The 57,671-nt window shown below is 69.1% G+C and carries 49 protein-coding genes, 1 tRNA gene, 1 other RNA gene and 1 riboswitch (1 of these 52 running past the window's edge); of the genes, 37 read left to right on the forward strand and 14 right to left on the reverse strand.

Annotated features, from left to right (window positions below):
• Positions 1-68 precede the first annotated feature (68 nt).
• Both ACFXN1_RS06355 and ACFXN1_RS06360 read right to left on the reverse strand, forming a co-directional pair.
• Positions 69-157: transfer RNA gene (locus ACFXN1_RS06355), tRNA-Ser, on the reverse strand.
• A 54-nt stretch (positions 158-211) separates the two neighbouring features.
• Positions 212-1,309 carry a hypothetical protein gene (locus ACFXN1_RS06360; RefSeq protein ID WP_379442770.1) on the reverse strand — a complete coding sequence of 366 codons (1,098 nt, stop codon included), beginning with the start codon at positions 1,307-1,309 and terminating at the stop codon, positions 212-214.
• 99 nt (positions 1,310-1,408) lie between these two features.
• Between ACFXN1_RS06360 and ffs the strand changes: the two genes are divergently transcribed.
• Together ffs and ACFXN1_RS06370 are read left to right on the forward strand one after the other, a co-directional pair.
• Positions 1,409-1,503: signal recognition particle sRNA small type (ffs, locus tag ACFXN1_RS06365), an RNA gene on the forward strand.
• Between the two features lie 140 nt (positions 1,504-1,643).
• The gene (locus tag ACFXN1_RS06370) at positions 1,644-2,933 is read left to right on the forward strand and encodes an aminotransferase class I/II-fold pyridoxal phosphate-dependent enzyme (RefSeq protein WP_379442769.1); all 1,290 of its coding nucleotides are present in this window, start codon (positions 1,644-1,646) and stop codon (positions 2,931-2,933) included.
• Between the two features lie 60 nt (positions 2,934-2,993).
• On the opposite strand, the gene ACFXN1_RS06375 is transcribed toward ACFXN1_RS06370, so the two are convergent.
• On the reverse strand, positions 2,994-3,848 hold the full coding sequence (locus ACFXN1_RS06375; protein ID WP_379442768.1) for a methyltransferase domain-containing protein: 855 nt from the start codon (positions 3,846-3,848) through the stop codon (positions 2,994-2,996).
• Between the two features lie 76 nt (positions 3,849-3,924).
• Between ACFXN1_RS06375 and ACFXN1_RS06380 the strand changes: the two genes are divergently transcribed.
• The 19 genes from ACFXN1_RS06380 (at position 3,925) to ACFXN1_RS06470 (ending at position 21,841) form a co-directional block, all read left to right on the forward strand.
• On the forward strand, positions 3,925-4,503 hold the full coding sequence (locus ACFXN1_RS06380) for an HhH-GPD-type base excision DNA repair protein (protein WP_379442767.1): 579 nt from the start codon (positions 3,925-3,927) through the stop codon (positions 4,501-4,503).
• 117 nt (positions 4,504-4,620) lie between these two features.
• Entirely contained in the window at positions 4,621-5,316 is a 696-nt protein-coding gene (locus ACFXN1_RS06385) for a hypothetical protein (protein ID WP_379442766.1), read from the forward strand.
• 157 nt (positions 5,317-5,473) lie between these two features.
• On the forward strand, positions 5,474-6,196 hold the full coding sequence (locus ACFXN1_RS06390; RefSeq protein ID WP_379442765.1) for a hypothetical protein: 723 nt from the start codon (positions 5,474-5,476) through the stop codon (positions 6,194-6,196).
• A 203-nt stretch (positions 6,197-6,399) separates the two neighbouring features.
• A complete protein-coding gene (locus tag ACFXN1_RS06395) occupies positions 6,400-7,095 on the forward strand; it encodes a hypothetical protein (RefSeq protein ID WP_379442764.1) in 696 nt (231 codons plus the stop codon).
• 132 nt (positions 7,096-7,227) lie between these two features.
• Entirely contained in the window at positions 7,228-7,776 is a 549-nt protein-coding gene (locus tag ACFXN1_RS06400) for a flavin reductase family protein (RefSeq protein ID WP_379442763.1), read from the forward strand.
• 102 nt (positions 7,777-7,878) lie between these two features.
• Positions 7,879-7,971, forward strand: a riboswitch (SAM riboswitch).
• Between the two features lie 17 nt (positions 7,972-7,988).
• Positions 7,989-8,876 carry an amino acid ABC transporter permease gene (locus tag ACFXN1_RS06405; RefSeq protein WP_379442771.1) on the forward strand — a complete coding sequence of 296 codons (888 nt, stop codon included), beginning with the start codon at positions 7,989-7,991 and terminating at the stop codon, positions 8,874-8,876.
• Positions 8,873-9,637 carry an amino acid ABC transporter ATP-binding protein gene (locus ACFXN1_RS06410; protein ID WP_379442762.1) on the forward strand — a complete coding sequence of 255 codons (765 nt, stop codon included), beginning with the start codon at positions 8,873-8,875 and terminating at the stop codon, positions 9,635-9,637. The genes ACFXN1_RS06405 and ACFXN1_RS06410 overlap by 4 nt, the downstream gene beginning before the upstream one ends.
• A 28-nt stretch (positions 9,638-9,665) precedes the next feature.
• Positions 9,666-10,643, forward strand: coding sequence for an ABC transporter substrate-binding protein (locus ACFXN1_RS06415; protein WP_379442761.1), 978 nt, complete (start codon positions 9,666-9,668; stop codon positions 10,641-10,643).
• Positions 10,640-11,158 (forward strand): GNAT family N-acetyltransferase, encoded by a 519-nt coding sequence (locus ACFXN1_RS06420; protein ID WP_379442760.1) that lies wholly within the window; start codon positions 10,640-10,642, stop codon positions 11,156-11,158. Before ACFXN1_RS06415 ends, ACFXN1_RS06420 begins: the two co-directional genes overlap by 4 nt.
• Positions 11,155-12,225 carry an LLM class flavin-dependent oxidoreductase gene (locus ACFXN1_RS06425; RefSeq protein ID WP_379442759.1) on the forward strand — a complete coding sequence of 357 codons (1,071 nt, stop codon included), beginning with the start codon at positions 11,155-11,157 and terminating at the stop codon, positions 12,223-12,225. The genes ACFXN1_RS06420 and ACFXN1_RS06425 overlap by 4 nt, the downstream gene beginning before the upstream one ends.
• Positions 12,222-13,856 (forward strand): ABC transporter substrate-binding protein, encoded by a 1,635-nt coding sequence (locus tag ACFXN1_RS06430; RefSeq protein WP_379442758.1) that lies wholly within the window; start codon positions 12,222-12,224, stop codon positions 13,854-13,856. Before ACFXN1_RS06425 ends, ACFXN1_RS06430 begins: the two co-directional genes overlap by 4 nt.
• Before the next feature lie 4 nt (positions 13,857-13,860).
• Complete coding sequence (locus ACFXN1_RS06435) at positions 13,861-14,820, forward strand: ABC transporter permease (protein WP_379442756.1); 960 nt, start codon at positions 13,861-13,863, stop codon at positions 14,818-14,820.
• The gene (locus ACFXN1_RS06440; RefSeq protein WP_379442755.1) at positions 14,813-14,974 is read left to right on the forward strand and encodes a hypothetical protein; all 162 of its coding nucleotides are present in this window, start codon (positions 14,813-14,815) and stop codon (positions 14,972-14,974) included. Before ACFXN1_RS06435 ends, ACFXN1_RS06440 begins: the two co-directional genes overlap by 8 nt.
• Entirely contained in the window at positions 14,967-15,806 is an 840-nt protein-coding gene (locus ACFXN1_RS06445) for an ABC transporter permease (RefSeq protein WP_379442753.1), read from the forward strand. Before ACFXN1_RS06440 ends, ACFXN1_RS06445 begins: the two co-directional genes overlap by 8 nt.
• Positions 15,803-17,428 (forward strand): dipeptide ABC transporter ATP-binding protein, encoded by a 1,626-nt coding sequence (locus tag ACFXN1_RS06450; RefSeq protein ID WP_379442752.1) that lies wholly within the window; start codon positions 15,803-15,805, stop codon positions 17,426-17,428. Before ACFXN1_RS06445 ends, ACFXN1_RS06450 begins: the two co-directional genes overlap by 4 nt.
• Positions 17,428-18,525, forward strand: a complete 1,098-nt coding sequence (locus ACFXN1_RS06455; RefSeq protein ID WP_379442750.1) for an LLM class flavin-dependent oxidoreductase — start codon at positions 17,428-17,430, stop codon at positions 18,523-18,525. The genes ACFXN1_RS06450 and ACFXN1_RS06455 overlap by 1 nt, the downstream gene beginning before the upstream one ends.
• 9 nt (positions 18,526-18,534) lie before the next feature.
• The gene (locus ACFXN1_RS06460) at positions 18,535-19,899 is read left to right on the forward strand and encodes an NtaA/DmoA family FMN-dependent monooxygenase (RefSeq protein WP_379442749.1); all 1,365 of its coding nucleotides are present in this window, start codon (positions 18,535-18,537) and stop codon (positions 19,897-19,899) included.
• Positions 19,896-20,708, forward strand: a complete 813-nt coding sequence (locus ACFXN1_RS06465; RefSeq protein ID WP_379442748.1) for a DUF1684 domain-containing protein — start codon at positions 19,896-19,898, stop codon at positions 20,706-20,708. Before ACFXN1_RS06460 ends, ACFXN1_RS06465 begins: the two co-directional genes overlap by 4 nt.
• Entirely contained in the window at positions 20,705-21,841 is a 1,137-nt protein-coding gene (locus ACFXN1_RS06470) for an LLM class flavin-dependent oxidoreductase (protein ID WP_379442746.1), read from the forward strand. The genes ACFXN1_RS06465 and ACFXN1_RS06470 overlap by 4 nt, the downstream gene beginning before the upstream one ends.
• Before the next feature lie 185 nt (positions 21,842-22,026).
• Here ACFXN1_RS06470 and ACFXN1_RS06475 read toward each other — a convergent pair whose 3' ends face one another.
• Entirely contained in the window at positions 22,027-23,301 is a 1,275-nt protein-coding gene (locus ACFXN1_RS06475; protein WP_379442745.1) for an ROK family protein, read from the reverse strand.
• A 709-nt stretch (positions 23,302-24,010) separates the two neighbouring features.
• Between ACFXN1_RS06475 and ACFXN1_RS06480 the strand changes: the two genes are divergently transcribed.
• The 6 genes from ACFXN1_RS06480 to ACFXN1_RS06505 are packed head-to-tail and all read left to right on the forward strand — an operon-like array spanning position 24,011 to position 30,816.
• Positions 24,011-24,799, forward strand: a complete 789-nt coding sequence (locus ACFXN1_RS06480; protein ID WP_379442744.1) for a GntR family transcriptional regulator — start codon at positions 24,011-24,013, stop codon at positions 24,797-24,799.
• On the forward strand, positions 24,800-25,027 hold the full coding sequence (locus tag ACFXN1_RS06485; protein WP_040853885.1) for a ferredoxin family protein: 228 nt from the start codon (positions 24,800-24,802) through the stop codon (positions 25,025-25,027). It begins immediately after the preceding gene.
• A gap of 9 nt (positions 25,028-25,036) precedes the next feature.
• Positions 25,037-26,461, forward strand: coding sequence for an ABC transporter substrate-binding protein (locus ACFXN1_RS06490; RefSeq protein ID WP_379442742.1), 1,425 nt, complete (start codon positions 25,037-25,039; stop codon positions 26,459-26,461).
• A 25-nt stretch (positions 26,462-26,486) separates the two neighbouring features.
• Positions 26,487-27,359, forward strand: a complete 873-nt coding sequence (locus ACFXN1_RS06495) for an ABC transporter permease (protein ID WP_379442741.1) — start codon at positions 26,487-26,489, stop codon at positions 27,357-27,359.
• Positions 27,356-28,117 (forward strand): ABC transporter ATP-binding protein, encoded by a 762-nt coding sequence (locus ACFXN1_RS06500; RefSeq protein WP_379442739.1) that lies wholly within the window; start codon positions 27,356-27,358, stop codon positions 28,115-28,117. Before ACFXN1_RS06495 ends, ACFXN1_RS06500 begins: the two co-directional genes overlap by 4 nt.
• On the forward strand, positions 28,117-30,816 hold the full coding sequence (locus tag ACFXN1_RS06505) for a fumarate reductase/succinate dehydrogenase flavoprotein subunit (RefSeq protein ID WP_379442738.1): 2,700 nt from the start codon (positions 28,117-28,119) through the stop codon (positions 30,814-30,816). The genes ACFXN1_RS06500 and ACFXN1_RS06505 overlap by 1 nt, the downstream gene beginning before the upstream one ends.
• Positions 30,817-30,829: 13 nt before the next feature.
• Here ACFXN1_RS06505 and ACFXN1_RS06510 read toward each other — a convergent pair whose 3' ends face one another.
• Positions 30,830-32,431, reverse strand: a complete 1,602-nt coding sequence (locus ACFXN1_RS06510) for a DUF2207 family protein (RefSeq protein WP_379442736.1) — start codon at positions 32,429-32,431, stop codon at positions 30,830-30,832.
• Positions 32,432-32,834: 403 nt separating this feature from the next.
• On the opposite strand from ACFXN1_RS06510, the gene ACFXN1_RS06515 reads away from it, so the two are divergent.
• Entirely contained in the window at positions 32,835-33,764 is a 930-nt protein-coding gene (locus ACFXN1_RS06515; protein ID WP_379442734.1) for a neutral zinc metallopeptidase, read from the forward strand.
• A gap of 87 nt (positions 33,765-33,851) precedes the next feature.
• Here the strand turns inward: ACFXN1_RS06515 and ACFXN1_RS06520 are convergent, their stop codons facing one another.
• Together ACFXN1_RS06520 and ACFXN1_RS06525 are read right to left on the reverse strand one after the other, a co-directional pair.
• A complete protein-coding gene (locus ACFXN1_RS06520; protein ID WP_379442733.1) occupies positions 33,852-35,147 on the reverse strand; it encodes an ammonium transporter in 1,296 nt (431 codons plus the stop codon).
• Positions 35,148-35,253: 106 nt separating this feature from the next.
• Entirely contained in the window at positions 35,254-36,087 is an 834-nt protein-coding gene (locus ACFXN1_RS06525; protein WP_379393278.1) for a hypothetical protein, read from the reverse strand.
• A 425-nt stretch (positions 36,088-36,512) separates the two neighbouring features.
• On the opposite strand from ACFXN1_RS06525, the gene ACFXN1_RS06530 reads away from it, so the two are divergent.
• The 5 genes from ACFXN1_RS06530 to ACFXN1_RS06550 all read left to right on the forward strand — a co-directional run bounded on the left by ACFXN1_RS06530 (position 36,513) and on the right by ACFXN1_RS06550 (position 47,979).
• On the forward strand, positions 36,513-38,939 hold the full coding sequence (locus ACFXN1_RS06530) for a DNA polymerase III subunit gamma and tau (protein ID WP_379442731.1): 2,427 nt from the start codon (positions 36,513-36,515) through the stop codon (positions 38,937-38,939).
• Between the two features lie 257 nt (positions 38,940-39,196).
• Positions 39,197-40,408, forward strand: a complete 1,212-nt coding sequence (locus ACFXN1_RS06535) for an acetyl-CoA C-acetyltransferase (RefSeq protein WP_364621314.1) — start codon at positions 39,197-39,199, stop codon at positions 40,406-40,408.
• Between the two features lie 37 nt (positions 40,409-40,445).
• A complete protein-coding gene (locus ACFXN1_RS06540; protein WP_379393282.1) occupies positions 40,446-42,599 on the forward strand; it encodes a 3-hydroxyacyl-CoA dehydrogenase NAD-binding domain-containing protein in 2,154 nt (717 codons plus the stop codon).
• Positions 42,600-42,858: 259 nt separating this feature from the next.
• Positions 42,859-46,398 (forward strand): protein kinase, encoded by a 3,540-nt coding sequence (locus ACFXN1_RS06545; RefSeq protein ID WP_379444396.1) that lies wholly within the window; start codon positions 42,859-42,861, stop codon positions 46,396-46,398.
• A 111-nt stretch (positions 46,399-46,509) separates the two neighbouring features.
• The gene (locus ACFXN1_RS06550) at positions 46,510-47,979 is read left to right on the forward strand and encodes an alpha/beta hydrolase (RefSeq protein ID WP_379444395.1); all 1,470 of its coding nucleotides are present in this window, start codon (positions 46,510-46,512) and stop codon (positions 47,977-47,979) included.
• A 56-nt stretch (positions 47,980-48,035) separates the two neighbouring features.
• Here ACFXN1_RS06550 and ACFXN1_RS06555 read toward each other — a convergent pair whose 3' ends face one another.
• The 4 genes from ACFXN1_RS06555 to ACFXN1_RS06570 form a co-directional block, all read right to left on the reverse strand.
• A complete protein-coding gene (locus tag ACFXN1_RS06555; RefSeq protein ID WP_379393288.1) occupies positions 48,036-49,352 on the reverse strand; it encodes a class I SAM-dependent methyltransferase in 1,317 nt (438 codons plus the stop codon).
• On the reverse strand, positions 49,349-50,797 hold the full coding sequence (locus ACFXN1_RS06560; protein WP_379444393.1) for an FAD-binding oxidoreductase: 1,449 nt from the start codon (positions 50,795-50,797) through the stop codon (positions 49,349-49,351). Before ACFXN1_RS06560 ends, ACFXN1_RS06555 begins: the two co-directional genes overlap by 4 nt.
• Before the next feature lie 189 nt (positions 50,798-50,986).
• Positions 50,987-51,880 carry a WD40 repeat domain-containing protein gene (locus ACFXN1_RS06565; protein ID WP_379444392.1) on the reverse strand — a complete coding sequence of 298 codons (894 nt, stop codon included), beginning with the start codon at positions 51,878-51,880 and terminating at the stop codon, positions 50,987-50,989.
• A gap of 102 nt (positions 51,881-51,982) precedes the next feature.
• Complete coding sequence (locus ACFXN1_RS06570; RefSeq protein WP_379444391.1) at positions 51,983-52,762, reverse strand: hypothetical protein; 780 nt, start codon at positions 52,760-52,762, stop codon at positions 51,983-51,985.
• A gap of 150 nt (positions 52,763-52,912) precedes the next feature.
• Between ACFXN1_RS06570 and ACFXN1_RS06575 the strand changes: the two genes are divergently transcribed.
• The gene (locus ACFXN1_RS06575; protein WP_354838852.1) at positions 52,913-53,347 is read left to right on the forward strand and encodes an SRPBCC family protein; all 435 of its coding nucleotides are present in this window, start codon (positions 52,913-52,915) and stop codon (positions 53,345-53,347) included.
• Positions 53,348-53,357: 10 nt separating this feature from the next.
• On the opposite strand, the gene ACFXN1_RS06580 is transcribed toward ACFXN1_RS06575, so the two are convergent.
• Positions 53,358-53,711, reverse strand: a complete 354-nt coding sequence (locus ACFXN1_RS06580) for a VOC family protein (protein ID WP_379393296.1) — start codon at positions 53,709-53,711, stop codon at positions 53,358-53,360.
• Between the two features lie 15 nt (positions 53,712-53,726).
• Positions 53,727-54,536, reverse strand: coding sequence for a MerR family transcriptional regulator (locus tag ACFXN1_RS06585; protein WP_379393298.1), 810 nt, complete (start codon positions 54,534-54,536; stop codon positions 53,727-53,729).
• A 101-nt stretch (positions 54,537-54,637) separates the two neighbouring features.
• Here ACFXN1_RS06585 and ACFXN1_RS06590 point away from each other — a divergent pair, with 101 nt between their 5' ends.
• The gene (locus ACFXN1_RS06590; protein ID WP_379444389.1) at positions 54,638-54,970 is read left to right on the forward strand and encodes a YbaB/EbfC family nucleoid-associated protein; all 333 of its coding nucleotides are present in this window, start codon (positions 54,638-54,640) and stop codon (positions 54,968-54,970) included.
• A 14-nt stretch (positions 54,971-54,984) separates the two neighbouring features.
• Positions 54,985-55,593 carry a recombination mediator RecR gene (gene recR, locus ACFXN1_RS06595; RefSeq protein WP_033090831.1) on the forward strand — a complete coding sequence of 203 codons (609 nt, stop codon included), beginning with the start codon at positions 54,985-54,987 and terminating at the stop codon, positions 55,591-55,593.
• 385 nt (positions 55,594-55,978) lie between these two features.
• On the opposite strand, the gene ACFXN1_RS06600 is transcribed toward recR, so the two are convergent.
• On the reverse strand, positions 55,979-56,620 hold the full coding sequence (locus ACFXN1_RS06600; RefSeq protein ID WP_379444388.1) for a hypothetical protein: 642 nt from the start codon (positions 56,618-56,620) through the stop codon (positions 55,979-55,981).
• A 172-nt stretch (positions 56,621-56,792) separates the two neighbouring features.
• On the opposite strand from ACFXN1_RS06600, the gene ACFXN1_RS06605 reads away from it, so the two are divergent.
• Positions 56,793-57,671, forward strand: partial view of a DUF2126 domain-containing protein gene (locus tag ACFXN1_RS06605; RefSeq protein WP_379444387.1) — the start only. It continues 2,550 nt past the right edge of the window; 879 of the gene's 3,429 nt are visible here — the first part of the coding sequence; the start codon lies at positions 56,793-56,795; the stop codon falls past the right edge of the window.

Genomic DNA, 57,671 nt, shown 5'->3' on the forward strand with positions numbered 1-57,671 from the left:
TTGCCAAGACCGTTGCCAGAAGCCCCTGGCCAGAACCGGAAAAACCGATCCCGACCAGGGTCTTTCCCTGGCGGAGGATAGGGGATTTGAACCCCTGAGGGCTGTTAACCCAACCCGCGTTCCAGGCGAGCGCCATAGGCCACTAGGCGAATCCTCCGCCGAGCAATATACCGGGTGCCCCCCTGGTGGAAGCAAATGCCGTGGTCGGCGGCTACTTCTTCTTCAGATTGTTGAGGGCTTTCTGGGCCTGGTCCTTGCAGACCTGGGCGATCTCGTCCTTGCTGACGTCCTGGCCCTTGGCCATGCGCAGGCGGATGTTGACCTTGATGGAGGCGTTGTCGTCCTTGACCGCGACCGTGTAGTCGGTGGTGGTCCAGTAGGTCCAGTCGTCGACCTTGGCCGACCAGTAGCCCGCCTCGCCGATGCCGTTCACGTCGCCGGCGGTGCGGCCGCTGCCGGTGGTGCCGGTGTCGGACGTCTTCCAGGTGTCGTATTCGGGCTTGTTGTAGGCCGTCGACGCGCCGCTCAGGAAGGACACGTCGAGGGTGAGGTCGGCGGTGTTGGTGGTGTACTTGTCGGTCTTGCTGGCCTCTTCGTTGCCGGCGCGGCATTCGAAGCGCCCGCCCGAGTAGTCGGTGGGCTTGGTCTCGGAGTGCTCGGGGGTGCCCTTGGAGGTGGGCACCCACTTGCTGAGCACCGAGGTGTCGATCACGCTGCAGCCGTTGGTGACACCGTCCATCGTGTACTTGCCGGCGTTCTTCTTCTTGTCGTCGCTCAGCGGCGAGGGGCCGTCGCCGCCGGAGAGGGCGACCGCGCCGATGATGACGCCGACGATCACCACCAGGCCGATGACACCGCCGACGATCCAGCCGGTCTTGTTGCCGCCCGAGCGGGGCGGCTGCGCCGGGTAGCCGTAGGCGGGCGCGATCGGCGGGGTCGGAGGCGGCGGGGCGTACTGCTGCTGGGGGAAGCCGCCGGACATCGGTTGCTGCGCATAGCCCCCGGAGGCCGGCTGCTGCGGGTAACCTCCCGGCACCGCCTGCTGCGGGAATCCTCCCGACATCGCCTGCTGCGGGAATCCACCCGACACCGCCGGGTAGCCGCCTGAGGGCTGGCCGGGCGAAAGCGGCTGGGCGGGCGGCGTGTATGGCGGGATGCCGCCGGCGTTGTAGTTCAGCATGGTCGGGTCCGTGCCCTGGACCGGTTGGCCGGCGTCGGTTCCGCTGGGCGGGGTGGCCCACCACTGCGCGGTTTCCTGGGCCTTCGCCGGGTCGTGCGGCCCACCCGATCCTGGATCGGAACTCGTCATCTCGTCTTTCCCCTCCGGAATTTCGCGGGTGACCCCGCTTATCGCAGGCATCGTATCGACCCGATGCCGCACGCGGCGCGGTGAGCCGCTACACTGGCCGACGGATCCAGCGCGGCGCGCATCCTGTGAACTCCCCCAGGGCCGGAAGGCAGCAAGGGTCAACGGGCTCTGCCGGGTGCGCTGGGTCCCCTTTCATTTTCGGGGCCCGATCGGGTGGCGGCGGAACTGTATATATCCCTGCCGAATCGGAGCGGCCGCCTAGTAACGTGGTCGGTTGGGTTCGCGGTGCGCGCAACCCTGGACAAACATCCCACGCCATTGGAAAGGCTGTCAGATGCCTCGGCAGACGCAATTCGGTTTGATGAGCCATGCGGAACTCGTGACGGAACACGAGACGCAGACCGCGAACTACGCGAAGCTCAAGACCGAGAAGCTGACGCTGGACATTACGAGGGGAAAGCCCTCGCCCGAGCAGCTGGACCTCTCGCAGGAACTCCTCGAGCTGCCGGGCACCGCCGACTACCGCGACGCCAACGGCACCGATGTGCGCAATTACGGTGGCCTGCACGGCCTGCCGGAGCTGCGCGCCATCTTCGGTGAGCTGCTCGGCATTCCGATGTCGAATCTGCTCGCCGGCAACAACGCCAGCCTGGAGATCATGCACGACCTGCTGGTGTTCTCGATGCTGTACGGCACCGCCGATTCGGTGCGCCGCTGGGCCGACGAGCCGGCGCTCAAGTTCCTGTGCCCGGTGCCGGGGTACGACCGGCACTTCGCCATCACCGAGTCGCTGGGCTTCGAGATGATCCCGATCCCGATGAAGGGTGACGGCCCGGACACCCATCTGATCGCGGAGCTGGTGGCGTCGGACCCCAGCATCAAGGGTCTGTGGGCGGTGCCGAACTACTCCAACCCGACCGGCGTCACCTTCTCCGAAGCCGTTACCCGCGAACTGGTTTCGATGCCGACGGCCGCGCCGGACTTCCGCCTGTTCTGGGACAACGCCTACGCGGTGCACCCGCTCACCGACACCGCGGAGCCGGTGCTGGACGTGCTGGGCCTGGCCGCGGCGGCGGGGCACCCGAACCGCCCGTTCGTGCTGGCCTCCACCTCGAAGATCACCTTCGCGGGTGCGGGCGTGAGCTTCTTCGGCTCGTCGACCGCCAACCTGGAGTGGTACCTGAAGCACCTGGGCAAGAAGACCATCGGCCCGGACAAGGTGAACCAGCTGCGGCACCTGCGCTTCTTCGGGGACGCCGAGGGCGTGCGGGAGCACATGCAGAAGCACCGCGCCATCCTGGAGCCGAAATTCAAACTGGTGCTGCGGATTCTGGAGGACCGGCTGGGCGCCTCGAAGGTGGCGTCCTGGACCGAGCCCAAGGGCGGCTACTTCATCAGCCTGGACGTGCTGGAGGGCACCGCGAGCAAGGTGGTGGCGCTGGCCAAGGACGCGGGCATCGCGCTGACCCCCGCCGGATCGTCCTACCCGTACGGAAAGGACCCGGAGGACAAGAACATTCGCATCGCGCCCAGCTTCCCGTCCGAGGGTGAGCTGGAGCAGGCGATGGAGGGCCTGGCCACCTGCGTGCTGCTGGCCGCATCCGAGAAGCTCATGAATCTCTGAGGCGCACAACGAAACGAGCGGCGCGCACCCCGAAACGGTGCGCGCCGCTCGTGTTTCCGGTCAGTGTGGCTTGTGGGCCAGCACCGCGAAGATGGTCACCGACAGGTGGATGTCGCCGCTGGCGGCGCCGGCCTCCAGGTCGGCGAGCAGCTGGTCGCGCTGGCGCTCGGAAATGGCGCTGCGCGCGACGGCCCGGTCCGCCACCCGGGCGAGGAGCGCGCCCGCACCGACGCGGCCGTCCTGCACCAGCGCGTGCGAGCCGATGTCGTCGACGACCAGCCCGGCCTTGGTGAGCTGACCCGCCAGGCGGCGGCCCGCGTAGGGATTCGTGGTGCCCGCGATCATGGTTTCGATGACCTCGTGCACCACGTGCCGGTCGCCCGGATGCACGATGGCCGTGCCCCAGTCGCTGTCCATGACCACCACGCGCCCGCCGGGGCGCAGCACCCGGGCGATCTCCCCGGCGGCCCGGGCGGGTGCGGTGAGGTGCTGGAAGACGCGCTCGCACAGCGCCACGTCGAAGCTCTCGCTGCCGACGGGCAGACCGTAGGCGTCACCGCTGACGAATTTGGCGGCGGATCCGGCCTGGGCGGCGCGGCGTTCGGCGGCGCTGCGCAGGTGCGGGTCGGGTTCGACGCCGAGCGCGGTGCCGGTGGGGCCGACCAGGTCGGCGAAGGCCAGCACCTCCGACCCGGAGCCGGACCCGATGTCGACGGCGCTCTCGCCGGGCCGGGTGGCCAGGGCCTCGTGGGCCCAGGTGCGCAGGCTCCGGATGCCCGGCAGCGCTGCCTGTAGATCGTGAACGTCGACGAGCTGGTCTTGTCCATCGCGGTCGAAACGGTCCGGTCGCAGTCCGGACCCAGCGGCAGGGTGCGCCGCGGTTCGCACTGAAGAATCAGCCATGGTGTCGGGCATGGCCGCAGCCTAGTCCTTCTGCGGGCACAGCGTGACCCGCGTCACCGCGACCGGGGATGAATGGGATGATCGATGCATGGTGAGCCGCACGCTGTGTATTGCGCAGGAATCCGATGCCGACGAGCTGCTTTCGACCGATGATTTCGCCCTGTTGGTCGGAATGATGCTGGATCAGCAGTTTCCGATGGAGCACGCATTCCGCGGCCCGTGGAAACTCGCCGACCGCATGGGCGGGTTCGATATCCACAAGATCGCCGCCGCCGATCCCGAAGAATTCGAGGAGCTGGCCGCGACCCCGCCGGCCATCCACCGCTACGGCCGTTCCATGGGCCGGCGCGTCCAGGAGCTGGCTCGATTCATCGTGGAGAACTACGACGGCACGACCGCGGCGCTCTGGACCGAGGGTGATCCGGACGGCAAGGAAATCCTGAAGCGGCTGAAGAAGCTGCCGGGTTTCGGCGATCAGAAGGCGCGGATCTTCCTGGCGCTCTTGGGTAAACAGCGCGGGCTGACCGCAAACGGCTGGCGCGAGGCCGCGGGCGCGTACGGCGAGGACGGTTCCCGCCGCTCGGTCGCCGATGTCACCGATGCCGAATCCCTCACTCAGGTGCGGGAATTCAAGAAACAGGCGAAGGCCGCCGCCAAGGCGAAGTAACCGGTGTCCGATTCGCCCGGATCGAATCAAGCTGGTTTTTAACCTCCAGAAACCTGGGAGGTTGCTTAATGCTTGCCGCCGACAGTTCAGTTCGCGGCAGTGGGAAGCAGTACCAGCATGAAGATGAGGAAATTCGCCGGAATCGCGGCATTGACGATCGCGGCGACCGGCGTGACCGCCGGAACCGCCTACGCCGGTCCGGCCAAGGCCGACGACGGCGCGATCAGCTACACGGCCCAGACGACCGATGCCGGCACGGTCATCCGGACCGACGCCGGTTCGATCGTGGTCGAGGACGGCGCGCTGAAGATCAAGGCCGCCAATGGGACCACCGTCGCGGGCACGGAATTGAAATTCCGCGTCGACGACTTCGAGTTCCCGATCGCGGCGCAGGTCAGCGACCGCACGGCCACCCTGACGCCGCAGCTCGACGTGGACCACGCGGTCTACAAGCCGGTCGCGCTGCCCTATGAGGACCAGGCCCCCTGGAAGACCCAGTACGACCGTGAGCAGGCCGCCTGGAACCGCCTGCGCGACACCATCAGCCTGGGCGCGACCGTGGGCACGCTGGTCGGCGGCCTCGGCGGCGCGGCGCTGGGCTGCATCGCGGGCATCGGCGTCGGCCTGGTAGCCACCGGTGCGCTGGCCACGCTGTTCGGCGCGGGTCCGCTCGCGGGCTGCGTGGTGGGTGCGGCCACCGTCGGCTTCCTGGGTACCATCGCCGGTCAGTTGTTCGTCACGGCTCCGGTCGCGATTGCCGCTGCGGTGCAATACTTCACGACTATCAATCAGCCGTTCACGCCTGCCAAGTAGGCAATTTCGGCAACCGATGGGCAAAGGTTCACCGGCAAGGAACCGACGTGCCACGTTGCGTTTGAAAAGGTCGGTTTCCATCACAGCGTCCCAGGGCTACACCTGACCTTGTTGCCCTGGGGCGCATCCGCTCATCTGAAGAGGAATTCCAGAACACATGCGTCTCAAGAAATTCGCCGCGGTGTCCGCGCTGGTCGTCGCCGCCCTCGGCGTCACCGCCGGTACCGTGAACGCCGCGCCGGCCGCCGATGACAACGCGCCGATCAACTACACCGCCACCAACTCCGAGACCAACACCGTCATCCGCACGGATGCCGGTTCCATGGTCGTCGAGAACGGCAACTTCGAGATCAAGGCCGCCAACGGCAACATCGTCGCCGGTATGCCGCTGAAGGTCCAGGTGGACGACTTCACCTTCCCGATCGCCGCGGAGATCTCGGACCACACCGCGACCCTGACCCCGCAGTACGACATGGACCACGCGGTCTACACGCCGGGCAACGTCAAGGACGTCGCGCTGCCGTACGAGGACCAGGCTCCGTGGAAGTCGGACTACGACCGCGAGCAGGCCGCCTGGAACCGCATGAAGGACACCATCTCCACCGGTGCCACCATCGGCACCCTGGTCGGCGGTCTCGGCGGCGCGGCCGTCGGCTGTGTCCTCGGCTTCGGTGCCGCCGGTCTGGTCTCGATTCCGCTGGCCACCCTGTTCGGCGCGGGCCCGATCATCGGCTGCCTCGTCGGCGCTTCGACCGTTGGCTTCCTGGGTACCCTGGCGGGTCAGCTGTTCGTGACCGCGCCGGTCGCCATCGCCGCCGCGATCCAGTACTTCTCCACCATCAACGGGCCGCACATCACCGCTCCGGCTCCGGCCAAGTAAGAGCGCGGTTCTATAAGAGCGAGGGGCTCCATAGGCATCAGCAAATACCTCATCGGGACAGCCCGCTCGGCCGTATGGCCGGGCGGGTTTCCCATTTCAACTGTTCACCGCGCCAGCATCCCGGATCCATATCTCGTTCGGGTCGGCCCGTTTCGATCAGTCGGTCCACACCTGCGGACTGTCTGATGAGGAAACGAAGGAAAATGCGCTTCAAGAATTTCGCCGCGACCGCGGCGCTGGTCATCGCCGCGATGGGCGTAACCGCCGGCACCGTCAATGCGGCCCCGGCTGCCGACAATGGCGTGATCGATTACGCGGCAACGACTTCCGACACCAACACCATCATCCACACCGATGGTGGCTCGATGGTGGTCGAGGACGGCACCTTCAAGATCAAGGCTGCCAATGGCACCGTGCTGGCCGGCCTGCCGCTGAACTTCCGGGTCGACGACTTCGAGTTCCCGATCGCCGCGGAGATCGCCGACCACACCGCGACCCTGACCCCGCAGTACGACACGGATCACGCGGTCTACAAGCCGATCAACCTGCCCTACGAGGACCAGGCTCCGTGGAAGTCGGACTACGACCGTGAGCAGGCTGCCTTCAACCGCCTGAAGGACACCATCTCCACCGGCGCCACCATCGGCACCCTGGTCGGCGGTCTCGGCGGCGCGGCCGTCGGCTGCATCGCCGGCATCGGCGTGGGTCTGGTCGCCACCGGCGCCCTGGCCACCCTGTTCGGCCTCGGCCCGCTCGGCGGCTGCATCCTGGGCGCGGCCACCGTCGGCTTCCTGGGCACCATCGCCGGTCAGCTGTTCGTGACCGCGCCGGTCGCCATCGCCGCCGCCTACAACTACTTCGTCACCATCAACCAGCCGTCGCTGAACGTGCCCAAGTAATTCCGGGGCTACGCGCTCACACCCCATCGCGAGATCATCGGCCCCCGTTCGACATCCGTCGGGCGGGGGTTCGTTGTAATCGGGGTGAGCCCAATACTGTTGTCGGGTGCACGGCGGTGCTGAAGTGGGGTAATGGGCGAGCTGACCTCGATTCACGGCGCGGCTGCCGCGCTCACTCCGGTCGACGGGACCGATCTGCGGCGGGCCTTTTCGCACTTTCCCAGCGGGGTGGTGGCCGTGTGCGCACGCATCGGCGGGACACCGTACGGCCTGGTGGCGAGCACCTTCGTGCCGGTCTCCCTGGACCCGCCGCTGGTGTCGATCTGCATTCAGTATTCGTCGGAGACCTGGCCGCGGCTGGAGCAGGCGAGCCGTTTGGGCCTGAGTCTGCTCAGCAGCGAGCAGGAGCCGGCGGCGCGCGGGCTGAGCTCGCGGCGGGGAGACCGCTTCCGCAATGTCGACCTGCACCCCGGGAACGGGAACGCGGCGTTCGTCGCCGGGGCCACGGCGTGGCTGGAAACCTCGGTGCACGAACAGGTTCCGGCCGGTGATCACGCGGTGGTGCTGCTGCGGGTGCACCGGCTCGGCACGTACCCCGATTCGGAGCCGCTGGTCTTCCACCGCAGCGGTTTCCGCGCCCTCTACGACCCGTCCCCGGAGCGCGACGAGGCCGCGGGCTGATTCCCCCGTTTCCACCGGAATTCCGGAAAACGACTGTCATGCAATTGAATTCACGTTGATCGGGACCGGCGACATACGCCGTCGGAATTCGTAGTGTCGTCTACACCATCCAGAGCGATCGAGAGACCCGGCTCGCAGACATCGCAGCAACCCCCGCGCACGTGGTGCGGGTGCTTCCGCCGGGACCGATGGAGGACGAATCCATGAGTACGCTGGCGGCGCCCACGCAGACGGAGCCCGAAGCCGAACACCACGACGGGGATCTGCCGATCGTCCGCGCCCGCCACCCGTGGCGCTGGGTCACCGCGGCGATCGCGCTCGTGCTGGTCGCGCAGTTCGCGCACGGGCTGATCACCAACCCGGGCTGGGATTGGGGAACCTTCGCGCAGTATGTCACCGCGAAGACGGTGTTGTCGGCGCTGAAGGTGACGCTGGAGCTGACCTTCTGGGGCACCCTGCTGGGCTTCTTCCTCGGTGTCTGGCTGGCCGTGGGCCGATTGTCGAAGAACCCGGTGCTGCAGGCGATCTCGTGGACCTATGTCTGGGCCTTCCGGTCGATCCCGCTGATCGTGCAGTTGCTGTTCTGGTTCAATCTGGCCTACCTGTACAAGACGCTGTCGCTGGGCATTCCGTTCGGGCCGGAGTTCGCGCGGTTCCAGACCAATGGCGTGATCAGCGGATTCACCGCGGCCGTCATCGGTTTGGCGCTGCATCAGGCCGCGTATTCGGCGGAGATCATCCGGGCCGGGATCATCTCGGTCGACGAGGGCCAGTGGGAGGCGGCCCGGTCGCTGGGCCTGCCGTGGCGGCGGCAGTTCTTCACGATCGTGGCGCCCCAGGCGATGCGCGGAATTCTGCCGAATGCCGCCAATGAGGTGATCAGCCTTTTCAAGGGCACCTCGATCGTGTCTACCATGGCGATTGCCGAGCTGTTCTATCAGGTGCAGGTCATCTACGGCCGCAATGGCCGGGTGGTGCCGCTGCTCATGGTGGCCACGGTCTGGTACATCCTGCTGACCACCGTGCTGACCGTCATTCAGTTCTATATCGAGCGGCACTTCTCGAAGAGCCGTCGTTCGAAGGCCGGTGATCGGCGATGACCGAGTTCGCGATCGAATTGCGCGGCATCCGAAAGTCCTTCGGCCGCAATGAAGTCCTCTCGGGCATCGACTTGGCGGTGCGCCCCGGCGAGGTGACGGTGATCCTGGGCCCGTCGGGTTCGGGCAAGTCGACGCTGCTGCGCACGATCAACCACCTCGAGCAGGTGGACGGTGGCACCGTGCGGGTCGGCGGCGAGCTGGTCGGCTACCGGCGCAAGGGCGGCAAGCTGCACGAGCTGCACGAACGCGAGATCCTGCGGCAGCGGGCACGCATCGGATTCGTGTTCCAGAACTTCAATCTCTTTCCGCACCTGACAGTTCGGGAGAATGTGGCGCTCGCGCCGGTGGCCGCGCAGCGCCGCTCCAAGGCCGAGGTGAACGCCGAGGCGCTGGAGTTGCTGGCGCGGGTCGGCCTGGCGGACAAGGCGGACGAGTATCCGAGCCGGTTGTCGGGTGGGCAGCAGCAGCGCGTGGCCATCGCGCGGGCGCTGGCCCTGCGGCCGGAGGTGGTGCTGTTCGACGAGCCCACGTCCGCGCTGGATGCCGAGCTGGTCGGTGAAGTCCTCGATGTCCTCGAGGATCTGGCGCGCGGTGGTTCGACCCTGGTGATCGTCACCCACGAGGTCGGTTTCGCCCGCAAGGTCGCCGACACCGTGGTGCTGATGGACGCCGGCCGCATCGTCGAGCAGGGTCCGCCCGCGCAGCTGCTGGACAACCCGTCGCACCCGCGCACCAAAGCCTTTCTCGCGCACGTCCTCTGACGTGTTCCCACTAGGTAAGGAAAAGCCCATGTCCCTGGCGAGCCGTCGCAGACGGACCAGAGTCCTGATCGCCGTCACGCTGCTCAGTCTGCTGGTGGGCGGCTGTGGCAATGGTGATGGCGGCACCAGCGACACGCGCAGCGTGAACGGCCTTACCTATGACCTCTCACCGGAGCAGAAGGGGCGCATTCACGCCGGCCAGGTGGATTCGATTGCCGCGCAGGTCCCGCAGGCCATTCGCGACCGCGGCACGCTGGTGGTCACCGGCACTGTCGGCGCGACGCCGCCGCTCGGCTTCTACGCCACCGACGATCGGACCGTCATCGGCTCCGAGGTGGATGTCGCCACGCTGATCGCCGACATTCTCGGCCTGAAGCTGGAGCGCCGGAACGGGGACTGGTCACAGAACTTCGTGAAGATCGACTCGGGCGAGGTCGACCTGTTCGTCAGCAATGTCACGCTCACCGAGGAGCGCAAGGAGAAGTACGACTTCGCCACCTACCGCAAGGACAATATCGCGCTGGAGGTGCCCAAGGATTCGACCTGGACCTATCAGGACCGGAAGTCGCTGGCGGGCAAGAAGATCGGCGTCGGCTCAGGCACCAATCAGGAGCAGCTGCTGGTCGCCTGGAACGACCGGAACGTGGCCGAGGGGCTGCCCGAACTGGAACTCGCCTACTACCAGCAATCCTCGGACTACTACCTGGCGCTGTCCTCCGGCCGGATCGACGGCTATGTGGGCCCCAACCCGGCGGCGCAGTATCACTCCGCGACGACCGGCAACAAGGTGCTCACCACCTGGTCCGGCGCGGGAGACGCACTACAGGCCGAGATCGCGGCACTCACCCGCAAGGACAACGGGCTCATCGGCCCCGTGCAGCAGGCCATCCAGTACGCCATCGACCACGGGGCCTACAAACAGGTCCTCGACCGCTGGGGCCTCGGTAACGAGGCCGTGCAGCAGTCGCGGATCAATCCGCCCGGACTACCCAAGAAGAAGGGATGAGCGTGTCGCGCACCGTATTCCACGTCGCACAGCACGATCCGCTGGCCGCGCCGCTGCTGGCGGAGCTGGCCATCGAATACAGCAGCCGCTACGGCCGCACCCCGGGTGAGATACACGCGGATCTGACCGGCTATTCGGCCAGTCATTTCGCGCCGCCGCACGGCGATCTGCTGATCGTGGTGGAGGACGGCGAACCGGTGGCGGGCGGCGCCTTCCAGCGCTTCGACGCGGAAACCGCGGAGCTGAAACGGATCTGGACGTCGAGCGCGCACCGCCGCCGGGGGCTGGGCCGGTTCGTGCTCGAGCAGCTGGAGGCCGAGATCGCCCGGCGCGGTTACCGGCGCATCTACCTGACCACCGGTCCGCGCCAGCCGGAGGCCGTGGCGCTGTACACGGCCGCGGGCTACACCGCGCTGCCGCGCGACATCGTGAAGGAGGTCGGGCACGTGCACCCGTTCGAGAAGTACGTCCCCGCCGGCCGGCGCTCCGGCGACACCGAGGCGGTCCCGGCATGAAATTCCTGCTCCTGACCCTGATCACGCACACCCCGGACCCGGTGACCGGCGCTGCCGAGACGCCCCGCCGGCGGTTGCGCCGCGTGGTCGACAGCGCCCGGCTGGCCGAGGATCTCGGGTACGACGGCTTCGCGGTGGGGGAGCGGCACGAGGATCCGTTCATCTCCGCCGCCCCGCCGGTGGTGCTGAGCCATATCGCCGCGGTCACCTCGCGCCTGGCCCTGTTCACCGGTGTCACCACGCTGAGCCTGCTGGATCCGGTGCGCGCGTTCGAGGACTACTCCACCCTGGACAACCTCTCCGACGGGCGCCTGGAACTGATCATCGGCAAGGGCAATGGCGCGGCGCAGGCCAAGCTGTTCCACGTCACCACCGATGACCAGTGGGATCGCAATCGCGAGGGCTACGAGCTGTTCCGCAAGCTCTGGGACAGCGACAGCGTCACCTGGTCCGGCCGCTTCCGGCCGGCGCTCACCGAGGCCAAGGCGCTGCCCCGGCCGCTGCAGCCGCGGCTGCGCATCTGGCACGGCAGCGCGACCAGCCGGGAATCCGCGGATTACGCGGCGCTCCACGGGGATCCGCTGTTCTCGGCGAATGTCACCTATCCGATCGAGCCGTACGCGGAACTGGTGGACCACTACCGGGAACGCTGGGCGGCCTACGGGCACGATCCGGCCGAGGCGCTGGTGGGCGCGGGTACGGCGGGCTTTCTGGTGACCCGGACCTCGCAGCAGGCCGTGGACCGGTATCGCCCGGTCTTCGAGGCCCGTCAGGCCGTGGCCCGGAAGTTCGGCGTACCCATCGTCTTCGAGACGGTGGAGGACTTCGTCGAACGCTCCTCCGCGCTCATCGGCAGCCCGGAACAGGTGCTGGACAAGGTGAGCCGCTATCACGAGCGGTTCGGCCACGAGGTGATCCACCTGAGCGCCGACGCCGACGGCCGCACCGAGGCCCAGCATCGCGAGAGCCTCGAGCTGTTCCGGGCCGAGGTCGCATCCGAACTGCGCCAACGCATTCCGAGCCGCCCGCTGGGCGGCGATCGCTACCTGTCCGGAGACCCCGCATGAATCACCCCCTCGCCGCCCGCGCGACCCGTCCCCTGGCGCTCGCGGGCGCGCTGGCCGCCACCCTCGCGCTGACCGCGTGCGGTGGCGGCGGTACCGCTGGCGGCAATGGCGAGCCGTCGGGCCCGCCGCAGCCGGGCGGCACCCTGCGCTACGGTCTGTCGCTGGCCCCGACCTGCTCGGATCCCGCGCAGTCGGCGACGAATCAGACCATCTACGTGACCCGGCAGATCGTCGACTCGCTGGTCGATCAGGACCCGGAATCCGGTGCGCTGAAGCCGTGGCTGGCGGACACCTGGACCGTTTCGGCGGACGCCAAGTCGTTCACCTTCCATCTGAAGGACGGGATCACCTTCAGCGACGGCACCCCGCTCACCGCGGATTCGGTGCGCAAGAACTTCGATTCGATCGTCGCCCTCGGCGGGGCAAAGGCGCCGCTGGCCGCGAGCTACCTGGCCGGATACACCGGCAGCACGGTGGTGGATCCGCGCACGGTGCGGGTGGACTTCGCAGCGCCGAATGCCCAGTTCCTGCAGGCGACATCGACGCCGCAGCTGGGGATCCAATCCGACGCCACGGTCGCCAAGCCCGCCGACGACCGCTGCCTGGGCGCGAATATCGGCAGCGGCCCGTTCACCTACGCGGAGTGGAAGCAGAATGTCTCGGCCACGCTGGCCAAGCGCGCCGGATATGCCTGGGGCTCTGCGGTTTTCGCCGGTCAGGGTGAGGCGTACCTGGACAAGATCGTATTCACCGTGGTCCCGGAGTCCGGGGTCCGCACCGGCAGTCTCGCCTCCGGTCAGCTCGATGCCATCAGTGACGCCCTGCCGCAGGATGTTTCGCAGATCGAAGCGGGTGGTGGCCGGGTGCAGTTCACCGCGAATCCGGGCGTGCCGTTCGGCCTCCAGGTGAATGTCACCCGCGGACCGCTGCGGGACCCGGCGGTGCGGGCGGCGCTGGTGCCCGCCCTCGACCGCAAGGAACTGGTGGACACCGTGCTGGGCCCGCAGTTCAAACCGGCCACCAGCGTGCTCGCCTCGAAAACTCCGGGGTACGTGGATCTTTCATCCCGCGTGAAGTACGACCCGGACGCGGCGAAGAAGCTCCTCGACCAGGCTGGATGGGTGCCCGGCGCGGACGGGATCCGGGTCAAGGACGGCCAGCGGCTCGCCGCGGGCGTCATCTTCTCCGCGGTCTTCGCGGGCAATCAGGCCATCCTCGAACTGACCCAGCAGCAATTGAAGGCGGTCGGATTCGATCTCCGCTTGGAGCCGCTGTCGGTGGCGGAATCGAATGTGCGCCAGAACAACAAGGACTTCGACTTCGACTACTACAACTCCACCCGTGCCGACGGCGACATCCTGCGCACCACCTTCGCGGTGGACCAGCGCAACCTGAACGCCCGCGGCCCGGCCGAGCCGCTGGACTCCCTGCTCGCCCGGCAGCTGTCGGCCACCGACCCGGCCGCGCGGGCCCGCATCATCGGCGATGCCCAGTCCGCGGTGCTGGATCAGGGCCTGTGGATTCCGACCATCGAACTGTCCCAGGCCATCGGCGTGGGCAAGGGCGTGGCCGGGGTGAAGTTCGAGGCGTCGGCCCGGTTGCAGTTCCACGACACCTGGCTGCGGCGGTAATCCCATGGGCCGCTACGTGATCGGACGGGTACTCCAGGCGGTGGGCGTGCTGTGGGCGGCATTCACGCTGTCGTTCGTGGTGCTCTATCTGCTGCCGGGAGATCCGGTGGACGTGGCCGCCAACGCCGCCACCGGCACCCCCGTGGACGCGGCGGCCGTCGCCGAAATGCGGGCCAGATACGGCCTGGACCAGCCGCTCTGGGCGCAGTACCGGACCGCTCTCACCCACGCGGTGCGCGGCGATCTCGGTCATTCGATCTTCAGCGGCCAGACCGTCACCGGCGCACTGGCCGAGGCGCTGCCCCCGACGCTGGCGCTGGCCGGGCTCGGCCTGCTGCTGGCGCTGCTGGGCGGTACCGGGCTCGCCCTGGCCGCCGCCTACACCGAGCGGCCGTGGCTACGTGGTCTGCTCACCGCACTACCGCCGATCGGGGCGTCCATGCCCGGGTTCTGGGTGGGATTGCTGCTGCTGCAGCTGTTCTCGTTCCGACTGCGGCTGGTGCCGGCGATCGGCGGGACCGGATTCAGCGGCACCATTCTGCCCGCCGTCACCCTGGCCATTCCGGTGGGCGCGGTGATCGCCCAGGTGCTCTACAGCAGCCTGGTCGCCACCTGGCGGCAGCCGTTCGTGGCGGTCGCCTTCGCCAAGGGTGCGTCGCGCTGGTGGGTGCAGCTGCGCCACGTGCTGCGGCCCGCCGCGACCCCCGCGTTCACGGTGGCGGGCCTGTGGGTCGGCCAGGTGCTGGCGGGCTCGGTCGTCACCGAGACCGTGTTCTCCCGGCCGGGACTGGGCCGCCTCACCCAGGAATCGGTGCTGAACCAGGACATTCCGGTGGTGCAGGGCATCGTCGTGTTCGCCGCGCTGGTCTTCGTCACGGTCAACCTCCTCATCGATCTCGCCTATCCACTCTTGGATCCCCGTGTGGCGCACCGGGATACCCGCAAGGAGCGCGCCCATGTCTGACCTCCTGCCCGCTCACCTGATCCGGAACCTGCGCGACCACCTGCGCGTCCCCTCCGGCCCGCGCTCCCGGCTGCGAGTCATCACCCTGACCCACCCGCTCCTCGATCCCGGCATCGCCTACTGGCTCGGAGAAGAGGAGGCGTCCGATGCGTGAGGATCTGGTGCCGTGGCCGGCATCTGCCGCGTGGGTGCGCGAAAATCTCGGACTGTTGGCGGCGAGTGCTGTGGTGCTCTTGGTGCTGGCGTGGGCGGTCGCGCCGGCGGTATTCGCCGGTAGCGATCCCCTGCACGGAGTTCCGGCGCAGAAGCTGCGCGGGCCCAGCGCGGGGCACTGGTTCGGCACCGACAATCTCGGCCGGGACCTGTACGCACGCGTGGTGCACGGAACCGGTCTCTCGGTGAGCGCGACCGTGTTCGCGGTGCTGCTCGGGCTGATCGCGGGCTCGCTACTGGGGTTGGTGGCGGGCACGGCGGGCGGCGCGGTGGACACCGCGATCATGCGGGTGGTCGACGTGTTGCTGTCCATACCGGATCTGCTGGTCGCGCTCGCCATGATCACCGTGCTGGGGCTGGGCACCCGCAATGTGGCCATCGCCGTGGGTGTTTCGCTCATCGCCCGGTTCGCGCGGGTGATGCGGGGCGAGGTGCTGCGGGTGCGGCGGGCCCCGTATGTGGAGGCGGCCTTCGCCTCCGGGGTGCGCTGGCACACGGTGCTCTTCCGTCATGTGCTGCGCAATGCCTACGGTCCGGTGGCGGCGCTGGCGGCGGTGGACTTCGGGGTCGCGGTGCTGTTCGTGGCCTCACTGAGCTTCCTCGGCTACGGCGCGGTGCCGCCGACGCCGGAATGGGGATCGCTGGTGTCCGACGGCCGCGGTTTCCTGGCCACCGCGTGGTGGCTGACGACCATGCCCGGGCTGGTGATCGTCGTACTGGTGCTGTCCACTCAGCGGATTGCCCGCGCACTGCAGCAGGACGGTGCCCGATGACCGATCTGCTGTTGAGTATCGAGGGGCTGCAGGTCGAATACCGGGGCAGTACCGGGACGACGGCTGCCGTGCGCGGCGTTTCGCTGGAGGTGCGGCGCGGTGAGATGGTCGCGCTGGTGGGCGAATCCGGTTCGGGCAAGTCGACTCTCGCGCACGCGGTGATCGGGCTGCTGAACGGCGGCCGGATCACGGCGGGTGCGATCGGCTTCGCCGGGGAGCGCCTCGAGCACACCTCGCAGCGGGCGCTGCAACGGATCCGGGGTGCGCGCATCGGCCTGGTCCCCCAGGACCCGGGCACCTCGCTGAATCCGGTGCTGCGCATCGGCGATCAGGTGGGGGAGGTGCTGCGCATTCACGGCCGGGCGGATCGCCGCACCGCCCGGATCGAGGCGGTGCGGATTCTGGAGCAGGCCGGACTGGATCGGCCGGAGGTGCGGGCCGGGCAATATCCCCAGGATCTGTCCGGCGGCCAGCGCCAGCGCGTGCTGATCGGCATCGCCCTGGCCTGTGGCCCCGAACTGGTGATCGCCGACGAGCCGACCAGCGCTCTCGACGTCACCGTGCAGCGCCGCATTCTCGACCACCTCGCGCAGCGCACCGCGGAATCCGGTACGGCGGTCCTGCTCATCACCCACGACCTGGCAGTGGCCGCAGAACGCGCGGACCACATCGCGGTCATGCAGAACGGACTGATCGTCGAAACGGGCACGGCGGCAGAGGTACTGGGCAATCCACAGCACGAGTACACGAAGCGGTTGATCGCCGCCGCACCCACCCTCGACCGGGATCGGCATCCGCGACCCGTCCGCGAGCCCGCGACGCTGCTGGTGTCGGCGACCGGGCTGCGCAAATCCTTCCGTGTCACCAGGGATTTCACCGTCACCGCGGCCGACGACGTCTCCTTGGAGATCAATCGCGGCGAGACCCTGGCCGTGGTCGGCGAATCCGGTTCGGGCAAGTCCACCACCGCCCGCATCATCGCCCGGCTGGCCGCACCGGACGCGGGCACCGTGACCTTCGACGGGCAGGACATCACCGCGCTGAAAGGGGCCGGGCTGCGTGCGCTGCGCCGCCGCGTCCAGGTCGTCTATCAGAACCCGTACGTGTCGCTGAACCCCAAGCTGAGCATCGGCACGATCGTGTCGGAACCCTTGCAGGCGTTCGGAATCGGCGATCGCCGGTCCCGCCGCGCGACGGCCGCCGAACTCCTGGACCAGGTCGCGCTGCCGGCCGCCTACCTCGATCGCCGCCCCGCCGAACTCTCCGGCGGCCAGCGGCAGCGCGTCGCCATCGCCCGCGCCCTGGCCCTGCGTCCGGACCTGCTCGTCCTCGACGAACCGGTGTCGGCCCTGGACGTCTCGGTGCAGGCCCAGATCCTGGATCTGCTCGAACGGCTGCAAACCGACCTGGACCTGGCCTACCTGTTCATCTCCCATGACCTGGCCGTGGTCCGCCGCCTCGCCGACCGCGTGGCCGTCATGCGCCAGGGGTGTGTGGTCGAAACCGCCACCACTGCCGAGCTTTTCGGCAATCCGCAGAACGACTACACCCGCGAGCTGCTCGCGGCCGTCCCCCGGGCGACCCCGCCCGAGGTCCCCCTTCCGCTCGAAAGGACAGCCTGATGCCGCATCTCACTCCGCTGCTGCTGGGCCTGGAACTGTCCGGCACCGGCGTGCACCCGGCCTCCTGGCGGCGCGCCGACTCCCGCGCCGAGGACCTCTTCGATGCCCGCTACTGGGTGGGCGCACTGCGGGCCGCCGAGGATGCGGGCCTCGATCTCGCATTCCTGCCCGACGGATTCACCCTGCAACCGGCGGGTGCGATCGGCCGCCTGGACGCCGTGGCGGTGGCCGCGCGCGCCGCGGCGCAGACCCGGCGCATCGGCCTGATCCCGCAGGCATCGGTCACCCACACCGAGCCCTTCCACCTCTCCAAAGCCATTGCCAGCCTGGACTTCGCCACGAAGGGCCGGGCGGGCTGGGAGGTCACGGTGTCGGCGGGGGAGGCGGCCCGGTTCGGTCGCAAGCCGGAGCAGGACGACCGCTCCCGCTGGCGGGAGGCGGACGAGGCCGTCGAGGTGGTGTCGCGGCTGTGGGACAGCTGGGAGGACGACGCCGAGATCCGCGATACGTCCACCGGCCGCTTCATCGACCGCGACAAGCTGCACTACATCGACTTCGCCGGTGAGCACTTCTCGGTGAAGGGCCCGTCCATCACCCCGCGTCCGCCGCAGGGCCAGCCGCCGGTGGTGGTGCGCGCGGCCGATCCGCACAGCACCCGGGTGGCCGTGCACCGCGCCGACCTGATCCGCATTGCCGCACCGGATCTCGCGGCCGCCGCCGCCCTCCGCTCCGAACTGCGCTCCGCGGTCGCCGCCGCCGGGCGTGACCCCAACCGGGTCCGGGTGCTGCTCGATATCGACATCCAGCTGGCGGACACCGTGGACGCGGCCGCCGCCGACGTCGCCCAGCTGGAGGACTGGATCGCCACCCCGGCCCCGGCGACGGTGTTCCACATCGGCACCACCGCCGAACTCCGCGACCTGCTGCGCGGCGTCGAAAGCGACTGCGCGGCAGACGGCGTGGTGCTGCGCCCGCTGGCGCTGGCCGCCGCCCTGCCGCACCTGCCCGCTCTCACCCCGTCCCTGCGCGAGCGTCTGGGCCTGCCGCGTCCGGCCGGCCGCTACGCCGGTGGCGCGCACGTCACCGTCCACGCCTGAGGAGCCAGCATGCCGGATCAGCGGATACGCAAGCAGATTCACCTGGCCGCCCACTTCCCGGGCGTCAATCACCACACCGTCTGGACCGACCCGGACTCGGGCAGCCAGATCGACTTCGACTCGTTCGTGCACCTGGCGCGCACCGCCGAGCGCGGGCTGTTCGACTTCTTCTTCCTGGCCGAGGGCCTGCGCCTGCGCGAACACCGCGACCGCATCCACGACCTGGACGTGGTGGGCCGCCCCGACACCTTCACGGTGCTCAATGCGCTGGCCGCGGTCACCGACCGGCTGGGCCTGGCCGGAACCATCAACACCACGTACAACGAACCCTTCGAGCTGGCAAAGCAATTCGGGACGCTGGACCACCTGTCCGGCGGGCGCGCCGCCTGGAACGCGGTGACCTCCTCGGACGCCTTCACCGGTGAGAACTTCCGACGCGGCGGCTATCTGGAGCACGCCAAGCGCTACACCCGCGCGTACGAGGTGGTCGACGCCACCCGCGCGCTGTGGGACAGCTGGCCCGCCGACGCCCTCGTGATCGACCGCGAGCGCGGTTTTTTCGCCCGGTCGGTGCCCGAGGTGCACTTCAGCAGCGATCAGTTCGAGATCGACGGCCGGTTCGTGCTGCCGCGCAGTCCGCAGGGCCATCCGGTGCAGATCCAGGCCGGCGACTCCGACGAGGGCCGCGAATTCGCCGCCGCCAAGGCCGATGTCATCTTCAGTGCGCACGGCGAGCTCGAGGACGGGCAGCGGTTCTACCGGGATGTGAAGGACCGGCTCGCCAAGTACGGCCGCGGTCGCGACGATCTGAAGATCCTGCCCGCGGCCGGGTTCGTGCTCGGTGACACCGCGGCCGACGCGGCCGAACGCGCCGACCACATCCGCCGGCAGCAGGTGACGCCGCAGACCGCCATCGCCTTCCTCGAACAGGTCTGGGGCCGTGACCTTTCCGCCTACGACCCGGACGGCCCGCTGCCGGACATCGATCCGGCCGAGGATGTGAACATCACCCGGGGCAGGGTCCGGCACGCTCGCGATCCGCGCGCCATCGCCGAGGCGTGGCGGGCCAGGGCCGAGGCCGAGCAGCTCTCCATTCGCGAGCTCATCATCGCCACCACCGCCCGCCAGCAGTTCGTGGGCACGCCCCGGCAGGTGGCCGCCGAGATCGACCACCACGTCCAGTCCGATGCCGCCGACGGTTTCGTGCTGGTCCCGCATCTCACACCGACCGGTCTCGACGAGTTCGTCGAGAAGGTCGTCCCGGAACTGCAGTCCCTGGGCAGCTTCCGCACCGAGTACACCGGCGCGACCCTGCGTGACCACCTGGGTCTGCGCCACCCCCACCACGGCACCGAAGGAGTCCGCGCCTCATGACCGCCACCGCCACCGAATTCGACCAGCAGTGGGCCACGTTCCGCGCCGAACGAGCCGCCTGGGCCCGCCAACCGCTGGGCTGGCTCAGCCTGACCGGCCTGTACTGGCTCGGGGAACACGACGAGACCGTCGACGGCCTGCCCGGCCGCTGGCGCGCCGACGGCGAGAACGTCCATGTGACAGTGGAATCCGAGGAGGCGGGGCAGCTGCTGCTGAACGGCGCGGCACTCGCCGGTTCGGCGGTGCTCACCCCGGGCGAGGGCGCACCGGGGCTCGAGGTCCGCACCGGTGACCGTGTCATCGAGGTGATCCGCCGGACCGGGCAGTTCGCGCTGCGTGTCCACGATCCGGCATCGCCGGCCCTGGCGGCCTTCACCGAGATCCCGGTCTACCGGCCGGATCCGGCCTGGGTCGTGACCGGCCGGTTCGAACCCTTCGAGGTGGCCCGCGTGGTCACCACGGGTGCGGTGGTCGAGGGCCTCGAACACCACCACACCGCCACCGGAACCGTGACCGTCGAACTGGACGGCGAGCAGCGGCAGCTCGTCGTTTTCGGCAACCAGACGCGCGGCCTGCACGTGCTCTTCACCGACGCCACCGGCGGTGTCACCACCTACGGCGGGGTGCGGCGGCTGGATCTGTCCCGGCCCGCCGCCGACGGCACCGTGGTCCTCGACTTCAATCGCGCGGTCAATCTGCCCTGCGCGTTCACCGACTACGCCACCTGCCCGGTCGCTCCGGCCGAGAACCGGCTCCCGCTGGCCGTCGAAGCGGGCGAGCAGGATCCGCGGCAGGAGCACACCGCATGACCATTCCGCTATCCGTCCTGGATCTGGCCCCGATCAGCGCGGGCTCCACGCCGCGGCAGGCGGTGCGCAACAGCATCGACCTGGCCCGGCAGGCCGAACGCCTGGGCTACCACCGGTTCTGGGTCGCCGAGCATCACTTCGTGAAGGTGGCCGGCGCCGCGCCGACCACCCTCATCGGATTGATCGCCGCCGCAACCGAATCCATTCGCGTCGGGTCGGCGGCCGTGCAGCTCGGGCACCACACCTCGATCTCGGTGGTGGAGGCCTTCGGCACCATCGACGCCCTCTACCCGGGCCGCCTGGATCTGGGGCTGGGGCGCTCCGGTCACCGTGCGGACCAGGTGCGGTCGGCGGGTGTGCCGCCGGTGCCCGCGCCGGATCGCCCCACCGAGGTCCGCGACGGCGTGGTCATCCCGCCCCCGTTCTTCCCCGGCCAGCTGCTCGACTTCTCCAGGGTGCGAGCGGGTTTGGGCGCGCTGCACCTGCCGGGCGCGCAACCGCTGCCCTACACCGAACAGATCGCGGAGATTCTCGCGCTGCTCGACGGCACCTGTGTCACGCCCGACGGCGTCGAGCTGCACGCCGTCCCCGGCGAGGGCGCCGACGTGCAGCCCTGGCTGTTCGGCAGCAGCGGCGGCGAAAGCGCGCAGCTGGCAGGGCGATTGGGACTGCCGTTCGCGGCGAACTATCACGTCTCGCCGGGCACCGTCGTGGAGACCGTCGAGGCCTACCGCGCGGCCTTCCGCCCGTCCGCCCGCTTCCCACGCCCGTACCTGGTGGTCTCCGCCGATATGGTGGTCGCCGCGGACGACGCCACCGCCCAGCACCTGGCCGCCACCTACGGCCACTGGGTCTACAGCATTCGCAGCGGTGCGGGCGCGGCGGAATACCTCGATCCCGACACCGCGCCGCCGCTGTCCGACCAGCAGCGCCGCCTGGTCGACGACCGGGTCACCACCCAGTTCGTCGGCTCCCCGGCCACCGTCGCCGAACGCCTGCGCGCCTTGCAACGGCTCACGGGGGCGGACGAAATCCTGGTCACCAGCGTGACTTTCGACCATGAGAACCGGGTGAACTCCCACCGCCTGCTGGCTCGCGAGTGGGGACTGTCCCCGCAGGTGCGCGCCGCGTGAGACCACCGCCGCCCGCCCGGAAGGGGACTCCGGGGCGGGCGGCGGGGAAACCCGCAGTGCGCGCAAGGGCCTCGCGTGCTTGCGGGACCGGGGGCCGGGCCGGACCGTGGACCGTCCGGCCCGACCCCCTTCGGCCACAAGGAAATCCCCGCCGGACGCACCGGCGGGGATTTCGTCGTAACGGGCTAGCGGGCCCGGGTGGCCCGGCGCATGGCCGACAGCGGATCGGCGTAGAACACGCTCACCGACGTCACCGCCGCCGCGAATTCCTGCACCCGTCCGCCGAATCGGCTGATCCGCAGATCCGCCGCGGGCAGCGTGGTCGACTCCGCGAAGGCCTTGGCGACCCGCTCCATGCCGGGCCGCCAGCCGGTGAACGCCTGACCGCCCAGCACCACCCGGTCCGGATTGAACATGTCGCGCACCAGAGCCGCGGTGCGGCCCAGGATTTCGGCCCGCTCGATGAGCAGGTCACGGGCGGCGGCATTGCCCGAGTCCGCGGCCCGGTACAGATCGGTGATCGCCGGGCGGCGCGGGGCCTCCGGCTTGGGCAGCACTCCCTTGCGCACCGCGCGCTCCAGCAGGGCGCGCTCACCGATGGCGGCCTCCAAGCAGCCGCGCCGGCCGCAGGTGCAATCCACCTCCGAGCCGGTCGGCAGGTGCGCGATCGAGCCGGGGCCGTTGGCGGGCGTGTGCACCCGATCGTGCAATGTCACTGCCACACCGGCGGTTTCGCGGGCATAGATGAACAGGCTGCTGCCCGGTCGTGCCTCCTCACCCGGCTCGCGCGGGGTGAGCAGCAGCTCCGCCGCCGCCATCGCCTCGACGTGCGCGGACACCGAGACCGGCAGATCCAGCACGCTGCTGAAGACCGCCGCCACCGGCGCGGCCTGCCAGCCCAGGCGGGGATGGTCCACCACGCCCGCGGCGGGATCCACCCGCCCGGCCAGCGCCACACCGGTCCACAGCGGCCGCCGCCGCGGCAGCCGGTCCAGGAACGCCTTGGCGCTGCGGGCCACTATGGTCAGCGCCGCGTCCTGACCCGTTTGGGGCGTGGCGATTTCGAGTCCGCCCAGAATCCGGCCGGACAGGTCCGCGGCCACGATGCGGGTGACGGTGAAGCCGATGTGCACACCCAGCGTCACGTAGGTGTCGGTGTCGACCTCGAACGGCACCCGCGGGCGGCCCACCGCGCCGGACGCGGTCAGATCGGCGCGCTCGCGCAGCAGTCCGGCCGAAAGCAGCGCGGACACTTGGCGATTCACGGTGGCGATGCTCAGACCCGTGGCCTGTGCGGCGATATCGCGGAAGATGGGTCCGCGGGTGGCGGCGCGCAGCACGGCGGCCGCCGGATTGTCGGTGATGCGCAGCTCCGGCGGCACCGCCGGGCGGGCCGGAGCCAGCCGTGCGGTCGCGGTGGAGACGGCGGTATGGGGACGTTCGAGCGTGGGGCTGGACACTTTTCGCAATCCTTGCTGCGGTCCCGCCTGCCGACAGGGGGACGAATGCCTACATGGAGGAATCAGCGGTGCAGCGAGGAACCCGGATCCGGGTGGGCGATGATGCTTGAACGATCCGGGTCAGAACTCGGCTGCGCGACGGCAGGGACAACACAGTTCCCGTTGCCGCGGCAGCCGAACGCCCAGCGCGATGGTCACGTAGGTGACCCGCGGCGCGGAGAGAGGGCGACTGGCAGACATAGGATCAAAGTATCATTCCGATCACGACGAATGGAAGGCGCGCGCGTCCGTCCCGGCAGCCCCGGGCCTGTCGGCCCGCCTCGGCTGCAAACCCTCCGAACAACCTCCCGTGCGGCCGAATCTTTTGTACCGGTTGATATTTCACGCCACCGACCCGGTCGTGCAGAGCCGACGGAAAATGTGGTGCACGCCACGTCGCCGTCCCGCATCTCGAGAAAGCGGGCCTGTCCCGACCCCACTCCGGACCCGGGTCCGGTGCACGCATTCCGCTCAGCGTGATTCCAAGTCCCCCAACCCGGGTCACGGTGGCGCAATAGCTCGAATCACCGGCATTTCGGCAGGCCGCGCGCACGGCCCGGCGGCGCAGAAACGCACCGCCCGCGCGGCCCTCCGGTGAGTGCCCCGGTGCCCTCCCGCATCGCCTCTACAGTTCTGAAACCACAGGTCAAGGGCGTCGAGAGGAGTCGAGGTGTCGCCGGAACCGGTACTGCTGCATGCACCCCTGCGCCGGGCCGATCGTGCCCGTCAGGTGGCGGATGTGCTGCGTCAGCAGATTCACGCGGGCGCGTTCGAGGGGGCGCTGTCCCCGGAACACGGGCTGGCCGCCGAATTCGCGGTGTCGCGGAACACGATTCGCGACGCCCTCACCCTGCTCAAGGACGAGGGCCTGATCGAACGCGCCCCGAAGATCGGCACCCATGTCGCCCAGCGCAAGTACGACCACGGACTCGACGCCCTGCTCGGTCTGAAGGAGACACTGCGCGGGCACGGCGAGGTCCGCAATGAGGTGCGTGCGGCCCGGCGGCTCCTGCCGCCGCCCGCGGTCGCCCGCAAGCTGCGGCTCGAACCCGGCGAACAGGCTGTGTATATCGAGCGCCTGCGATACCTCGGCGACCTGCCGCTGAGCCTCGACCTCACCTATCTGGCCCCCGACATCGGCGACGAGGTCGTCACCCGCGATCTCGAGCGCAATGACGTCTTCGCGCTCATCGAGCAGATCAGCGGCGGCCCACTCGGATCCGCCGATCTCGCGCTCGAGGCCATCACCGCCGACGCCCACTCGGCCATGACCTTGCAGATGCCGGAGGGCGGCGCGCTGCTGCTGCTCGAGCGGCTCACCAAACTCGAGGACGGCCGCCCGGTCGACCTGGAATACATCCGCATGCGCGGAGACCGGATCACCATGCGCGGCAGCCTGATCCGGCCACCGGAGCGCTCACCGGGTGCCGAAGCGGGCACCGACTGGAGGTTGATCTAGATGGCTGTGGTCGAGCACCGGGCCGACGTGCCCGTGACCATCGACGAATCGCTGTGCATCCAGGGCTGCACGCTGTGCGTGGAGATCTGCCCGCTGGACTCGCTGGCGATCAACCCGGACAACGGCAAGGCGTACATGCACGTCGACGAGTGCTGGTACTGCGGCCCCTGCGCGGCCCGCTGTCCCACCGGCGCCGTCACCGTCAACATGCCCTACCTGCTGCGTTGAGGAAAACCCATGAAGTACCGCCCCGCTCTGGCCGCTCTGGCCGCCGCCCTCGCCCTGACCGTGTCCGGCTGCTCGCTCGCGAGCACCGGCGACGGTGACACCGTCAAGGTCGTCATCGGCTACCAGTCCAAGACCATCAATACCGTCACCGCCGGAACCCTGTTGAAGGCCAAGGGCTTTCTGGAACAGCGCCTGAACGCCCTGAGCGCCGCGGGCGGCAAGAAGTACGCGGTGGAATGGCAGGACTACGACACCGGCGCGCCCATCACCGCGCAGATGGTGGCGGAGAAGATCGACATCGGCTCGATGGGCGACTATCCGCTGCTCATCAATGGCTCCCGCACCCAGGCGAGCGAGCGATCGAAGACCGAGCTGGTCTCGATCACCGGGTACAACCCCAAGGGCGCGCTCAACATGGTGGTGGTCGCGCCCGACTCCAAGGCGCAATCCCTGAACGACCTGGCCGGACAGAAGATCTCGGCCAGCGTGGGCTTCGCCGGGCACGGCACCCTGGTGCAGGCGCTGACCCGCGCGGGCATCGACCCCAAGTCCGGAGTCGAGGTGCTCAATCAACAGCCCCAGATCGGTTCCTCCGCACTGGAATCCGGGCAGGTGGCGGCGCTGTCGCAGTTCGTGGCCTGGCCCGGGCTGCTGGTCTTCCAGAACAAGGCCAGGCTGCTCTACGACGGCGCGGAACTGAACGTCCCGACCTTCCACGGCGTGGTCGCCCGCCGCGACTACGCCGCGCAGCATCCCGAGGTGCTCGATGCCTTCCTGCAGGCCCAGCTGGACGCCACCGATTTCATCCACCAGCACCCCCTGGAAGCGGCGCAGGTGGTCGCCGACAACGCCGGGCTGGCCCCGGAGGTCGTGTACCTCTACAACGGGCCGGGCGGCACCTCCTTCGACACCACGCTGAAGCCCTCGCTCATCGCCGCGTTCAAAGGTGATGTGCCGTACCTGAAGTCGATCGGCGACTTCGCCGACCTCGACATCGACAGGTTCGTCGACCCGGCCGCGCTGAAGCAGGCGTTCGCGGAGCGGGGCCTGAACTACGACGCGGAGCTGGCGCGCACCACCAACCCGGCGCCCGTCGCCGGCACCGATCCGGTGGCCAACCGGGCTGCCGACAATCCGGCGCTGGCCGGCGAGATCTGGCTGACCGGCCAGGACGTCACCCAGCCCGCCGCCGACCCCACCAGTCTGCTCCGCGCGATCAAACAGGCGCGGGCACAGGGGAAGACGGTCCGCGCCGCCTACGTGCCGGATGCCGAACTCGGCACCCGCTGGTTCGCCGACAAGGCGCTGTGGGTCCGCGACGGGGACACCTACCTGCCCTTCACGACCGCGTCGGCCGTACAGCGCTACCTGGGCCGGCACCCGTCGGGTGTGACGGTGTCCTACGACCAGGCCGTCAGCGAGGTCCGGCCGTGAGCGCCCGGCGCAGGGGAGCCGGACGATGACCGTCACGACAGCAGTGGACGCTGCTCCGGCACCCCGGCCGGCGTCGCCCACCGGTGTGGTGGCCGCGGCACGCTCGCGCACCGGCCGGACGGTATGGCAGGGCCGCCTGGTGCGCGCGCTATCGGTGCTGGCCGCCATCGGCGTCTGGGAATTACTGACCGCCAACCACATTCGGCTCTGGGTGCGATTCGATACGCTGCCGACCGTCACCCAGATCGTGCGGGCCTTCCGCCATCAGCTCGGCACCGGCACCTACTACCTGGACCTCGGCCAATCGCTGATCCGGATTCTCTCCGGATTCGGGCTGGCCGCGGTGGCAGGCGTGACGATCGGTGTGGCACTGGGCCGTTCCCGCTGGTTCGCCGACATCGTGGGGCCGCTCACCGAACTGGCCCGGCCGATTCCGGCCATCGCCATCGTGCCGGTGGCCATCCTGCTCTTCCCCGACGACGAGGCCGGGATCGTGTTCATCACCTTCCTGGCCGCCTTCTTCCCGATCATGGTCGCCACCCGGCACGCCGTGCGGGCGTTGCCGACCATCTGGGAGGAATCGGTGCGCACCCAGGGCGGCAGCCGCTGGGACGTGCTGTGGCGGGTGGTGCTGCCGGGCAGCCTGCCCGGCGTCTTCGGCGGGCTCTCCGTCGGCATCGGCGTGGCCTGGATCTGCGTGGTCTCGGCCGAGATGATCTCGGGCCGGCTCGGCGTCGGGTACCGCACCTGGCAGGCGTACACCATCGTCGACTACCCGGGCGTCTTCGTCGGCATCATCACCATCGGCGTGCTCGGATATACCACCTCCGCCGCCGTGGAACTGCTCGGGCGGCGCGTCACGCACTGGCTGCCCCGAGGTGAGGAGTCCGTGAAATGAGCACCGCCGGAATCGATCTGACCCTGGATCGGGTCGGGCTGTCGTACACGAGCGCGCCGGTGATCAGCGACCTGTCGCTGACGGTGCGACCGGGCGAGATCCTGATCCTCACCGGACCCTCCGGCTGCGGGAAGTCCACGGTGCTGCGCGCCCTGGCGGGCCTGCTGCGGCCGGACACCGGCCGGGTGCTGGCCGACGGGCTCGAGGTGACCGGCACCGATCGCGACCGCGCCGTCGTCTTCCAGGACAATGCCCTGCTGCCCTGGAAGTCCGTCCGCGCCAATATCGAACTGGCCCTGAAACTCCGGGGCGGACCCCGGGCCGGACGACGCGCGCTGGCCGACCGCTGGATCGCCGAGATCGGGCTCACCGGCTTCGCCGACTTCCTGCCCAAATCGCTGTCCGGCGGCATGCGCCAGCGCGTACAGCTGGCCCGCGGACTGGCGGGCGCGCCCCGCGCGGTCATGATGGACGAGCCCTTCGGCGCGCTGGACGCCCAGACCCGGAACACCATGCAGCGCCTGCTGATCGACACCTGGCGCGAGCATCCCGCCACCCTCGTCTTCGTCACCCACGACGTGGACGAGGCACTGCTGCTCGGCGACCGCATCGCGGTGCTCGGCCGCGCCGGCGAACCCCTGCGCGCGCTGCTGGAGGTCCCGCGCCCGCGCGAAACCGGGGTCGACCGCACTGCGCTACGCACCGACATCATTGCCGCCCTGGATCATTCGGGCGACCTCACGGAGGCAACCAAGTAATGGACATCCCCGATCTCGCCGACACCACCCGTCTCGACTGCGACGTGCTGGTGATCGGCGGCGGCACCGCCGGCACCATGGCCGCGCTCACCGCCGCCGAAGCCGGCGCGAACGTACTGCTGCTGGAGAAGGCGCACGTCCGCCACTCCGGCGCGCTGGCCATGGGCATGGACGGCGTCAACAATGCCGTCATCCCCGGCAAGGCCGAGCCCGAGGACTACGTCGCGGAGATCACCCGCGCCAATGACGGCATCGTCAACCAGCGCACCATCTATCAGACCGCCACCCGCGGCTTCGCCATGGTGCAGCGGCTGGAGCGCTACGGCGTGAAGTTCGAGAAGGACGCCTACGGCGAATACGCCGTGCGGCGGGTGCACCGGTCCGGGTCGTACGTGCTGCCCATGCCGGAGGGCAAGGACGTGAAGAAGGCGCTGTACCGCGTGCTGCGGCAGCGGAAGATGCGCGAGCGCATCAGCATCGAGAACCGGCTGATGCCCGTGCGGGTGCTCACCGAGAACGGGCGTGCCGTCGGCGCGGCCGCCTTGAACACGCGCACCGGTGAATTCGTCGCGGTCGGCGCGAAGGCCGTCATTCTGGCCACCGGCCCGTGCGGCCGCCTCGGGCTGCCCGCCTCCGGGTACCTCTACGGCACCTACGAGAATCCGACCAATGCCGGTGACGGCTACGCCATGGCCTACCACGCGGGCGCGGAGCTCTCGGGCATCGAATGCTTCCAGATCAACCCGCTCATCAAGGATTACAACGGCCCGGCCTGTGCGTATGTGGCCAATCCGTTCGGCGGGTACCAGGTGAACGCACTCGGCGAGCGCTTCGTGGACTCCGACTACTGGTCCGGCCAGATGATGTCCGAGGTGAAGCGGGAGATCGAATCCGCCCGCGGCCCCATCTATCTCAAGGTCTCACACCTGCCCGAGGAGACCCTGGACGCCCTCGAAGGCATCCTGCACACCACCGAACGCCCCACCCGCGGCACCTTCCACGCCAATCGCGGCCACGACTACCGCACCCACGACATCGAGATGCACATCTCCGAAATCGGTTTGTGCAGCGGGCATTCCGCCTCCGGCGTCTGGGTCGACGAACACGCCCGCACCACCGTGCCCGGCCTCTACGCCGCCGGCGACCTGGCCTGCGTCCCGCACAACTACATGATCGGCGCGTTCGTCTACGGCGACCTGGCCGGCGCGCACGCCGCATCCACCCTGAGCGAGGTCACCGCTCCCGGCGAGCTGCCCGCCGACCAGCTCGCCGCCGCGCACGAACTCGTCTACCGCCCGCTGCGCAATCCCGACGGGCCGCCGCAGCAGCAGGTCGAATACAAGCTGCGGCGGTTCGTGAACGACTATGTGGCCCCGCCCAAGACGGACACCAAACTCTCCCTCGCCATCGAGACCTTCGATCGCATGCTGGACGACCTCACCGCCATGGGCGCGCGCACCCCGCACGAGCTCATGCGCTGCGCCGAGGTCACCTTCATTCGCGACTGCGCCGACATGGCCGCCCGGTCCTCACTCACCCGCACCGAATCCCGCTGGGGCCTCTACCACGAGCGGGCCGACCTCCCGGAACGCGACGACGTCGAATGGCGGTACCACCTCAACCTGCGCAAGACCGCCGACGGCCGGATGGAATTCCTGAAGCGGCCGGTCGCACCGTATTTCGTTCCGGTGCCCGGGCTGGACGATCTGCCCGGCACCGACGACACCGTCGTCCCGGTGGACCAGCCCGCCCTCATCGGCACCCCGCCCAACCTCGGGGCGCAGGTGCGCTCCCACGCACCCGCCGCTGGCGGCGTGACGAAAGACATTGTGGCACCTAGGATTGCGCTACTGCTGAGCCTGGACGCGCCCGGTATCCCGGAGTTGCTGCCGTTCCTCTCCGATGCGGATCCCCGGGTCCGCGCCACCGCCCTGGCGGTCCTCACCGAGCACACGCCTGACGGCTTCGCCGACCAACTGATCGCTGCGCTCGCGGACGAGGACGCGGAAGTGCGGTCGGCTGCCGTGTCCGGCCTGCGGGAACTCGCCGAAATCCTGCCCGCCGCAACCGGTCTCGTCCAGCACGCCGATTCCCCGGATCCGATCGTGCGCGCCGCGGTGGTGGACCTGCTGCGCGCCCTGCGGTCCGGCTCGGCGGAGCTGTTCGCCAAGGCCGCCGTCGACGCCGACCACCGCGTCCGCATCCAGGCCGTGCACGCCCTGGTCTCCCTGGACGACTGGATCGCCCTGACCGCCGCTGCCCACGACGACAATCGCGAGGTCAGGATTGCCGCCGGGCGCGGTCTGGCCACCATCGGACTCGGCGGCGCCGACACCGTCCGCGCCCTGACCGCGGACCGCGACCCACTGGTCCGCGCGGCCGCGTTCACCGCGCTGTCGCGACTGGGCGCCGACTCCGACGCCACGGCACTGACCGCCGCACTGGGTGATTCGGCATGGCAGATCCGGGAGGGGGCAGCGCGCGGCCTGGCCGCGGTCGGACCGGATCGAGCGGTCGAACCACTGAGCCGGGCCCTCGCCGATATCCATCCCGATATCCGCAAGGCCGCGGTGCTGACCCTCAGCACCTGGCCGGAATCCGCCGCCGCCCTGGCCGCCCTCGAATCCGCCCGCGCGGACAGCGATGCCGATGTGCGCGCCTACGCCCGACGTGCGCTGGCGGTACACGCCGGCGGCTAGGCCGTCATGCGGGTCAGCGCTGGTCGGCGGTCCGGAACAACCCTTCGACGGCCGTGATGAAGTACGGGAAATGCGCGCCGAAACGCTGCAGCGCGCGATCGCCCTCGAAGCCGCCGAACCAGTACAGGCCCGGGCTCCCGTCCGCCGTCGGATCCAGCTCGCGGAAGGTGCGCACCCACTGGTCCCCGCGGTGCGCGGCCACCAGGAACGGCAGCGCCCGGGAGAACACCAGCTCCTGATCGGCGGCCGGAATGCGCTGCGGCGCAATCGCGTCCAGCCCGCGCTGCATGGCCTGGACCCGACCGGTCAGCTCCCGGCCCAGCGCCGTGCGGGCGGGCAGATAGCGCGGCAGCAGCAGCGCCGCCACCCCGCCGAGCGCGATGGCCGCGCCGACCAGGGCGTGCCGCTGCGGGCCGAAGGCCAGCGCCGCGGTCGCGATGACCCCGAGCAGGATCAGCCCGACGCCGAGCCAGAACTCGAAACCCCGGCGGGTCCGGTCGATGAAGACCCCGGCTGCCACCGCATCACCGATCAGCGCCGCCCGCACCGCGCTCGCATCCACCCGGCCCTTGCGGTCGGACAGCAGCACCGACTCGACGCCCTCCGGAATCAGTGCCGCGTACACCGCGCGCTCGTAGGCGGTCAGCTGCCCGTCGGGCGGATTCACCCGGGAGAAACGCCAATCCGAATCGCCGACAGCGCTCACCCACAGATAGTTGCGCACCGCCAGATCCACCACGGTCGACGCCATATCCGGTACGTCGGCGTGGCCGTCGAGCAGCAGCCCGGCCGTGCTCGGCAGCATCCCGTCGGGCGAGGTGAACTGGACGTGGTCGCCCGCGCGCACCAGCGGATCGAGCACCTCGGTGCCCGCCGGCGCCGACCGGCGCGACCACACCACATACCCGGCCGCCGCCGCCAGCGCCGCCAGCAGCACGCCGAACGCGGCGAACACCGGACCGGTCAGCGAGAAGGCGCCGGGCGCATTGTCGTCGCGCACATCGGCGTTCGCCTTGACCGTGCTCGGCGGCAGCTGCAAGGTCACATCCAGGATGTCGCCCTTGTGGAGATCCGTCTTCTCCAGATGCGCGAAGCCGTCCGGCTCCACGCGAATATCCGCGCAGTCCTGCGGATTTCCGGGCGGGCCGACCGTGCACCTGGTGATGCCCATGCGGAAGCTCGGGCTCGACACCGTCGCATTGATCGACGCCACATCGGTATTCAGCACGCCGGTCCACTGGAACACCTGCGCGCCCGAAGCGTCACTGACGGTGTTGTGCACGGTGTACTTGAAGGTGGCCGAACCCGGCCGGGCCTCGATGGTGAACCGGTCGTCGGCGACCTTGGCATCGCCGTCCCCGTCGGCGGACACGTCGGTCACCTGGAAATCGCGCTGCACGCCCGCGCCCACCTGCACCCGCAGCGGCAGCACCTGCCGAAACTCGCCGCCCTCGGGCACTTTCACGGTTTCGGTGACCCGCAGCAGACCGTCGTCGCCCAGATTCACCTCGGCGGTGATATCCACACCGGCCGGCTGCGCCACCGCGGCCGGCGCCGCCACACCCGCCACCGCGAGCAGCAGCGCGACCAGGGCGGCCCCCCGAAAAATCTGCATGACTGGCTACTCTAGCCAGCTTGCTATCCTTCCTCAGCGGCAAGTCGCAGGTCTATGGAGCCGGCAGGTTATCTCTGAGGAACGAGGGGGTGCGGGGGAGATGACTCGCCCACCGTCCGAGCACGGACCGACACCCCCGGGCCGGCGTCCCGTGCCACCGCGCGGAACCCCGCCGCCGGGTGGGTCGCAGCAGCCGCCCGGATACCAACGGCCGCCGGGATATTCGCCGCCGCCGGGCCGGCCCACTCCGCCGCCGCCCGGGTATCCATCCCCGCGCCCGGGATATCCGCCCCCGCCCGCTGCGAGTGCGCCCCGGCCGGGATATCCACCGCACCAAGGCTTTCCGCCGCCCGGCTACGGCCAGCCGCCCGGTTACCCGGCCCGGCCCGCCTACCGCGCGCCCATGCCGCCGCCCACCGCCGCCCCGCCGACCGGCGCGATCCCGATGACCCGGCCCGCGCCGCCGCGCCGCGGCCGGATCGGTGTGCTGGTGGTGATCCTGGTCCTGCTGGTGACCGGCGTGCTGCTGCGCACCGCGATCACCACCGGCCTGAATTCCATCAATGCCGGCTCGACCGTCAAGACCAGCTACTCGGGGGATGCCGGCGAGAACCACGGCGTCGCGGCCACGGCCGACAACCCGCTGCTCACCAATGCCGATTACACGCTGCTGCCCGCCAAGTGCGCCTACACGCCGTGGGGCACCCAGGTCGAGGTGGCGCGCAAGTTCTTCGAAACCGCGGCGGACTGCTTGCACTCCACGTGGAAACCGTTGTTCGACAAGATCAATCTGCCGTTCGAGGCGCCCAAGCTGAACGTGTCCGCCGACACCACCGGAATCACCACCCTGTGCACCGGGAACAGCACCAATTTCGCGGCCTTCTACTGCTCGGCGGACATGACCATCTACATGCCGATCAGCCAGCTGCAAACCGATCTCTTCGGCAACAACTGGGTCGTCTACCTGTCCGTCTTCGCCCATGAATACGGCCACCACGTCCAGGCCCAGTCCGGCATTCTCGGCAAGGTGCACCAGCAGCGCCGTGACGCCGGTTCCCGCAGCGACACCGGCCTGGAACTGTCCCGCCGCACCGAATTGCAGGCCCAGTGCTTCGACGGCATGTACCTGTCGTCGTCCAGCAATGGCGGCTCGCTGACCAGCGCCCAGATCGGCGTGGCCCGCAATGACGCCTACCACCGCGGCGACGGACCCGGCGACATGCGCGACCACGGCACCGCCCAGAACATGGGCGGCTGGTTCGAGACCGGGTACGACAAGGACCGCACCCTCCAGTGCAATACCTTCAGCGTCCCCGCGAGCAAGGTGAACTGAACCGGACCGCAGAGCATTCGAGCCCCGCTGCGCGACGCAGCGGGGCTCGAAAGGTCTGACGGCTCAGTGCTCGATAACTCGCACAGCTCAGTGCCCGTGCGGCTTACCGATCCGGCTCGGCGCGTGCCCGTGCACGCCCTCGGCGTACGCGGTCTCCGCGTGCAGCGCGAAGTCGATGCCGCCGATCTCGTCCTCCTTGGTGATCCGGAAGCCGATCAGCTTGTCCAGCACCTTGCCCAGCAGGAAGGTCACCCCGAAGGCGAAGGCCGCCACGGTCAGCACGCCCACGGCCTGCTTACCCAGCTGACCCAGTCCGCCGCCGTAGAACAGGCCCTTCGGCCCACCGGTCATGACCGCCGAGGCCAGGAAGCCGATGAGCAGCGTGCCCACGATGCCGCCCACGAAGTGCACGCCCACCACGTCCAGCGAATCGTCGTAGTTGCCCTTGAACTTCCAGCTCACCGCGAACGAACACACCACGCCCGCAACCAGACCCACGATCACCGCGCCGATGGTGTTCACCTCGCCGCAGGACGGCGTGATCGCGACCAGACCGGCCACCGCGCCCGAGGCCGCGCCGAAGGTGGTCGGCTTGCCGTCGCGCCGCGCCTCGACCACCAGCCAGCCCAGCATGCCCAGACAGCCCGCCACCAGCGTGTTCAGGAACACCGCGGCGGCAATGCCATTGGCCGTCAGGGCCGAACCCGCATTGAAGCCGAACCAGCCGAACCACAGCAGGCCCGCGCCCAGCAGGACGAACGGCAGATTGTGCGGCCGCATGGCATCGGTCTTGAAGCCCACCCGCGGTCCCAGCACCAGTGCCATGGCCAGTGCCGAAGCGCCCGAGGCGATCTCGACCACCAGACCGCCCGCGTAATCGAGCGCGCCCAGCTTGGCCAGCCAGCCGTCCGGCGTCCACACCCAGTGCGCGATCGGCGCGTACACGATCAGCGCCCAGGCCGGCACGAAGATCATCCACGCCGAGAACTTGGCGCGGTCGGCGATCGCGCCGCTGATCAGCGCCACGGTCAGGATCGCGAAGGTCAGCTGGAAGGTGACGAACAACAGCTCCGGCACCGCCGCCCCGCTCTTGTTGTCCACCACGTGCAGCGTGTTCGGATCGATTCCGGCCAGCCCGAAATGCCCGAGATCGCCGATGATCCCGCCGCCCGCGTCATCCCCGAAGGCCAGGCTGTACCCGAACAGCAGCCACGCCACCGCGACCAGCGGAATCGAGATGAAGCTCATCATCAGCATGTTGAGCACACCGCTGGACCGCACCATGCCGCCGTAGAAGATCGCCAGTCCGGGTGTCATCAGCAGCACCAGCGCCGTGGCGGCCAGCAGCCAGGCCGTCGCCGCCGGGTCGAGATGAGGTGTCATGCGGTAACTCCTTCCACGCGGTGATCGCGTTGCGTGGAAGTTACCGAATCCTCACGTTAAGGCGCTGTTACAAAAATGAGGCTTCGGATACCTGCCGTTAACAGCCCTAGCTGCGACGATCCTTGACCTTTTTGGTCAGCGCGCGCAATCCGCGCGGGCCGGGGACCGGATTGCCGTCGTCGAGCGCCATCCATTCGGCGGTCACGAGCCACTGCTGCTGGGCCCGGGCGTCGGCTGTGTCGTTGAACACGCGCCGCCCCCGATCGTCGCGCAATTCGTAGGCCAGCACCGACCAGCGCGGCGGGCGGCCCTGCTCGGCCACCTGGTCCCGCAGATACGCCGCCACCAGCGTGCCGATGGTGTTCACCGGCCGCAGCGACACCCGGTTGCCGTACCGGGCGGCATGGTAGCGCCTTCCGGCACACAGGGACCGGGGCGAGGCGTTGTAGGCGATCCAGCCCGCGCGCTGGGCGCGCTCGATCAGCCACAGATGCTTGATGGCGGTCGGCGGGATATCGCCCACCCGCTCGCGGATCAGGGCGATCGCCGGTTCGGAGAGCAGAATGTCGCGCCGGGTCGGACCCGTGCCGTGCGCGATCCAATAGTTGTCGGTGAGTTTCGCCAGCACCCGTCCGAAATCATCGATGCTGCGCTGCGCTCGCCGGCCCAGCCGCTCGATGCGGTCGGCCTCGGCCCGCATGTCGTTCTGCACGATGAGGGTGTGGATCGCCGCCAGGGTCGGCACCTGGCCACGCTGCAGCAGTTCCAGAATCGCGCCCGCGGTAGTCGGATCGGCGGCGGCGGACACGGGTAGAGAGTCGCGCCGGATGTCGTAATCGTGCGGGCTGATGGCCCGGCTGAGCAGTCCGACCGCGGCGGAATCGCCGGCGAATTCGGTACTGGAGAGCCAGGCTGCGGCAATCTCGTCACACGACTGCACGAGGCATGTCCTCCGGGGGATTTGGTTGTGCTCCGGCCGGGATGAGGGACCGGCCGGGGCGACCAACCTGATGAAGGTTTGGCTACCGAAGTTGCCGTCGTCCACGGTAGCCAAGCGATTGCGATCTTGCCGCATCGATTGACTGGATCGTTATGTCGGCTCTCTGGAGTGGAAACAGAACGTAAGTCTGTATCTGGTGACATAGCAGGTCCGGGGTCTTGGACAAATGGCCGCTATGGACACGCTGAGAATTTGCTGTGGGAATTGTCGAGATATCCGTTCGGGACGGTCGGTTCTGATCGGGCCTCAGGAATGAGTGTGATCTACGCCATAGTTTGAGCGGAAGGCCGGACACAAGTGGCGTACCGGACGACCGGCTCGGCGGCGCGGCACCGCCTGTCGGTGCGCCCCGGTAACCTCTCCCCGTGGCTCTGTACCGGAAGTACCGACCGGCAACGTTCGCTGAAGTGGTGGGTCAGGAGCACGTCACCGATCCCCTGAGTATCGCGCTCGACACCGGGCGGATCAGTCATGCCTATCTCTTCTCGGGGCCGCGCGGTTGTGGCAAGACCTCCTCCGCGCGCATCCTCGCGCGCTCACTGAACTGCGTACAGGGCCCGACCTCCAAGCCGTGCGGCGTCTGCTCGTCCTGCGTGGCGCTCGGCCCGGGCGGATCCGGCAATCTCGACGTCATCGAGCTCGACGCCGCCAGCCACGGCGGTGTGGACGACACCCGCGAACTGCGCGACCGCGCCTTCTACGCCCCGGCCGAATCCCGGTACCGCGTCTTCATCGTCGACGAGGCGCACATGGTCACCACCGCGGGCTTCAACGCGCTGCTCAAGATCGTGGAGGAGCCGCCCGCCCACCTGATCTTCGTCTTCGCCACCACCGAGCCGGACAAGGTGCTGCCCACCATCCGCTCGCGCACCCACCACTACCCCTTCCGGCTGCTCCCGCCCGCCACCATGCGCGGACTGCTCGGCAAGATCTGCGACCAGGAGGGGGTGCAGGTCGAAGAGTCGGTGTACCCCTTGGTGATTCGGGCCGGCGGCGGCTCCCCGCGCGACAGCCTCAGCGTGCTGGACCAGCTGCTGGCGGGCGCGGGCCCCGACGGCGTCACCTATCCGCGTGCGGTCTCGCTGCTCGGCGTCACCGATGTCGCCCTGATCGACGACGCCATCGAGGCACTTGCCGTCTCCGACGGCGCGGCCCTGTTCGGCACCATCGACCGCGTGGTGGAGGCGGGCCACGACCCCCGCCGCTTCGCCACCGACCTGCTCGAGCGGCTGCGCGACCTGATCCTGCTACGCGCCGTCCCCGACGCCACCGACCGCAACCTGGTCACCGGCCCCGGCGATGTCATCGACCGCATGCGCTCCCAGGCCGAGCGCCTCGGCGCCGCCACCCTGGCCCGGCACGCCGAACTCCTGCACGAGGGCCTCGGCGACATGCGCGGCGCCACCAACCCCCGCCTGCTGCTCGAAGTCATCAGCGCCCGCATGCTTCTTCCGGCGGCCTCGGATGCCGAAACCGCCACCCTCCAGCGCCTCGAGCTGCTGGAGCGCCGAATGGCAAGCGGCACAATCCCCGCCGCCCCGCAGCCGGCGCAGGCCGCCTCGGCTGCCCAGGCCGCGGCCTCGTCCGCCGCTCCCGGCGTGCCCCTGGCCGGCGGCGACAACCGCCGGCGCGGAGCCGCAGCCCTGGCCGCGCTGCGCGCCGAAAAGTCCGGCACACCGGCAGCTTCCGCCGCCGAGACGGCGTCCGCGCCGGCGCAGGCCGCCGATCCCGCACCGCAGACCGTCACCGCGGTCCGGCCGCCTGGGCTGAGCCCGGTGGGCAGCGCTGCGCCGCAGGTTGCGGCCACGCCGGTAGCGGAAAGCCCTGCGCCGCAGCCGGTTCCGGTCGCTGCTGACCCCATGCCCGCGCCGGTGGCGGTCGAATCCGTTGCGCCGGTTGCCGATCCGATCGCGGCCGTGCCGGTCGCGGAGCCGGTGGCCGAGGCCGAGCCGGTCGTGACTCCCGCGCCGGAGCCGGTCCCCGAGCCCGAGCCGGTCGCGGCACCGGCCGAGGTCGCTGCTCCGGCGGCCGCCGCGCCCGTGGGTGACGCCGTGCTGCAGGAGGTCGAGGCGGCATGGGCGGATATCCGGGCCAAGGTGCGGGACTTCGGTGCCGCGGTGCAGGCCCTGCTGACCGGCGCCAGTGTGGCGCGGGTCGAAGGGGAGACGATCGTTTTCGCGCATCTGCACGCGCCGCTGGCGCAGCGGTTGTCGCAGCCGCAGAACCTGGACGCGGTGCGGTCGGCGGTCCGGGCCGTGCTGGGTCGCGACCATGATGTGCGGTGGGAGGTCGGGGGACCGGCCGCCGGTGGCGGATCGGCGGCCAAGGCGGCGGGGCGGGCCCCGGCGGGCGGGCGGCCCGCGCCCAAGAAGGCCGCGCCGAAGTTCTCGCGCCCGAGTCAGGCCAAGGCGGCCGCGGCCGCACCGGTCGCCGAACCCGCGGCGGCCGCTGGGTGGGGGAGCACTGCGGCACCCGCGGCGCCCGCCGCTCCGGCGCCGGCGGATCCGGGTCCGGCGGGCGGGGATCCGTTCGATGCGAGCAGTGCCCGGTTCGCGCCGCCGGAGGACGATATTCCGCTGCCTGACGGGCCGGATCTTCCGGACGATCCGGGGCCGGGGGACTACTCGCCGGTAGGTTATGACGGCGTCCCACCTGCTACTACGCCGGAGGAGGAGCGGGAGATGCTGGAGGAGTCGGCGAAGCCGGTGCCTGCGGAGGAGCGCCGCGACCCGGATGAGGTGGCGCTAGCGCTGCTGCGGTCGGAGTTGGGGGCCACACCTCTCGAGGGTTGACAGTTCCCCTGCGGGGCAACTTAAGTTAACCGGAGTTCGCATAGTTCGGTACTATGATCGGGTGGCCGTGAGTATCGGTTTCGCGAGGTTCTAAGGTATGCCCGGGCGTACGGGCTTCCGGAGCGTCAACGAGCCTGCTCGGGACGCTGTTTGTACAGCGTCTAGGCGATCGGTCGTGGGGCCGGTCGGCGAGGTTATAGCCATGGCACTGCCCGCACAACGCGGTGACGGCGCACCCAAGAGAGGAAAACTCCGATATGACCACAGAGGCCTACATTTACGAGGCCATCCGCACCCCGCGCGGCAAGAACCGGAAGGGCTCGCTGCACTCGGTCAAGCCGATCGACCTGACCACCGGTCTGGTCGAGGAGCTGCGGAACCGGTTCCCGAACCTGGACGAGGACCGCATCTCGGACATCATCCTGGGCGTCGTCTCCCCGGTCGGTGATCAGGGCGCCGATATCGCCCGCACCACCGTGCTCACCGCGAACCTGCCCGACACCGTCGGCGGCGTGCAGATCAACCGCTTCTGCGCCTCCGGCCTCGAGGCCGTCAACATGGCCGCCCAGAAGGTCCGCTCGGGCTTCGACGACCTGGTGCTGGCCGGTGGCGTGGAGTCCATGTCCCGCGTGCCGATGGGCTCCGACGGCGGCGCCATGTTCATGGACCCGTGGACCAGCTACAACGCTTACATTGTGCCGCAGGGCATTTCGGCCGACCTGATCGCCACCATCGAGGGCTTCTCCCGCGACGACGTGGACGCCTACGCGGTCCGCTCGCAGAACCTGGCCGAGCAGGCCTGGAAGAACGGCTACTTCTCGCGCTCCGTCGTCCCGGTCAAGGACATCAACGGCCTGACCGTCCTGGACAACGACGAGCACATGCGTCCCGGCACCACCGCCGCCGACCTGGGCAAGCTGAACCCGGCCTTCGCCGGCATCGGTGACATGGGCGGCTTCGACGCCGTCGCCATGCAGCGCTACACCTACGTCGAGAAGATCGACCACGTCCACACCGGTGGTAACTCCTCCGGCATCGTCGACGGCGCCGCGCTGGTGCTGGTCGGCTCCGAGGAGGCCGGCGCCGCTTCGGGTCTGACCCCGCGCGCCCGCATCGTCGCCACCGCCACCTCCGGCGCCGACGCCACCATCATGCTGACCGGTCCGACCCCGGCCGCGCACAAGGCGCTGGCCAAGGCGGGCCTGACGGTCGATGACATCGACCTGTTCGAGATCAACGAGGCCTTCGCCTCCGTCGTCCTGAAGTTCCAGAAGGACCTGAACATCCCGGACGAGAAGCTGAACGTCAACGGTGGCGCGATCGCCATGGGCCACCCGCTGGGCGCCACCGGCGCCATGATCACCGGCACCATGGTCGACGAGCTGCACCGCCGCAACGCGCGCTACGCGCTGGTCACCCTCTGCATCGGCGGCGGCATGGGTGTCGCCACCATCATCGAGCGCGTCTGACGCCCACCGACTTTCATCTTCAGGAGAATCGAAAACAATGACCGAGAACATGATCGGCTGGGAAAAGGACGCCGACGGCATCGTCGTGCTGACCATGGACGACCCGAACCAGGGCGCCAACACCATGAACCAGCTCTACAAGGACTCCATGCGGGCCACGGTGGACCGCCTGGTCGCCGAGAAGGATGACATCACCGGTGTCGTCATCACCTCCGCGAAGAAGACCTTCTTCGCCGGCGGTGACCTCAAGAACATGATGCAGACCACCCCGGCGGACGCCGCGGCCATCATGGAGGAACTGACCTTCATCAAGGACGACCTCCGTCGTCTGGAAACCCTTGGCAAGCCGGTGGTTTCGGCCATCAACGGCGCTGCCCTGGGTGGCGGCCTGGAGATCACCCTGGCCACCCACCACCGCATCGCGGCCGACATCAAGGCCGTGCAGCTGGGCCTGCCCGAGGTCTCCCTGGGCCTGCTCCCGGCCGGTGGCGGCGTCACCCGCATCACCCGCATGCTCGGCATCGCGAACGGCCTGATGGGCGTGCTGCTGCAGGGCCAGAAGTTCAACGCGCAGAAGGCCAAGGCCACCGGCCTCATTCACGAGACCGTCGCCTCCGTCGAGGAACTGGTCCCGGCCGCCAAGGCGTGGATCAAGGCCAACCCCGAGGCGGGCGTGCAGCCGTGGGACGTCAAGGGCTACAAGATCCCGGGCGGCACCCCCTCCACCCCGTCGCTGGCCGCCAACCTGCCGGCCTTCCCGGCCAACCTGCGCAAGCAGCTCAAGGGCCAGAACATGCCCGCCCCCAAGGCGATCATGTCCGCCGCCATCGAGGGCGCGCAGGTCGACTTCGACTCCGCCTCGCTGATCGAGTCGCGCTACTTCGTGTCCCTGCTGACCGGTCCGGTCGCCAAGAACATGATCCAGGCGTTCTTCTTCGACCTGCAGCACATCAACAACGGCGGTTCGCGTCCGAAGGACGTGCCGAAGCGTGAGATCAAGAAGGTCGGCGTGATCGGCGCGGGCATGATGGGCGCGGGCATCGCGTACGTCACCGCCAAGGCCGGCATCGACGTCGTCCTGAAGGACGTCACCATCGAGGCCGCCAACAAGGGCAAGGACTACTCGGTCAAGCTCGAGGAGAAGGCGCTCTCGCGTGGCAAGACCACCGAGGAGAAGTCGAAGACCCTGCTCGACCGCATCAAGCCGACCGCCGACGCGGCCGACTTCGCGGGCGTGGACTTCGTCATCGAGGCCGTGTTCGAGAACCCGGAGCTCAAGGCGAAGGTCTTCGGCGAGATCGAGGACATCGTGGACGCCGACGCGCTGCTCGGCTCCAACACCTCGACCCTGCCGATCACCCTGCTGGCCAATGGCGTGAAGCGGGCCGAGGACTTCATCGGCATCCACTTCTTCTCGCCGGTCGACAAGATGCCGCTGGTCGAGATCATCAAGGGCGAGAAGACCTCCGACGAGGCGCTGGCCCGGGTGTACGACTACACCCTCGCCATCCGCAAGACCCCGATCGTGGTGAACGACTCGCGCGGCTTCTACACCTCGCGCGTGATCGGCAAGTTCATCAACGAGGCCATCATGATGCTCGGTGAGGGCGTCGACCCGCAGACCATCGAGCAGGCCGGTCTGCAGGCGGGCTACCCGGCGGCGCCGCTGAAGCTGTCGGACGAGCTGAACTTCACCACCATGCAGAAGATCTACAAGGAGACCGCCGAGGCGATCATCGCCGCCGGTGGCGAGATCGACGCCGCCTCGGGCGCGACCGCGCAGATCCTCGACAAGCTGGTGGGCGAGTTCGACCGCAAGGGCAAGGCCGGCGGCGCGGGCTTCTACGACTACGTCGACGGCAAGGCCACCGGTCTGTGGTCGGAGCTGCGCTCCACCTTCAAGACCTCGACCGAGCTCCCCGAGGGTGTCACCCTGCAGGACCTCGAGGACCGCATGCTGTTCGCCGAGGCCATCGAGACCCAGAAGTGCTTCGACGAGAACGTGCTGACCTCGACCGCCGACGCCAACATCGGCTCGATCTTCGGCATCGGCTTCCCGGCCTGGACCGGTGGCACCCACCAGTTCATCGTGGGCTACCCGGGTGGACAGCAGGCCTTCGTGGCCCGCGCCGACGAGCTGGCCGCCAAGTTCGGCAGCCGCTTCGAGGTTCCAGCTTCGCTGCGCAAGTAACAACGGCGCTCCAGCGCTGAAACACCCGGCCCGGGTCGCGAATACGCGGCCCGGGCCGGGTGTTTTACAGGTGTGTGAAGAGGACCGGACGGGACGCCCGGAGCTGAGTGAAAGGTCCACACGCCCGTGCGGTCCGCGCTACGTTGGAAGATGCGCGGGAGAACACCGGAGGCAGGTCCAGATGAATCCACAGGCGCGCCCGGGCGGCTCGCGGAGTGAGCAGGCCCCTCCGGAAGACTCCACGCAGTCCTACCTTCCCATGACCCTCGACGACGAGCTCGAGGCCATGGGCCTGTTCGACGCGGAGGAGATCGGCCGGGGCGGTTTCGGGGTGGTGTACCGCTGTGCCCAGCGCGCCCTGGACCGGGTGGTGGCGGTCAAGGTGCTCTCCACCGAGATCGACGACGAGAGCCGGGAGCGGTTCCTGCGTGAGGAACACGCCATGGGCCGGCTGTCGGGGCATCCGAACATCGTCGACATCCTGCAGGTGGACGTCACGCCCAGCGGGCGGCCCTTCATCGTGATGCCCTATGCCACCCGTGGTTCCCTGGAACAGGTGGTGCGGGACAGCGGGCCGCTGTCCTGGACGGATTCGGTGCGGGTCGGGGTGAAGCTGGCGGGGGCCATCGAGACCGCGCACCGGGCCGAAGTGCTGCACCGGGACGTGAAACCGGCGAATGTGCTGCTGAGCCGCTACGGGGAACCGCAGCTCACCGACTTCGGAATCGCCCGTATCCCAGGGGGTTTCCGCACCTCGACGAGTCTGATCACCGGTTCGCCCGCGTTCACCGCGCCCGAGGTGCTCAAGGGCGACGAGCCGACCGTGCGCTCGGATGTGTACGGGCTGGGCTCCACCCTCTTCGCGCTGCTGACCGGTCACGCCGCCTTCGAACGGCAGGCCGGGGAGAAGATCGTGGCGCAGTTCCTGCGCATCACCAGCCAGCCGGTGCCGGATCTGCGGGAGCTCGAGATTCCGCCCGACGTGGCGGCGGCCATCGAGGCGGCCATGTCGCCGGATCCGCGTGATCGGCCCGGCAGCGCCGTGGAATTCGGGGAGCTGCTGCGGACCGTGCAGGGCGAGCACGGGCAGGTCCCGGACGAGATGGCGCTGCTCGAGGGTGAACAGCCCGGGGTGGACGGCACGGATTCCGCTGCCACCCGGACATATTCGCGCCGGCGCACGCACACCGTGGTCACCGCCCCGCGTACCCGCTCGCTGACGCTGCGGCCGCAGGGCAATCCCAGCGCCGTGTTCGCGGCCTCCGGCACCACCGAGTTCGGGGCAGTCGGCAATACGCTGCCGCCCACGGCCGCAACGAAATTCCTGCCTCCGACCCCGGCCCGTGAGCCGATACCACGCCCCCGGCTGCTGGAACCGCTACGCGCGGGCGGTCGCCGCCGGCTGGCGGTGATCCACGCCCCGGCCGGATTCGGCAAGCGCACCCTCGCCGCGCAGTGGTGCGCCGAGCTCACCGATCGCGGGGTGGCGGTGGCCTGGATCGGCATCGACCGCGACGACGACAACGAGGTGTGGCTGCTGGCCCACATCATCGCCGCCATCCGCAAGGTGCGGCCGGAGATCGGCGCGGGGCTCGAGCAGCTGCTGGAGGAGCGGCCCGCCGAGGCGGTGCCGTACGCGGTGTCGGCGCTGATCGACGAGGTGCACGCGAGCGGGAGCCCGGTGGTCGTGGTGGTGGACGACTGGCATCGGATCACCGACGCGGGGGCGCAGCGAGTGATGGAGTCGTTGCTCGACAACTGTTCGCACGACCTGCGTTTCGTCATCACCAGCCGGGAGCGGGCCGGGCTGCCGCTGAGCCGCCTGCAGGTGGCCGACGAACTGGTGGAGATCGGATCCGGTCAGCTGCGGCTGACCGAGGCGGAGACCCGGCAGATCCTGGTCGAGCGCATGGGGCTGGAACTGAGCGAGCGACAGGTGGAGCAGATCCACACCGCCACCGACGGCTGGCCCGCCGCGATCCAGCTGGCGGGGCTCTCGCTGCGGTCGGCCGATCACGACGTGGACCGGCTGATCACCGGACTCTCCGGCGACAACAAGGCGATTCGCGAGTACCTCGCCGAGAACGTGCTCGACACCATCGAGCCGCGCATGCTCGAATTCCTCAGTGCCATAGCGGTTCCCGAACGCGTGAATGCCTCGCTGGCCGAGGCGCTGTCCGGCGCGAAGGACGCTGCCGATCTGCTGGATCAGGCCGAGCGGCGGGAACTGTTCGTGCACCGGCTCGCCGACGATCCGAGCTGGTACCAGATGCAGCCGATGGTGGCCGAGCACCTGCGTGCCCGCCTGGACCGGGCCCAGCCCGGGCAGTTGAAGAAGTTGCACGGCAAGGCTTCTCGCTGGTTCGCCGAGCACAATCTGATCAAGCAGTCGGTCGATCACGCGCTGGCCGCCACCGATCTGAAGTACGCGCTGGACCTGGTCGAGAAGGGCGGCATGGACCTGATCGACAGCTCCCGGCTGGCGACCCTGTTCGGCACGGTGTCGAAACTGCCGGTGCAGCAGGTGACTTCGCGTAGCAAGCTGCTGATGGCGCTGGCCCGGGCCAATGTGAACCTGCAGCAGTCCGGTGCGGCCCGGACCGCGCTGGGGCGGTTGTCGAACATGCTGGCGCGCAGTGGCACCGACGACGCCGAGGCGGTGAACCAGCGCTGTCAGGCGGCGGTGCTGGCCGCGGCCGATCAGGTGGCCCGCGACCGCACCGAGGGTGTGCTCGACAAGATCACCGAATGCCTGAAGCTGGCCGACGACCTCCCGGCGTGGACGGTGTCGACGGCCGCGAATCTGGCCTCCTTCGTGCGCCTGTGCGACTTCGACTTCGAGGGCGCCCGGGACATGCAGGAGTGGGCCGCGCCCTATCACGTGCGGTCGGCCGATCCGCTGGGTGAGGTGTTCGGCCGGTGCGCGCAGGGCGACGCCGCCTACGAGCAGCTCGATATCGACACCGCCACCCGGTGTTTCGAGCAGGCGTGGCAGATCGCCCGCGACCGCGCGGGGTCCCGCTCGAACTCGGCGCGGGTGGCGGCCGCGCTGCTGGGCGAGGTGGCCTACCGGCGTGGTGACCTCGACAGCGCCGAGCGGCTACTGGATCAGAGCCATGAACTGACCGCCCGGGTCGGCCCGGTGGACTTCCTGGTCACCATCTTCGTGAGCGGAGCCCGGGTGAAGGCGGTCCGCGGTGACCTGCAGACCGCCGCGGCGCGCCTGGACGAGGGCGCGCGCATCGCGGCCGACCGCCGGCTCACCCGCCTGGCCGCCCAGGTCCGGGCCGAGCGCCTGCGGCTGGGCCTGCCCGCCGATGCGCTGACCGCGGGCCTGGTCACCGATCCGATGGCCCGCGCGCTGCGGCACGCCACCGGCGCGGCGGCGCTGGCCGCCGAGGCGGAGGAGATCGCCACCATCCGTGCCCTGCTGGCCCGGCACTACCGCGGCGAGGACCGCGCCACCGACGACCTGGCCCCGCTCGGCACCGACGACACCGCGGTCAAGCGCGCCCGCGCCCTGTATTCGCGCATCCGCGAACAGCACCGGCCGCGCGCCGAACTCGACGCGGCGCTGCTGCTGGCCGAATGCCTGTCGGTCTCCGGCTGGCTCGGGGAGTCCATCGCGGTGCTCACCCCGGTGGTGGTCCGCTGCGCCGGGCTGGGCTGGTCCCGGCCGCTGCTCGATGCCGGGCCGGGCGTGGTGAACATCCTGCGCACCATGCGCCACGAGATGCCGCTGGACGCCGATACCGAGGCGCCGGAGCTGCCCCGCCGATTTCTCGATTCGCTGCTCTGAACAGCGGATTCGGCGGTACGACCGGCGAATTCGGGCGAGCTCGCCCAGTGTCCAGGCTTCATGCAGCCTATTCACAGGGTTTCTCGAGGAATGGTGTCGAGAATCGCCGACGTGCCTGTGACGACGATGCTGCAGTCCCCGCCCGCCGTGCCTCCGGCACCGCAGTTGCCCGCACAGACCCAGACCGGGTTCGGGGGCGGCTTCCACCACGGGGTTTCATTGCTGCACGGCTGGCTACCCCAGGTGATCACCTTCGTCGCAATCTTCCTGCTGGTGGTGGCGTTCGCGCGATTCACCCGCCGGTGGTGGCTGCTGTGGGTGCCGGTCTGCGTGGTGTTCGCGCTCGGGGTGGTGTGGGCCTCCTGGATGTACACCAATGACGAGGGGCTGGCGTCGGATCCGGCGCCGGTGCTGCTGTGGGTCGCGATCGGCCTGGCGGGGGCGGCGCTCGCCGCCGCCGTGGTCGGCATCCGAACCGGTGGCTGGTGGCAGCGGGTCGTAGCCGTGCTGGCGGTGCCGGCGGCGCTGCTGAACGTGGGTGTCGTGCTGAATCAGTGGGTGGGGTACTACCCGACCGCGAACGCGGCGTGGGCTGCCATGACGGCGGAACCCCTGCCACATCAGACCAGCCTGGATTCGCTGGCGTCGCTGCGGAACACGAATGTGGGAACCGGGCGGATCGTGCCGGTGGACATTCCGGAATCGGGTAGCCACTTCAATCACCGCACCGAATACGTGTACCTGCCGCCGGCCTGGTTCCAGGGCGACAAGCCGCCCACCCTGCCGGTGGTCATGATGATCGGCGGCGAGTTCAACACCCCCGCGGACTGGGTGCGCAGCGGTCAGATCATGCCCAGCGTGGACGATTTCGCGAAGTCCAACAACGGCCGGACGCCGATCCTGGTGTTCGTCGATTCCGGTGGCAGCTTCAACAACGACACCGAGTGCGTGAACGGCCCGCGCGGCGACGCGGCCGACCACCTCACCAATGATGTTCCCGCCTATGTGGAATCGACCTTCGGCGCGTCCGCGGATCCCGCAAAGTGGGGGATCGTCGGGTGGTCCATGGGCGGGACCTGCGCGGTGGATCTGGCGACCATGCATCCGGAACTGTTCGGCACCTTCGTGGATATCGCGGGCGATCTCGGTCCGGCCGCGGGCAACAGGGAGCAGACCGTCAAGCGGCTCTTCGGCGGCAGCGAGCAGGCCTGGGCGGCCTTCGATCCCACGACCGTGATGCAGAAGCACGGCCCGTATGCCGATACCGTCGGCCTGTTCGACGATCTGACGCCGCCCGCGTGGCAGAAGAAGATGGCCTCCGATCCCAAGGTGAAGGCCTACATGCAGCAGTCGATCGACGAGAGCAAGGTCGGCATGGGCGGCAAGGACGGCGTCTACGACACCGGCGAGGTCGGCGCGGCCGAGGCGCTCTGTGCCCAGGGGCAGCAGGTCAATATCAACTGCACGGTGCACACCACCGAGGGCGGGCACACCTGGCAGTTCGCGGCGGCGGCCTTCACCTCGTCATTCCCGTGGATGACCGCGCGGCTGGGAATTCCGGTGGCGGGCCTATCTTCGTAGAAACGAAAGCACGCGTGCGGCGAAAGCCGCACGCCTGCTTCGTCTTACGAGGGTTCCTACGCCTTCCACCAGGGGCGCAGCGGTACGGTCCAGGCCTGGTCCGCGCCCAGCTTGACGCCCAGGATCTGGTGCAGCTGCACCACATTGCGCTCGAAGCCGAGCTGACAGCCGGCCATGTAGAGCCCCCACACCTTGGCCGTGCCCTCGCCGACCTCCTCGACGGCGGCATCCCAGTTCTTCACCAGGTTGTCGCACCATTCGGCGAGGGTGAGGGCGTAGTGCCGGCGCAGGTTCTCCTCGTGCAGCACCTCGAGGCCGACGTTCTGGACCTCGGAGATGATGCGGCCGGAGCCGGCCAGTTCGCCGTCGGGGAAGACGTAGCGGTCGATGAAGTCGCCCGCCTTGGTGATGCGGGTGTTGTCCGGCCGGGTGATGGAGTGGTTCAGGAACAGGCCGCCGACCTTCAGCTTCGACTTGATGAATTCGAAGTAGGCGGGGTAGTTGTGCACGCCGATGTGCTCGGTGAGCCCGATGGAGGAGACCGCGTCGAACTCGCCCTCGCGCACGTCGCGATAGTCGCTGTGGCGCACCTCGGCGAGGTCGGACAGGCCCTCCTCGGCGATCTTGGCCTGCGCCCACTCGGCCTGCTCGGCCGACAGGGTGGCGCCGATGACCCGCACGCCGCGCTTGGCGGCGTAGCGCACCATGCCGCCCCAGCCGCAGCCGATGTCGAGCAGCCGGTCGCCGGGCTTCAGGTTCAGCTTTTCGAAGACCAAGCGGTACTTGTTCTCCTGGGCCTGCTCCAGCGTCCAGGCCGGGTCCTCGTAGGCCGCGCAGGTGTAGGTCATGGACGGGCCCAGCACGTACTCGTAGAACGTGTTGGAGACGTCGTAGTGGTGGTGGATGGCCTCGGCGTCACGAATCTTGCTGTGCCGCAGGCCTTCCAGCGCGATGCGCCGCCAGCGCGGCATGGCCTCCTGCGGCGGCGGGGGCACCGGCTTGAGCAGTTCCCAGCCCAGCGAGCGGGCGATGACCACCAGCTGCAGGGCGGTGGGGCGGCGGAACTTCATGCCCGCCATGGCCTTCAGCAGCTCGTAGGGGTCGCCGGGTTCGACGCCGTGGGCGATCAGGTCGCCGGAGATGTAGGCGCGGGCCATGCCCAGGTCGCCGGGCGCGGTGGCGATGAAGTTGACGCCGCGCGGGGTGGTGATCTCGAGGCCGAACTCCGAGTCCTCCGGTCCGGCGCTACTGCCGTCGTAACAGGTCAGGCGGATCGGCACCGGGCCGTCGAGGAGGGTCTCGAAGATCTCGGCAATGCTGAGTTTGGTTCCCAGCTCGGCGAATACGTCGGAACGGTCCTTGTACGTGGTCATTTGCGTTGCACCGCCTTCGAATACAGATCCAGCAGACGAGAATCCGGGTCGTAGCGTTTCTTGAGGGTGGAGTACGTATCGCCGCCGTAGTAGAGGGAGGCGAATTCATCCTGGCCGTAGTAGGAGTCCGAATACAGGGATTTGTGACCGTCCAGTTCGGACACCTTGCGCTCGATGGCACGGTTGGCCGCGCCGTCGGGCTGTCCCGGCACGGTCGGCACGGCCGACCAGAAACCGACATTGACATAGGTGCGGCCGGGCTCCAGCGGATAGAGCGGCCAGGGGCGTTCGGCTGCGTCCTGCGCTTCCGCGGGGTTGTCGCGCAAGCGCAGGGGGCACAACCAGATCGGCTCGATGGGGATCTCGCGCAGGAACCACTCCATGAAATCCGCGATGTGCTCGATGGGCACCTCGATGTCCTGCACCACCCGTTCGCGCGGCGGATTCCCGTGCCGCGCCTCGATCTTGTCGCCGATCGCGTACCGGTGATCCAGCGCGATCAGCTTCCAGTAGAAGCTGGAGCGCCGGTACTGCTGGGGCCAGAAGCGCCGGATCCGCGGGTTCTGCGCCCCGAATGCCCGTGAGCACCAGAACCAGTCGGTGTCCCAGCGCCACAGGTAGTCGTGGATGGTCAGCCGGTCGCGCTTGGGCCGCGCCGAATCGTGCTGGATGGATCGGTAGTAGATGTCCATGCCGGTGTAGTCGCTGACCGGGCCGGGCTCGTCGGTCTGGCGGCCCAGGATCAGGTAGCTCTCGTCCGCGGTGAAGACCACGCCGTCGAGGTAGTCGACCGGTTCGCCGTCGTGGGAGCGGTCCGCGATGATCTGTGTCATCGTCGCCTCCAGCTCCCGCAGATCGTGGAACCGTATGTGCCGCAATGCCACGTAGGGCAGCACCGGTTCGAGTTCTATCTTCAGCCGGGTCGAGTACCCCAGCGTGCCGTAGGAATTCGGGAATCCGCGGAACAGATCCGCGTGTTCGCCGTCCCGGGTGGCGGTGACGATCTCACCGGCGCCGGTCAGCACGTCGATCTCGAGCAGGGATTCGTGCGGGAGACCGTTGCGGAACGAGGTGGACTCGATGCCCAGTCCGGTGACCGCGCCGCCCAGGGTGATGGTCTTCAGCTGCGGCACCACGAACGGGGCCAGCCCGTAGCGCAGGGTGGTGGCGACCAGGTCCTCGTAGGTGGTCATGCCGGCCACGTCGGCCGTGCGGGCCGCCGGGTCCACTGCGATGACCTGCGTCAATCCGGAGACATCGAGGCCGGGCGCGGTGCTGCGCGCCCGGGCCCGGAAGAGGTTGGACGTCTTCTTGGCCAGCCGTACGTTCGCATCCGGCGGGATGGCGCGGTACGAGGCCAGGAGGCGATCGACTCCGGCCCGATGCGCGGCGAAACCTGATTCGTGTGCGGCCGGTGCGCGGCCGGCCTTCCCCAACAGACTCACTGCCACCTTCGGAAACCTAGCGTGCACCGACCGGTACGGCCAGCAGGGGAGCACCGGCGGGGCGGGTTTTCACACACAGTTTGCATGCGTGTCGGCGGGTGCGACCTGCCGTGTAGCGAGGGTATTCCCGTCGCCGGCGTGATGATTGTTACTTCAGCTAACAATTGGGTTACGGTGCGGCCGAGCCCTTTACAGCGGGTCGTCGAGCTCCATCTGCCGGATCTGCGGCAGATACGGATCCAGTTCGCCCGCCTCGAAACGGCACAATCCGATCACGTGCCAGAACTGGCCCGCCGTCAGGCCCTCGGTCTTGTAGCGGCCGTCCGGTGTGAAGGCCACCCAGCCCTCGGGCAGCCCGAGCAGGGTGCCGCGCGGCTGCGGAGCCGCGGCCGGATCCGTCAGCGACCACAGCATGATCGAACCGTCGTTCCCGGCGCTGGCCAGCAGCCGGCCCGACGGGGCGAAAGCCAAGGACCGCACCCGGTTCCGATGGCCGTAGAGGGTGTGCAGGTGCCGGCCGCCGGTGATGTCCCACAGGTTGATGACCAGATCGTCGCCCGCCGTGGCCAGCGTGCCCGACACCGGATCCACCGCCACGCACCACAGCCGCCCGCGGTGCAGGTCCAGCCGGTGCAGCGGGGGACCGCCGGTCAGACTCCAGATCCGCACCGTGCCGTCCCAGGAGATGCTGGCCAGCCGCTCGCCGTGGAAGACCACCCCGTAGACCCGGTGGCCGCTCGCACCGTCGCGGACCGGGTCCGACAGCGTTTCCAGCAGCTCCCCGGACGCCACGTCCCAGAGCCGGACCTGGCCGTCGTCGCAGCCGGTGGCCATGGTCGCGCCCGCCGCGTCGAAGGCGATCGAGCGCACCCGGCCGCGATGCTCGGCGCAGACGGCGTGCTCGCCGCCGGTCTCGCGGGTCCACAGGGTGACGGTGTCGTCGTCATTGGCGGTGGCGATGTAGCGGGCGGTCGGGTCGTAGGCGATGGCCCACACCGGGGCAGAGTCGACGGTGATCTCGCGTTCCGCGGTGGCGGCGTCGATATCGAACACCCGCAGCCGCCCGGCATTGCCCACCGTCACGGTGATGGATCATCTGATCGGGCAGGACTCCAGCGGTCCCAGCGTGTTCCGGGCCGCCGGTGCGGGCGCGGCGCTGTCCAATGTTGTCAACAACCTGCCCGCCTACACCGCGGGCGAGGCCGTGATCTCCCCGGGTGAGCGGAACCAGTTGCTGGCCTTGCTGATCGGCACCAACGCGGGCCCGGTGATCACCCCGTGGGCCTCCCTGGCCACACTGCTGTGCCTGGAGTTCTGCCGCACCCACGCGGTACGGGTCCCCATGCGCCGGTTCCTGTCCGACATGTCCCAGCGGTAGGTCGACAGCGTCGACGACAGCCCGAGTTCGATGGTCAGGAACTCCGACTGCTGCCGATACCAGGCGCAGGCCAGCGCCGTGGCGTAGGACTGCTTGCGAATGCGGTCGGCCGTCCACGGTCGCCCGCTGGCATCGCCCTGCGGCTGGAGCGAATTGCGGTACTGCGCGTCCGCCAGGCACAGCTGCTCATTGCCCGGGTCCAGGACCTCCACCCGGAGATTCAGCAGGTGGCTCTCGTCCCGCGCCCGCCCGGGGAAATACGGCAGTGTCACCGCGCGCAGGTAGGTTCCGGTGCCGCCCTTGTAGATCCAGTTGTCGGTGTCCCGCCGGGCCTGCGCGTGCGCCTGATCGATCTCCGCGCCGTGCAGCAGCCGGACCGCCGCCAGTTCCCGGACCAGCCGGGAGGTCCGATTGCGGTCGCGCAGCAGGGTGAGCGCGAGCAGGCTCAGCACGAGCAGCGTCGCGCCGCTCACCGCGTTCAGATTGGCGAACTTGTCGAAGGCCTCGACCACAATGGCCGTGGCCGCCACGACCAGCGTCACGACACCGTCGATATTGAGCCGGATCCAGGTCACGAACCGCGTCATCACCGCGTCCTCCCCCGCAGTAGTGCACCCAGGATAGGTGGCCGACCCGACACCGCGCAGCGAACCGGCGCACCCGGATGCGGCGTAACATGACCGAGCGGTAACAGGGCAGAGTGCCGGTCGGCCCGCGCAATCACTAAGGAGCACATGGTGGGACAGGTCAGCGCCTCCAGTTCGATCGTCGTCGCAGCAGATCCGAAGCGCACCCTCGACGCGATCGCCGATTACGAGACAGTGCGGCCCAAGATCCTCTCCGCGCACTACCGCGACTACAAGGTGGTCGAGGGCGGCCAGGGCGCCGGCACCGTCGCCGAGTGGACACTGCAGGCCACCGAGAAGCGCTCCCGCAATGTGCGCGCCGCCATCTCGGTCTCCGATTCCATGGTGACGGAACGGGATTCGAACTCCTCCATGGTCACCGCCTGGACCGTGACCCCCTCGGGCACCGGCTCGCTGGTCACCGTGCGCACCACCTGGAAGGGTGCGGGCGGCATCGGCGGCATCTTCGAGGGCATCTTCGCGCCGCTCGGCCTGAAGAAGATCCAGGCCGAGGTGCTCGAGAACCTGAAGCGCGAGCTCGCCTAGCGAGCGGGGGTCAGCCCTCGCCGCCGATATCGAAGAGGTTGCCCTCCGGGTCCGCCAGCGTCGCCCACTTCACGCCGTATTCGTCGAAGTCCGCGAGATGTTTGGCCCCGAGGGCAACCGCGCGCTCGACCTCGGTGGGCAGGGCGCTGCCAGCAGTCAGGTCGACGTGCACGACGTTCTTGCCCGGGTTCTTGTCCGGCACCTGGACGAACATGAACGTCGGGGTGGCGGCGGCGTTGTCGATGGTCGCGAAATGCTCGTTCGCGCCCTCGTCGACCGGGCGGTCCAGCAGCTGCGCGTAGAAGCCCGCGAGCGCGGCGGCGTCGTGGCAGTCGAAAACGACATTGCCGAGGGACAGTGCCATGGATTCTCTCCTTCTTCAGAGCCGGCCGATGGGCCAGCAGACTTCGGTGCGGTAGTCGGCGGGCTCGGCGTCACCGGGCCCGACCAGGTAGATCTCGCGCACGGGTTCGGCGAGCGCGGTGTCGTGTTCGGCCACATGGCTGCCCAGCGCGCCATAAGTGCGGTCGAATTCGGTGAACGGGCCCGCGTGGACGGCGATGGCGAACCGGCGGGCGGGCAGGTCGAGGACGGTCCCGGCGTCGACACGGTCCCGGTGCCGCTCGTCGATGGGCACGAAGGTGACGACTTCGCCACGGTCGTATTCGAAGAACTCCGGCGCGTAGGTGGCGCCGCCCGGTCCGGCGGGTGCGAGGTTCGCGGCGGCCAGTTGCGCGTACATGGTTCCGTAGCTGTGCTCACACCACGCATCGCAGTCCTCGCGCGCCACCTCCGCCGTCATGGCCAGCGCCGGATAGCTTGCGACGGAACGGTATTCGACGCTGATCCCGGTCGACGGCAGCAGCAGCGCCCGGAGCGAGGCCACCACGTCGCGGGTGCGCACCAGCTCGGCCTCCATCCGCTCGAGATGCGCCCGGATGGCCGCGTCCCGCGCCGCCTGATCCGGGGCGGCCATCACCGCCTTGATCTCCGGCAACGGCATGTTCAGCTCGCGCAGCCGCTTGATCAGGTGCGCCTGGTCCACCTGCTCGGTCGAATAGAACCGGTAGCCGGAGCCCGGGTCGATCGCGACCGGGGCCAGCAGGTCGATCTCGTGGTAGTACCGCAGCGTCTTGATGGTCAGGTAGGTGAGCCGGGAGAACTCGCCGATCGGAACCGTTGCCGTCATGCCCTTAGCGAACACCCTCCAGCGAGGGGAGAGTCAAGCAGCGCGGCGCGCGTCGCCGACTAGGCTGGGGAGCGATCACCATCCCCCAGGAAGGACGCGCCGTGCAGCCCGGTGAAGGTTTCGATTTCCAGCAGTTGATGGCCCAGGCCCAGCAGATGCAGCAGGCCGTCATGGCCGCGCAGCAGGAGATCGCGGAGTCGGAGGTCGACGGCGAGGCGGGCGGTGGCCTGGTGCGCGCCCGGATCCGCGCCACCGGCGAGGTGCTGGCGCTGACCATCGACCCGAAGGTGGTCGATCCCGAGGATGTGGACACGCTGCAGGATCTGATCATCGGCGCGCTCAACGACGCCATGGAGACCGCGCAGAACCTGGCCGCCGAGCGCCTGGGCCCGCTGGCCGGCGGTCTCGGCGGCGGCGCGCTGCCCGGACTCTGATCGGGGCTGGGTAGGTGTACGAGGGTCCGGTTCAGGATCTCATCGACGAGTTGGGCAAGCTGCCCGGCGTCGGCCCGAAGAGCGCGCAGCGCATCGCGTTTCATCTCCTCTCGGTGGAGCCGCCGGAGATCGACCGGCTGCAGGCGGCCCTGCAGAAGGTGCGGGACGGCGTGCGGTTCTGCGCCGTCTGCGGCACCGTCTCCGACGGTGAACTGTGCCGTATCTGCGCCGATCCGCGCCGCGACCGCACCATGATCTGCGTGGTCGAGGAGCCCAAGGATGTGCAGGCCATCGAACGCACCCGGGAATTCCGCGGGCGCTATCACGTGCTCGGCGGTGCGCTCGACCCGCTGTCGGGTATCGGACCGGACCAGTTGCGCATCCGGGAATTGCTGACCCGCATCGGAAATCAGGACGACGGTGTGGATGTCACCGAGGTGATCATTGCCACCGATCCGAATACCGAGGGCGAGGCGACGGCCACCTATCTGGTCCGCATGCTGCGCGATTTCCCGGGACTGAGCGTGACGCGCCTGGCCTCGGGCCTGCCCATGGGCGGCGATCTGGAATTCGCCGACGAATTGACCCTGGGCCGCGCCCTTTCCGGGCGTCGCGCCCTGTAAGTGGTGTACCGGGATCTGGTTATGTCCAGGTCGGCGGCGCGGGGAGCGCCGCCGGCTGCGGGCAGGGAATGTGTTGAACGTTCCTGGGGATATCGGCTCCGGCCCCGCTGGCGTGCAATGCCACGGCGATAGCGAAAGTAGCCGCCAAACCGGCCACGACTGCCAAGCCCTTACGCAAGGTCCCGTTCTTCAAGGATGGGCGTAGCTTCGACGGTCGTAGCTTCGACGGGCGTAGCTTCATGTTTCGCTCCTCGCCTCGGTGAGTAATGCGTACAAGCTCGGAAACACCGCGTGCAATTAGCGAAATGCTAGCTTTCCTGCGCGTGCGCAGCCTTCATTCCGGGGGGTTGGAAGTGGAAATTGAAATCTGTCCGTTATTCGAGGGTCAGAACGTGAGACGCCGCCAATCCAGTGCGGCGAATCCCGAACGATCTCCGGTGGCCCAGCCCCAGATGAGATCGGCCACAATTCGCGGGTCGTTCGCGGTGGCGGCGAAATGCTTGTCGGCGGACCCGTCCCGGTATTCCAGGTCGTAATGCCCGTTCTGATGCCGATAGGTCTGGATGTAGATCTGATCTCCGGTTTCCACGATCAGATACGGACCGGGCTGTCCCAGCTCCGGAATCCACAGTTCCACCAGTTGCCGTGTCAGGTACGGGAATTCGCCCGCGCCGCCGTGCGTGACGGCGGCGGTGACCGATTCGGCCGGATCCACCAGCCAGGCCAGCTGCGGGTCCCACAGCGCGTAGTCGTGCGGGGTGCCCAGCTCGAACAGCAGCCCGCGCACATGGCCGATGGCGTCGTAGGGGGTGGAGACGAACAGGGCGTCGCCGAGCACGCCGTCGCCGGCGGGTGAGCCCAGGAAGCTGTCCGCCTCGGGCAGTTCGCCATTGCGCCCGTCCAGCTCGGCCGCGATCTCGGTGACGGCGTCACCGGCCGGTCTGCCGTCCTGCGCGGTCAGATACGTGTCCACCTCGGCGGGGGACACGGCGGCTCCGGAGGGCAGTAGAACGAGGTCGTAGCTCACCCGGCCAGGCTAGTGGCTGGCCGGCGCGGGTCCGCCGCCCGGTCTCCGCCACGGCGGCGGCGCAGGCGCGGCCGCCCGGCCGGGTGCGACATCTGCGGGAGCTCACCGCGTGTCGCCCGAACTGTCGGAAAAACTCCAGCGTGCCCCGGCCTTCGCATGGTGAACTGGACAGATGGGGATCAAGGTTTCCCTCGAACATCGCACCACCTATTCCTTCGACCATCCCGTGCGCGTCCATCCGCACGTGGTCCGCCTGCGACCCGCCCCGCACACCCGCACCGCCATCGAGGCGTACTCGATGCGGGTGAGCCCCGGGAACCACTGGGTGAACTGGCAGCAGGACGCGTTCGGGAATTTCCTGGCGCGCTTGATCTTCCACGAGCCCACGCCGGAACTGTCGATCGTGGTCGGGCTGATCGCCGATATGGACGCCATCAATCCCTTCGATTTCTTCGTCGAGGAGCATGCCGAGCATTTCCCGTTCGGTTACTCGCCGCAGTTGTCCGTGGACCTCGAGCCCTATCTGCGGCCGGTGGACGAGGGCGAATCCGGTTCCGGGCCCGGCGCTTCGGTACGGGACTGGGTGCGCCGCCACACGCCCGCGGATCGGCCGCGCACCATCGACTTCCTGATCGCGGTGAATCAGGCGTTGCGCCACGATGTCGCCTACACCGTCCGGATGGAGCCGGGCGTGCAGTCGCCTGATCACACGCTGCGCGCCGCCCTCGGCTCGTGCCGGGATTCGGCGTGGCTGCTGGTGTCCATCCTGCGGGAATTCGGGCTGGCCGCCCGCTTCGTCTCCGGGTATCTCATCCAATTGGCCCAGGACGTACCGTCTCTGGACGGACCCTCCGGGCCGCTCGCCGATTTCACCGACCTGCACGCCTGGACCGAGGTGTACCTGCCCGGCGCGGGCTGGGTGGGCCTGGACCCCACCTCCGGCCTGTTCGCCGGGGAGGGCCACATCCCGTTGGCCGCCACCCCGCATCCGGTCTCGTCGGCGCCGATCACCGGATCCACCGACCCGGTCGCGGCCAGCCTCGACTTCTCC

It is taken from the genome of Nocardia sp. NPDC059154 (assembly GCF_042755705.1).
Taxonomy (GTDB): Bacteria; Actinomycetota; Actinomycetes; order Mycobacteriales; family Mycobacteriaceae; genus Nocardia.

Coding starts and splice junctions, on each gene's coding strand:
- ACFXN1_RS06420 (WP_379442760.1), top strand. CDS start 10,640: ATGAGCGTGTCGCGCACCGTATTCCACGTCGCACAGCACGATCCGCTG.
- ACFXN1_RS06470 (WP_379442746.1), top strand. CDS start 20,705: ATGACCATTCCGCTATCCGTCCTGGATCTGGCCCCGATCAGCGCGGGC.
- ACFXN1_RS06380 (WP_379442767.1), top strand. CDS start 3,925: ATGGTGAGCCGCACGCTGTGTATTGCGCAGGAATCCGATGCCGACGAG.
- ACFXN1_RS06515 (WP_379442734.1), top strand. CDS start 32,835: ATGCCGCCGCCCACCGCCGCCCCGCCGACCGGCGCGATCCCGATGACC.
- ACFXN1_RS06430 (WP_379442758.1), top strand. CDS start 12,222: ATGAATCACCCCCTCGCCGCCCGCGCGACCCGTCCCCTGGCGCTCGCG.
- ACFXN1_RS06425 (WP_379442759.1), top strand. CDS start 11,155: ATGAAATTCCTGCTCCTGACCCTGATCACGCACACCCCGGACCCGGTG.
- ACFXN1_RS06415 (WP_379442761.1), top strand. CDS start 9,666: ATGTCCCTGGCGAGCCGTCGCAGACGGACCAGAGTCCTGATCGCCGTC.
- ACFXN1_RS06400 (WP_379442763.1), top strand. CDS start 7,228: ATGGGCGAGCTGACCTCGATTCACGGCGCGGCTGCCGCGCTCACTCCG.
- ACFXN1_RS06510 (WP_379442736.1), bottom strand. CDS start 32,431: ATGCAGATTTTTCGGGGGGCCGCCCTGGTCGCGCTGCTGCTCGCGGTG.
- ACFXN1_RS06435 (WP_379442756.1), top strand. CDS start 13,861: ATGGGCCGCTACGTGATCGGACGGGTACTCCAGGCGGTGGGCGTGCTG.
- ACFXN1_RS06410 (WP_379442762.1), top strand. CDS start 8,873: ATGACCGAGTTCGCGATCGAATTGCGCGGCATCCGAAAGTCCTTCGGC.
- ACFXN1_RS06445 (WP_379442753.1), top strand. CDS start 14,967: ATGCGTGAGGATCTGGTGCCGTGGCCGGCATCTGCCGCGTGGGTGCGC.
- ACFXN1_RS06375 (WP_379442768.1), bottom strand. CDS start 3,848: ATGCCCGACACCATGGCTGATTCTTCAGTGCGAACCGCGGCGCACCCT.
- ACFXN1_RS06545 (WP_379444396.1), top strand. CDS start 42,859: ATGACCCTCGACGACGAGCTCGAGGCCATGGGCCTGTTCGACGCGGAG.
- ACFXN1_RS06500 (WP_379442739.1), top strand. CDS start 27,356: ATGAGCACCGCCGGAATCGATCTGACCCTGGATCGGGTCGGGCTGTCG.
- ACFXN1_RS06490 (WP_379442742.1), top strand. CDS start 25,037: ATGAAGTACCGCCCCGCTCTGGCCGCTCTGGCCGCCGCCCTCGCCCTG.
- ACFXN1_RS06440 (WP_379442755.1), top strand. CDS start 14,813: ATGTCTGACCTCCTGCCCGCTCACCTGATCCGGAACCTGCGCGACCAC.
- ACFXN1_RS06535 (WP_364621314.1), top strand. CDS start 39,197: ATGACCACAGAGGCCTACATTTACGAGGCCATCCGCACCCCGCGCGGC.
- ACFXN1_RS06450 (WP_379442752.1), top strand. CDS start 15,803: ATGACCGATCTGCTGTTGAGTATCGAGGGGCTGCAGGTCGAATACCGG.
- ACFXN1_RS06495 (WP_379442741.1), top strand. CDS start 26,487: ATGACCGTCACGACAGCAGTGGACGCTGCTCCGGCACCCCGGCCGGCG.
- ACFXN1_RS06360 (WP_379442770.1), bottom strand. CDS start 1,309: ATGACGAGTTCCGATCCAGGATCGGGTGGGCCGCACGACCCGGCGAAG.
- ACFXN1_RS06520 (WP_379442733.1), bottom strand. CDS start 35,147: ATGACACCTCATCTCGACCCGGCGGCGACGGCCTGGCTGCTGGCCGCC.
- ACFXN1_RS06385 (WP_379442766.1), top strand. CDS start 4,621: ATGAAGATGAGGAAATTCGCCGGAATCGCGGCATTGACGATCGCGGCG.
- ACFXN1_RS06555 (WP_379393288.1), bottom strand. CDS start 49,352: ATGACCACGTACAAGGACCGTTCCGACGTATTCGCCGAGCTGGGAACC.
- ACFXN1_RS06460 (WP_379442749.1), top strand. CDS start 18,535: ATGCCGGATCAGCGGATACGCAAGCAGATTCACCTGGCCGCCCACTTC.
- ACFXN1_RS06390 (WP_379442765.1), top strand. CDS start 5,474: ATGCGTCTCAAGAAATTCGCCGCGGTGTCCGCGCTGGTCGTCGCCGCC.
- ACFXN1_RS06455 (WP_379442750.1), top strand. CDS start 17,428: ATGCCGCATCTCACTCCGCTGCTGCTGGGCCTGGAACTGTCCGGCACC.
- ACFXN1_RS06540 (WP_379393282.1), top strand. CDS start 40,446: ATGACCGAGAACATGATCGGCTGGGAAAAGGACGCCGACGGCATCGTC.
- ACFXN1_RS06485 (WP_040853885.1), top strand. CDS start 24,800: ATGGCTGTGGTCGAGCACCGGGCCGACGTGCCCGTGACCATCGACGAA.
- ACFXN1_RS06370 (WP_379442769.1), top strand. CDS start 1,644: ATGCCTCGGCAGACGCAATTCGGTTTGATGAGCCATGCGGAACTCGTG.
- ACFXN1_RS06580 (WP_379393296.1), bottom strand. CDS start 53,711: ATGGCACTGTCCCTCGGCAATGTCGTTTTCGACTGCCACGACGCCGCC.
- ACFXN1_RS06465 (WP_379442748.1), top strand. CDS start 19,896: ATGACCGCCACCGCCACCGAATTCGACCAGCAGTGGGCCACGTTCCGC.
- ACFXN1_RS06505 (WP_379442738.1), top strand. CDS start 28,117: ATGGACATCCCCGATCTCGCCGACACCACCCGTCTCGACTGCGACGTG.
- ACFXN1_RS06395 (WP_379442764.1), top strand. CDS start 6,400: ATGCGCTTCAAGAATTTCGCCGCGACCGCGGCGCTGGTCATCGCCGCG.
- ACFXN1_RS06585 (WP_379393298.1), bottom strand. CDS start 54,536: ATGACGGCAACGGTTCCGATCGGCGAGTTCTCCCGGCTCACCTACCTG.
- ACFXN1_RS06570 (WP_379444391.1), bottom strand. CDS start 52,762: ATGACGCGGTTCGTGACCTGGATCCGGCTCAATATCGACGGTGTCGTG.